The organism is Pantoea allii (genome assembly GCF_002307475.1).
Lineage (GTDB): Bacteria > Pseudomonadota > Gammaproteobacteria > Enterobacterales > Enterobacteriaceae > Pantoea > Pantoea allii.
Genome location: NZ_NTMH01000052.1, coordinates 57,672 through 115,342 on the forward strand (window position 1 = coordinate 57,672; position 57,671 = coordinate 115,342).

General features: G+C 54.7%; 52 protein-coding genes, 1 pseudogene and 1 riboswitch (2 of these 54 cut by a window edge). Of the genes and pseudogenes, 25 read left to right on the forward strand and 28 right to left on the reverse strand.

Annotated features, from left to right (window positions below; all coding sequences use genetic code 11):
* A protein-coding gene (locus CMR03_RS22505; protein WP_096012704.1) for a hypothetical protein crosses the window boundary here: on the forward strand, nucleotides 1-305 show its 3' portion. The gene continues 1,102 nt to the left of window position 1, outside the view; 305 of the gene's 1,407 nt are visible here — the last part of the coding sequence; the start codon falls outside the window, past its left edge; its stop codon occupies nucleotides 303-305.
* Nucleotides 302-637, forward strand: coding sequence for a hypothetical protein (locus tag CMR03_RS22510; RefSeq protein ID WP_096012705.1), 336 nt, complete (start codon nucleotides 302-304; stop codon nucleotides 635-637). Before CMR03_RS22505 ends, CMR03_RS22510 begins: the two co-directional genes overlap by 4 nt.
* Nucleotides 638-1,122: 485 nt before the next feature.
* Here the strand turns inward: CMR03_RS22510 and CMR03_RS22515 are convergent, their stop codons facing one another.
* Nucleotides 1,123-2,253 carry an ROK family transcriptional regulator gene (locus CMR03_RS22515; protein WP_096012732.1) on the reverse strand — a complete coding sequence of 377 codons (1,131 nt, stop codon included), beginning with the start codon at nucleotides 2,251-2,253 and terminating at the stop codon, nucleotides 1,123-1,125.
* 304 nt (nucleotides 2,254-2,557) lie between these two features.
* Here CMR03_RS22515 and CMR03_RS22520 point away from each other — a divergent pair, with 304 nt between their 5' ends.
* From CMR03_RS22520 to CMR03_RS22550, 7 genes are all read left to right on the forward strand, one after another.
* Entirely contained in the window at nucleotides 2,558-3,331 is a 774-nt protein-coding gene (locus tag CMR03_RS22520; protein ID WP_096012706.1) for an inositol monophosphatase family protein, read from the forward strand.
* A 292-nt stretch (nucleotides 3,332-3,623) separates the two neighbouring features.
* Complete coding sequence (locus tag CMR03_RS22525; RefSeq protein ID WP_063877605.1) at nucleotides 3,624-4,733, forward strand: ABC transporter ATP-binding protein; 1,110 nt, start codon at nucleotides 3,624-3,626, stop codon at nucleotides 4,731-4,733.
* Complete coding sequence (locus tag CMR03_RS22530) at nucleotides 4,730-5,596, forward strand: ABC transporter permease (protein WP_063877606.1); 867 nt, start codon at nucleotides 4,730-4,732, stop codon at nucleotides 5,594-5,596. Before CMR03_RS22525 ends, CMR03_RS22530 begins: the two co-directional genes overlap by 4 nt.
* Complete coding sequence (locus CMR03_RS22535) at nucleotides 5,596-6,432, forward strand: ABC transporter permease (RefSeq protein WP_096012707.1); 837 nt, start codon at nucleotides 5,596-5,598, stop codon at nucleotides 6,430-6,432. Before CMR03_RS22530 ends, CMR03_RS22535 begins: the two co-directional genes overlap by 1 nt.
* A 31-nt stretch (nucleotides 6,433-6,463) precedes the next feature.
* On the forward strand, nucleotides 6,464-7,567 hold the full coding sequence (locus CMR03_RS22540) for an extracellular solute-binding protein (protein WP_063877608.1): 1,104 nt from the start codon (nucleotides 6,464-6,466) through the stop codon (nucleotides 7,565-7,567).
* Between the two features lie 37 nt (nucleotides 7,568-7,604).
* Nucleotides 7,605-8,351, forward strand: coding sequence for a glycerophosphodiester phosphodiesterase family protein (locus CMR03_RS22545; protein WP_063877609.1), 747 nt, complete (start codon nucleotides 7,605-7,607; stop codon nucleotides 8,349-8,351).
* A gap of 211 nt (nucleotides 8,352-8,562) precedes the next feature.
* Nucleotides 8,563-9,642 carry a porin gene (locus CMR03_RS22550; RefSeq protein ID WP_063877610.1) on the forward strand — a complete coding sequence of 360 codons (1,080 nt, stop codon included), beginning with the start codon at nucleotides 8,563-8,565 and terminating at the stop codon, nucleotides 9,640-9,642.
* Nucleotides 9,643-9,759: 117 nt separating this feature from the next.
* On the opposite strand, the gene CMR03_RS22555 is transcribed toward CMR03_RS22550, so the two are convergent.
* From CMR03_RS22555 to CMR03_RS22570, 4 genes are all read right to left on the reverse strand, one after another.
* Nucleotides 9,760-10,698, reverse strand: coding sequence for an alpha/beta hydrolase (locus CMR03_RS22555; RefSeq protein ID WP_063877611.1), 939 nt, complete (start codon nucleotides 10,696-10,698; stop codon nucleotides 9,760-9,762).
* A gap of 170 nt (nucleotides 10,699-10,868) precedes the next feature.
* Nucleotides 10,869-11,207: a hypothetical protein gene (locus CMR03_RS22560; protein WP_063877612.1), complete on the reverse strand. Its 339-nt coding sequence runs from the start codon at nucleotides 11,205-11,207 to the stop codon at nucleotides 10,869-10,871.
* A 30-nt stretch (nucleotides 11,208-11,237) separates the two neighbouring features.
* Complete coding sequence (locus tag CMR03_RS22565; RefSeq protein WP_063877613.1) at nucleotides 11,238-12,581, reverse strand: cation:proton antiporter; 1,344 nt, start codon at nucleotides 12,579-12,581, stop codon at nucleotides 11,238-11,240.
* Between the two features lie 61 nt (nucleotides 12,582-12,642).
* Entirely contained in the window at nucleotides 12,643-13,851 is a 1,209-nt protein-coding gene (locus CMR03_RS22570) for an MFS transporter (RefSeq protein ID WP_096012708.1), read from the reverse strand.
* A 93-nt stretch (nucleotides 13,852-13,944) separates the two neighbouring features.
* Between CMR03_RS22570 and CMR03_RS22575 the strand changes: the two genes are divergently transcribed.
* Nucleotides 13,945-14,877, forward strand: a complete 933-nt coding sequence (locus tag CMR03_RS22575) for a LysR family transcriptional regulator (RefSeq protein ID WP_096012709.1) — start codon at nucleotides 13,945-13,947, stop codon at nucleotides 14,875-14,877.
* 62 nt (nucleotides 14,878-14,939) lie between these two features.
* On the opposite strand, the gene CMR03_RS22580 is transcribed toward CMR03_RS22575, so the two are convergent.
* From CMR03_RS22580 to CMR03_RS22615, 8 genes are all read right to left on the reverse strand, one after another.
* Nucleotides 14,940-15,443, reverse strand: coding sequence for a TIGR00645 family protein (locus tag CMR03_RS22580; RefSeq protein ID WP_014604798.1), 504 nt, complete (start codon nucleotides 15,441-15,443; stop codon nucleotides 14,940-14,942).
* 54 nt (nucleotides 15,444-15,497) lie between these two features.
* A complete protein-coding gene (gene kdpD, locus CMR03_RS22585) occupies nucleotides 15,498-18,173 on the reverse strand; it encodes a two-component system sensor histidine kinase KdpD (protein WP_063877616.1) in 2,676 nt (891 codons plus the stop codon).
* A gap of 13 nt (nucleotides 18,174-18,186) precedes the next feature.
* Nucleotides 18,187-18,756 carry a potassium-transporting ATPase subunit KdpC gene (gene kdpC, locus CMR03_RS22590; protein WP_063877617.1) on the reverse strand — a complete coding sequence of 190 codons (570 nt, stop codon included), beginning with the start codon at nucleotides 18,754-18,756 and terminating at the stop codon, nucleotides 18,187-18,189.
* Between the two features lie 10 nt (nucleotides 18,757-18,766).
* Nucleotides 18,767-20,812, reverse strand: coding sequence for a potassium-transporting ATPase subunit KdpB (kdpB, locus tag CMR03_RS22595; RefSeq protein ID WP_096012710.1), 2,046 nt, complete (start codon nucleotides 20,810-20,812; stop codon nucleotides 18,767-18,769).
* Entirely contained in the window at nucleotides 20,809-22,497 is a 1,689-nt protein-coding gene (kdpA, locus tag CMR03_RS22600) for a potassium-transporting ATPase subunit KdpA (RefSeq protein WP_063877619.1), read from the reverse strand. The genes kdpB and kdpA overlap by 4 nt, the downstream gene beginning before the upstream one ends.
* Nucleotides 22,497-22,586: a K(+)-transporting ATPase subunit F gene (gene kdpF, locus CMR03_RS22605; RefSeq protein WP_015699348.1), complete on the reverse strand. Its 90-nt coding sequence runs from the start codon at nucleotides 22,584-22,586 to the stop codon at nucleotides 22,497-22,499. The genes kdpA and kdpF overlap by 1 nt, the downstream gene beginning before the upstream one ends.
* A 109-nt stretch (nucleotides 22,587-22,695) precedes the next feature.
* A complete protein-coding gene (locus tag CMR03_RS22610; RefSeq protein ID WP_096012711.1) occupies nucleotides 22,696-23,862 on the reverse strand; it encodes an HD-GYP domain-containing protein in 1,167 nt (388 codons plus the stop codon).
* A 151-nt stretch (nucleotides 23,863-24,013) separates the two neighbouring features.
* Nucleotides 24,014-24,517 carry a GNAT family N-acetyltransferase gene (locus CMR03_RS22615; protein ID WP_096012712.1) on the reverse strand — a complete coding sequence of 168 codons (504 nt, stop codon included), beginning with the start codon at nucleotides 24,515-24,517 and terminating at the stop codon, nucleotides 24,014-24,016.
* A 71-nt stretch (nucleotides 24,518-24,588) separates the two neighbouring features.
* Between CMR03_RS22615 and CMR03_RS22620 the strand changes: the two genes are divergently transcribed.
* Nucleotides 24,589-26,421, forward strand: coding sequence for an ABC transporter ATP-binding protein (locus CMR03_RS22620; protein ID WP_096012713.1), 1,833 nt, complete (start codon nucleotides 24,589-24,591; stop codon nucleotides 26,419-26,421).
* Here CMR03_RS22620 and CMR03_RS22625 read toward each other — a convergent pair.
* Nucleotides 26,418-27,542, reverse strand: a complete 1,125-nt coding sequence (locus CMR03_RS22625; protein ID WP_096012714.1) for a GNAT family N-acetyltransferase — start codon at nucleotides 27,540-27,542, stop codon at nucleotides 26,418-26,420. The genes CMR03_RS22620 and CMR03_RS22625 overlap by 4 nt on opposite strands.
* Before the next feature lie 198 nt (nucleotides 27,543-27,740).
* Between CMR03_RS22625 and CMR03_RS22630 the strand changes: the two genes are divergently transcribed.
* On the forward strand, nucleotides 27,741-28,346 hold the full coding sequence (locus CMR03_RS22630; RefSeq protein WP_063877624.1) for an alpha/beta hydrolase: 606 nt from the start codon (nucleotides 27,741-27,743) through the stop codon (nucleotides 28,344-28,346).
* A 42-nt stretch (nucleotides 28,347-28,388) separates the two neighbouring features.
* Here CMR03_RS22630 and crcB read toward each other — a convergent pair whose 3' ends face one another.
* Entirely contained in the window at nucleotides 28,389-28,766 is a 378-nt protein-coding gene (crcB, locus tag CMR03_RS22635) for a fluoride efflux transporter CrcB (protein ID WP_063877625.1), read from the reverse strand.
* Nucleotides 28,767-28,857: 91 nt separating this feature from the next.
* Nucleotides 28,858-28,934, reverse strand: a riboswitch (Fluoride riboswitch).
* Between the two features lie 236 nt (nucleotides 28,935-29,170).
* On the opposite strand from crcB, the gene CMR03_RS22645 reads away from it, so the two are divergent.
* The gene (locus CMR03_RS22645; RefSeq protein WP_096012715.1) at nucleotides 29,171-30,088 is read left to right on the forward strand and encodes a nucleoside hydrolase; all 918 of its coding nucleotides are present in this window, start codon (nucleotides 29,171-29,173) and stop codon (nucleotides 30,086-30,088) included.
* Between the two features lie 15 nt (nucleotides 30,089-30,103).
* On the opposite strand, the gene CMR03_RS22650 is transcribed toward CMR03_RS22645, so the two are convergent.
* Nucleotides 30,104-31,132, reverse strand: coding sequence for a zinc-binding alcohol dehydrogenase family protein (locus CMR03_RS22650; protein ID WP_063877626.1), 1,029 nt, complete (start codon nucleotides 31,130-31,132; stop codon nucleotides 30,104-30,106).
* Nucleotides 31,133-31,269: 137 nt separating this feature from the next.
* On the opposite strand from CMR03_RS22650, the gene CMR03_RS22655 reads away from it, so the two are divergent.
* Nucleotides 31,270-32,172, forward strand: a complete 903-nt coding sequence (locus tag CMR03_RS22655) for a GntR family transcriptional regulator (protein WP_063877627.1) — start codon at nucleotides 31,270-31,272, stop codon at nucleotides 32,170-32,172.
* Between the two features lie 168 nt (nucleotides 32,173-32,340).
* Complete coding sequence (locus tag CMR03_RS22660) at nucleotides 32,341-33,690, forward strand: MFS transporter (protein ID WP_096012716.1); 1,350 nt, start codon at nucleotides 32,341-32,343, stop codon at nucleotides 33,688-33,690.
* 1 nt (nucleotide 33,691) lies between these two features.
* On the opposite strand, the gene CMR03_RS22665 is transcribed toward CMR03_RS22660, so the two are convergent.
* From CMR03_RS22665 to mntP, 5 genes and pseudogenes are all read right to left on the reverse strand, one after another.
* Nucleotides 33,692-35,083 (reverse strand): hypothetical protein, encoded by a 1,392-nt coding sequence (locus tag CMR03_RS22665; protein ID WP_096012717.1) that lies wholly within the window; start codon nucleotides 35,081-35,083, stop codon nucleotides 33,692-33,694.
* Nucleotides 35,076-35,996: an alpha/beta fold hydrolase gene (locus CMR03_RS22670; RefSeq protein WP_244181418.1), complete on the reverse strand. Its 921-nt coding sequence runs from the start codon at nucleotides 35,994-35,996 to the stop codon at nucleotides 35,076-35,078. Before CMR03_RS22670 ends, CMR03_RS22665 begins: the two co-directional genes overlap by 8 nt.
* A 73-nt stretch (nucleotides 35,997-36,069) precedes the next feature.
* Nucleotides 36,070-36,417: pseudogene (locus CMR03_RS22675) on the reverse strand (fumarylacetoacetate hydrolase family protein); the annotation flags it as partial.
* Nucleotides 36,418-36,693: 276 nt separating this feature from the next.
* Nucleotides 36,694-36,771: a stress response protein AzuC gene (gene azuC / locus CMR03_RS25945; protein ID WP_112900613.1), complete on the reverse strand. Its 78-nt coding sequence runs from the start codon at nucleotides 36,769-36,771 to the stop codon at nucleotides 36,694-36,696.
* A gap of 109 nt (nucleotides 36,772-36,880) precedes the next feature.
* A complete protein-coding gene (mntP, locus tag CMR03_RS22680; protein ID WP_063881056.1) occupies nucleotides 36,881-37,453 on the reverse strand; it encodes a manganese efflux pump MntP in 573 nt (190 codons plus the stop codon).
* A 305-nt stretch (nucleotides 37,454-37,758) separates the two neighbouring features.
* Here mntP and CMR03_RS22685 point away from each other — a divergent pair, with 305 nt between their 5' ends.
* The 3 genes from CMR03_RS22685 (at nucleotide 37,759) to CMR03_RS22695 (ending at nucleotide 42,740) form a co-directional block, all read left to right on the forward strand.
* A complete protein-coding gene (locus CMR03_RS22685) occupies nucleotides 37,759-38,001 on the forward strand; it encodes a DUF1158 family protein (RefSeq protein ID WP_063877631.1) in 243 nt (80 codons plus the stop codon).
* Between the two features lie 625 nt (nucleotides 38,002-38,626).
* Nucleotides 38,627-40,240: a malate dehydrogenase (quinone) gene (mqo, locus tag CMR03_RS22690; RefSeq protein ID WP_096012719.1), complete on the forward strand. Its 1,614-nt coding sequence runs from the start codon at nucleotides 38,627-38,629 to the stop codon at nucleotides 40,238-40,240.
* A 115-nt stretch (nucleotides 40,241-40,355) separates the two neighbouring features.
* On the forward strand, nucleotides 40,356-42,740 hold the full coding sequence (locus CMR03_RS22695; RefSeq protein WP_096012720.1) for a phosphoketolase family protein: 2,385 nt from the start codon (nucleotides 40,356-40,358) through the stop codon (nucleotides 42,738-42,740).
* Here CMR03_RS22695 and CMR03_RS22700 read toward each other — a convergent pair.
* Nucleotides 42,737-43,324, reverse strand: coding sequence for a LysE family translocator (locus CMR03_RS22700; protein ID WP_063877634.1), 588 nt, complete (start codon nucleotides 43,322-43,324; stop codon nucleotides 42,737-42,739). The two genes, CMR03_RS22695 and CMR03_RS22700, sit on opposite strands and share 4 nt — an antisense overlap.
* Before the next feature lie 135 nt (nucleotides 43,325-43,459).
* On the opposite strand from CMR03_RS22700, the gene CMR03_RS22705 reads away from it, so the two are divergent.
* On the forward strand, nucleotides 43,460-44,950 hold the full coding sequence (locus CMR03_RS22705) for an aminotransferase-like domain-containing protein (RefSeq protein WP_096012721.1): 1,491 nt from the start codon (nucleotides 43,460-43,462) through the stop codon (nucleotides 44,948-44,950).
* Here the strand turns inward: CMR03_RS22705 and CMR03_RS22710 are convergent.
* Nucleotides 44,917-45,540, reverse strand: a complete 624-nt coding sequence (locus CMR03_RS22710; protein WP_063877636.1) for a glutathione S-transferase family protein — start codon at nucleotides 45,538-45,540, stop codon at nucleotides 44,917-44,919. The two genes, CMR03_RS22705 and CMR03_RS22710, sit on opposite strands and share 34 nt — an antisense overlap.
* A gap of 105 nt (nucleotides 45,541-45,645) precedes the next feature.
* Here CMR03_RS22710 and CMR03_RS22715 point away from each other — a divergent pair, with 105 nt between their 5' ends.
* Nucleotides 45,646-46,494 carry a PhzF family phenazine biosynthesis protein gene (locus CMR03_RS22715; protein WP_096012722.1) on the forward strand — a complete coding sequence of 283 codons (849 nt, stop codon included), beginning with the start codon at nucleotides 45,646-45,648 and terminating at the stop codon, nucleotides 46,492-46,494.
* A 40-nt stretch (nucleotides 46,495-46,534) separates the two neighbouring features.
* On the opposite strand, the gene CMR03_RS22720 is transcribed toward CMR03_RS22715, so the two are convergent.
* On the reverse strand, nucleotides 46,535-47,293 hold the full coding sequence (locus CMR03_RS22720) for an SDR family NAD(P)-dependent oxidoreductase (RefSeq protein WP_096012723.1): 759 nt from the start codon (nucleotides 47,291-47,293) through the stop codon (nucleotides 46,535-46,537).
* 115 nt (nucleotides 47,294-47,408) lie between these two features.
* Here CMR03_RS22720 and CMR03_RS22725 point away from each other — a divergent pair, with 115 nt between their 5' ends.
* The 3 genes from CMR03_RS22725 to CMR03_RS22735 all read left to right on the forward strand — a co-directional run bounded on the left by CMR03_RS22725 (nucleotide 47,409) and on the right by CMR03_RS22735 (nucleotide 50,975).
* Nucleotides 47,409-48,308: a LysR family transcriptional regulator gene (locus CMR03_RS22725; protein WP_063877640.1), complete on the forward strand. Its 900-nt coding sequence runs from the start codon at nucleotides 47,409-47,411 to the stop codon at nucleotides 48,306-48,308.
* A gap of 38 nt (nucleotides 48,309-48,346) precedes the next feature.
* On the forward strand, nucleotides 48,347-49,366 hold the full coding sequence (yhjD, locus tag CMR03_RS22730) for an inner membrane protein YhjD (protein ID WP_172823883.1): 1,020 nt from the start codon (nucleotides 48,347-48,349) through the stop codon (nucleotides 49,364-49,366).
* Between the two features lie 277 nt (nucleotides 49,367-49,643).
* Nucleotides 49,644-50,975 carry an MFS transporter gene (locus CMR03_RS22735; protein ID WP_063877642.1) on the forward strand — a complete coding sequence of 444 codons (1,332 nt, stop codon included), beginning with the start codon at nucleotides 49,644-49,646 and terminating at the stop codon, nucleotides 50,973-50,975.
* A gap of 61 nt (nucleotides 50,976-51,036) precedes the next feature.
* Here CMR03_RS22735 and CMR03_RS22740 read toward each other — a convergent pair whose 3' ends face one another.
* A complete protein-coding gene (locus CMR03_RS22740; protein WP_341865429.1) occupies nucleotides 51,037-51,990 on the reverse strand; it encodes a LysR family transcriptional regulator in 954 nt (317 codons plus the stop codon).
* Between the two features lie 141 nt (nucleotides 51,991-52,131).
* Here CMR03_RS22740 and CMR03_RS22745 point away from each other — a divergent pair, with 141 nt between their 5' ends.
* Nucleotides 52,132-53,373, forward strand: coding sequence for an MFS transporter (locus CMR03_RS22745; RefSeq protein ID WP_096012724.1), 1,242 nt, complete (start codon nucleotides 52,132-52,134; stop codon nucleotides 53,371-53,373).
* A gap of 74 nt (nucleotides 53,374-53,447) precedes the next feature.
* On the opposite strand, the gene ilvC is transcribed toward CMR03_RS22745, so the two are convergent.
* Entirely contained in the window at nucleotides 53,448-54,923 is a 1,476-nt protein-coding gene (gene ilvC / locus CMR03_RS22750) for a ketol-acid reductoisomerase (protein ID WP_063877644.1), read from the reverse strand.
* 161 nt (nucleotides 54,924-55,084) lie between these two features.
* On the opposite strand from ilvC, the gene ilvY reads away from it, so the two are divergent.
* Nucleotides 55,085-55,966 carry an HTH-type transcriptional activator IlvY gene (ilvY, locus tag CMR03_RS22755; protein ID WP_063877645.1) on the forward strand — a complete coding sequence of 294 codons (882 nt, stop codon included), beginning with the start codon at nucleotides 55,085-55,087 and terminating at the stop codon, nucleotides 55,964-55,966.
* On the opposite strand, the gene ilvA is transcribed toward ilvY, so the two are convergent.
* Nucleotides 55,967-57,514 carry a threonine ammonia-lyase, biosynthetic gene (ilvA, locus tag CMR03_RS22760; protein ID WP_063877646.1) on the reverse strand — a complete coding sequence of 516 codons (1,548 nt, stop codon included), beginning with the start codon at nucleotides 57,512-57,514 and terminating at the stop codon, nucleotides 55,967-55,969. It abuts the gene before it with no gap.
* A gap of 1 nt (nucleotide 57,515) precedes the next feature.
* A protein-coding gene (gene ilvD / locus CMR03_RS22765; protein WP_096012725.1) for a dihydroxy-acid dehydratase crosses the window boundary here: on the reverse strand, nucleotides 57,516-57,671 show its 3' portion. It continues 1,695 nt past the right edge of the window; only the last 156 of its 1,851 coding nucleotides appear in the window; its start codon lies off the right edge, out of view; the stop codon is at nucleotides 57,516-57,518.

Consider the following 57,671-nt stretch of genomic DNA (forward strand, 5'->3'; position numbering starts at 1 on the left):
CTAAATTACTCACTAACATGAAAATCAATGCCGAGCTGACAAAGTTCATGGGCAATATTTTTGGCGCACTATGCTGCTATGAGGGGGATGAAACTGACCTCAATATACAGATGTTTTCCTACTGCGAAAACCGCAAAGAATTATGGGATTACCGGACAAACTTTATGCGTAAGCTCCTGCGACTGGATTACGACCAGATGGAATCCTTCCTAGATAAACTGGACGCAATCTTGGCACCCGAACGTGACATTCTTCAGTCGAGGCTTAACCAAAAAATTGACCTTTACCAGAGGGGGTATGTATGAATCTTTCAGGAAGCGTGACCATTGAAGTCTGTCACAAAAATGGCGAAGAGGTTGAGGTCTTTGACATTAGTGCCTCTGAGTTCGGCCTTGAGGAATCAGGAACTCGCAACTATGACGGAGAGCGTGCCTACCGTGGGCTGTACATCTACTTCAACAGTGAGTATGGCTTCGATGTGCTGGCAGAAGCCGAGGAAATGAACCACTCCATTACTGATTTTGACATCAACCTGCGCCAGCACAGCAGTATGTATGAGATTAATATCGATACGGATAATCTTTACGCAAACTCAACAGACGCTGACGTTGAATACAACGAAGACGACTGGCGGTGATCCTGATAGTAAATACCCGGCTAGCGTCATGGCCGGGTATCTGAAAACTTAAGTAGGATGTCAGTTTCATCAGATGGATTGAAAAAGGTACTTTTTTGTATCGACCCACACTTGTCTTCATGACTCAAGTTCAAAACCTATCGACGACCTACACAATTATCGTGAAAGAAGCCTATTGCCCCGAAAAGCTTTATTTTTAGCATATAAACTCTGTCGTTATATGACCTGAATGAGCAATCTGAGATGTTACAATCCCTTGATACATGACGATGAAAGCCAGCGTAGAGGTGCTTCCATCACTTACATCTGAAAAAATAATTTTTCTGAAAACAATTAAATGGTTATTAATATTTTTTTATCAATTTTCATAATTTCACGTTTTAAAATTGTATGGGTATTGTGTGAAGATGCGTTAACAGGGCAATCCTGATTCGTTCGCGACTTACCCTGACTCACTGACCCAAAACGGGCAGTGAGTCAGGGCCTTAATTAAAATAGGTTTCCCGCAACGGCGTTAACGCCGCGCCCAGCGCCGAACTGTCCCCTTCGATCTCGCTCAGCAGGATATCCGGATATTCCGCAGAAATGTCCCAGCGTTTACCCGAACTCACCCGCGGCATGGCTAAAAACATCTCGCCCAGCTTACGCGGGATTTCCCCGCCTAATATGATGGCGCCGGGATCGATGACCGCATTCAACGCATCCATTGCCCGATGCAGGTTTGGCGTTACCTCTTCCACCCACTGCTGAGCGATCGGCCATGCCGGATCGAATTGATGATTGAGATCGCGAATATCTTTAATTTCAATGCCGCCGCTGCGTAGTCGATCGATCAAGATCCCCAATGCAGGACGCAGCTTGCCCTCTTCCGGCGTAAAAATACGGCTGATCTCCCCCGCATTACCAAAAGCCCCCTGAAACGGTTTACCGTTGATCACGATGCCGCCGCCAAAACCGTAATTAAAGGAGAGGTAGCCAAACGTACCGTATTTCAGCCCGGCACCTAAAAAAGCCTCAGCGTGTGCCGCCGTGGTGGCGTTATTTTCAATCCATACCGGGCGGTCAAATAACCCCGTAATTTCACGACGCAGATCGATGCCCATCCAGCTTTTTAATGGTTCAGGCGGATTAAAATATTTACGCGAGTCATAAAGAAAGCCCGCCATGCTGTATCCAACACCGCACACTTTTTCTGGCGAAATACCCTGTTGCTTTAAGGTATCCAGATAGTGGTGTTTGATATCCAGTAAGGTACGGGCAGGATCGCGGGGATGCGTATCCAGCACGCTGTATTCAGTGATACCGCCACGAAAATTAATCAGGCTGGCGGCAACGCTGTCTGAATTAATTGAAATTCCATAGCCGTAACGTGCATCCGCATTAAGCGATAATGACGGGCTGGGCTTGCCTCTTCCCTGGGACGGCGATTCCCCCAGGCTGAGAAAGCCATTTTCGGTTAGCGTATCAACAATGCGGTGCACAGAAGACTGATTCAGAATCGTTTGTGAAACCAGAGAGGAGCGAGAAATCCCATCGTTACGGCGGACAAGTTCAAGAATAAGTTTTTCACTGCGATTAAGTTCTACTTCATGATGACCTGAATTTCCATGAACCACAGCATTGTCCTCACCGTATTTAATAATGGGTTCTGTTAACACCCTAGCATGCTTTTATGCATCACGAATAGTAAAGGGAATGGCCTTTACGTTTTAATAAAATGTGCTGAATGGCGGCTTATTCTGACTGACATGCCTCGATCATAAAATCGTCATAATAGTGAAACTTAACAGAGAGACACTCTAATATCATGCAGTAAGCATTATATTAAAGGCGATGCCTTATGTGGCGTATTTATGCTCATGCTACATAAACGGATGGGTCGCACATCCCCTTCTTCTTTCTCTTTGCATCAGGTAAACAATGGATACGCGCTTAAAAGTTGCTGAACGCATCGCACAAGAAGCTGCACTACTGGCCCTGGATTATTTCAGGCAGCTGAGTGAATTAGCGATCTGCGAAAAAAGGCCACAGGATGTCTTCAGTGAGGCAGACCGGGAAGTGGAAAATCGTATACGCCAGCGTCTGGAACAGCATTTCCCCCAGGATCGTGTTATCGGTGAAGAACAGGGAGGCGAACTCAGCGCCAGCTACTGGTCAGTCGACCCTATTGACGGTACGAGCAATTTTTTACGCGGCTCGTCATTGTGGGGCATTTCTATTGGTTATGTGCATAACGGCGAGCCGCTAATCGGCGTCATCATCCATCCAGCATTAAATATCATGGTGAGCGGCGGTAAAGAGGCGGGCGTTTATCTGAATGGCGAGCCTTTTGAACGGCCCGTGATCGCTGAGGCGCTTAAAACCGTCGCCATTGGCGACAGTCCTTCATGGGATTTTACTCACCAGCTCTGCATTGAGAAAGCCTACCGGGATGATGGCTGGAATGTGGTGCGCTATCGTTGCGCCACGATCGGTTTAACCTTTAGCGTGCTCGGTTATGTGGACGGTTATCAGGAATGTTTTAGCAGCATGTGGGACGTTTCTGCGGGCTATGCGCTCTGTAAAGCGGCAGGCCTGGAAGCGCACCTTGCCGGTACACAGGAAAAAAGCATGACGCATGTCAGTGTCGGAACCGCAGAAATGAACCGCCTTTCTGCCCAGTTTATCCCCCATCCCCGCTTTACCCCTGCCTGAAAAACAGACTGCCTACGGCTTATCTCATCACTGCACGTTCAGGACAGCGTTTCGGCGCTGTCCTGCCCTCTTTTTTAATTTTGCCACTCAGCCATACCTCACTGCCTCTGCGCTCAATATTATCCACTACGCATTAAAATAGTTAGCACGTTAAATGTAAGAACTCAAAGCATTAATCTATCTCAATGTTAAATATGGGTTTTAAAAACTTAATGAATTCTTAACCTGCCTGAAATTGCTTAAATTAACATCCGACAATTATTATGCACATCGCATTAATTGCAAGGCACACATGCAGACTAAGACGGGGCAGCCATACGTGAACACACTCGAGATCCATAATGCCATGCTGACGTTCGACGATTTTGTCGCACTGAACGGCATTTCACTTCAGGCCAAAAAAGGGCAGTTTGTCTCCCTGCTTGGCCCATCTGGATGTGGCAAAACCACGCTGCTTAAAGTTATTGCCGGCTTTCACAGTCTTGATAGTGGCGACGTGCTGATCCATCAACAGGACATGCATCATGTTAAGCCTGAACATCGCGACACAGCGATGTGCTTTCAGTCCTATGCGCTTTTTCCTCACCTTTCCGTTGCTGAAAATATCGGTTTTGGCCTGAAGCAGATGAAGATGGCAAAAACGGACATCCAGCAGCGCGTGGCGCAAACCGCCTCTCAGGTATCGCTGAATGCGCATTTGCCTAAGTTGCCTGCCCAGCTATCCGGCGGTCAGCAGCAGCGCGTTGCGCTGGCCAGAGCGCTGGCCGTGCGGCCGGAAATCGTTCTGTTTGATGAGCCACTGTCGAATCTGGATGCCAAATTACGCGACAGCGTTCGGTTGGAGATCCGACAGCTACAGCGTTCACATGGCTTTACCGCTATCTATGTCACGCACGATCGTGCCGAAGCCCTGTCGATGTCTGACGTCGTGGTGGTCATGAATGCGGGAAAGATTGAGCAAACCGGCACCCCTGACGATATCTATTATTCGCCAGTAAACCGCTTTGTCGCGGGGTTTGTCGGTCAGGCTAACTTCATGAAAGCCCGCGTACTGGACGGGGACAGCAGCACGGGTATTTATCGTATTGCGTGTGTCATGGGCGAAATGGAAATACACAGTCACCAGCCGCCCGTCTCAGACTCTGTCTATACCTTCTGGCGTCCTGAGGATGCCCTGCTGAGCGAACACAGCACGGGGAAAAACACCCGCGCTTTCGAGATCGGTGCAGTGAGTTTTCTTGGCAATATTTCTGAACTCCAGGTCCATCCGATTGGGCATGAAGAAACGGAATATCAGTGGTGTATCCAGTTGGTCGGCAAAAACCACATACAGGAAGGTGACCGGGTTAACTTCTCCATTGCGCCTGACAGAATCCGTTTTTTACAGGAAAGCTGTTCATGAAAACACGCAACCGGAACAGGCTGTGTTGGCTGTTGGTTCTGCCTGCCGTCGCGCCGGTGGTGCTCACGCTGGTGCTGATTGTCATCATGGCGTTGGCCCAGTCCGTTGGCCTGTTTAATTTTGGCGCTCCGGCCCACTTCACGCTTCAGTACTGGCAAACCATCCTGAACGACAGTCAGCTGTGGCGCGCGACAGGCTATTCACTCAAGATTGGCGTCATCAGTGCCGTTCTGTCCGTCGCGCTGGCGCTCCCGTTGGCGTTGTGGCTGAGAAAGCCCTTTCCCGGCTCAATGCTGATGGGCGGCTTGCTGAAAGCCCCGCTGATGGTGCACGGACTGGTCGCCGCGCTGCTGTTCATCAATCTGATCTCCTGGCAGGGCTTTATTAACCTGGGGTTACTTAAACTGGGGATCATCTCTCACCCCATCAGGATGCAGAATGACCGCTGGGGAATTGGCGTGATTATTTTGCAGGTCTGGAAACAGCTTCCCTATGCCTTGCTGATTATTACCGGCAGCCTGCGCGCCATTGGCGATGAACTCTTTGATGCCGCGCGAGATTTGGGTGCCGGCAACGCTGCCCGGCTGTTACAGATCATTCTGCCTTTATCCATTAAATCCGTTCAGGTGTCGCTGGTGCTGATTTTCATCGGCGCATTGGGTGACTTTTCATTTCAGGTGGTTGCAGGGCCGACCAGCGTCTTTTCCCTGTCGCAATACATGCTGCGTTTCCCCGAAATCAGCGCCCAGGGCTGGAATCTTGCGGCGGTTGTCGCGGTTATTTTAATGCTGGCGGCTTTTGTCGGTGCGGTCGTGCTTGCCGGTCTGGCGAAATGGCTACAACAAGCCGGAGAAAACAAATAATGCAAGCCAGAGAGACCTTGTCCCCGCTGCGGGTCATCATGATGATCCTGATCACCGCCCTGTTTATGCTGTGGCTGGTTATTCCCTTTATGTTGACCGTACTGTGGTCACTCGTCGACAAAACCCATCCCTGGGCATGGCCAGATGCCCTGCCGCCCGTTCTCTCGCTGGGCCGTTGGGTCGAGGTATGGACCACGACCGCGCTACCTCAGGCACTCAGGAACAGCTATCTACTGGCGGCAACCGTGTCCATCTGCACCCTGGTGCTGGCCCTGCCTGCGGCGTGGGCGTTCGGCAGAATGTCATTCTCCGGCAAGCACCTGTTACAGAATGCGATTTTACTGCCGCTGATCGTACCAGGGTTTGTCGTCGCGCTGTTTTTTTCCATGCTGTTGAACGTCGCGGGCATCCACACCCGATTTGGCGGCATTTTGCTGGGACATACCATTATATTAATGCCCTACGCCGTGCGAATTCTGACCATCTCTTTCTCTCAAATACGCCAGGACACGCTCGATGCGGCACGCGATATGGGCGCCTCTGTTATTAATCGTTTTATTGTGGCTTGTTTACCCACCATCCGGCCCGGAATATTTGCCGCATTAATTATTGTCTTTACGTTATCAATAGAAGAATTCGCGATAAGTTTTATTGTCGGCTCACCCGATTTTATTACCGTGCCGACCATTCTGTATTCCTATCTGGGTTACAACTTTATCCGACCCAATGCGGCGGTTATTTCTTTAATGCTGGTTGTGCCAAATGTCATTTTAATGTTGATAGCAGAAAAATTACTGACTAAAAACCCTGTTGCCTCCTTTGCAGGAAAAGGCTGACAGCCATTATCACTCGTTATTGGGGACTATTATGTTCAGACTATTTGCCGCAATGTTATTGCTGGCCGGGGCTTTCTGTAGCCAGGCTCAGGATCTGACCACGATGAACTGGCAACAGATTGTCGAGCAGGCTAAGAAAGAAGGGACATTAACCTGGTATCACTGGTATTACCAGGATCGTTTAAAAGAACAGGTCAGCCTGTTTGAAAAACAGTATGGCATTAAGGTCACGCTCTCTGAAGGCCCACTGCAGGGCAATATTAATAAACTCATGGCTGACCGTGGACGTGAAGCGGGCGATATCGATCTGTTTTCCATTGGCGGTGGCGCCTTCGGTACGGTATCACCACAGCAGACATTTTTTGGTCCGATTAATACATTACTTCCTGAAGGTAAAACCCTAAATTATTCGATTGAGGGAACCGACAGCAAAGGCTATGGCGTGGCGTTTTGGGGCAACCAGACGGGCCTGGCTTATGATTCCCGTCGCATGAAAGAAAGCGAGCTGCCCAGAACCCTGCCGCAGATAACGGCCTTCCTGCAAAGTCATCCACAGGAATTTGGTTTTAACGTCGAAAACGGTGGGTCGGGTCCGGCGTTTATTGAGTCAGTCACTCGCACGCTGGTGCCGGGTTTTGATTTTACCAAAGGCGATGCCGATGTAAAAAGCCTGACGGCGCTCCAGCCCGCCTGGAACTGGTTCAAACAGCAACGTCCCAATTACATCATTACCGCGTCTAACGCCGACAGCGTTACCCGACTGGTCAGCGGCGAGTTTCTGCTGGTGCCGGCCTGGGAAGATTATCTGGTGGGCTTAGAAAACCACGGTGAAGTCCCTAAAACCATCAAACTTTATATTCCTGACTTCGGCATGCCCGGCGGCGGAAATATGGTGGCCATTCCTAAAAACGCACAACACAAAGCCGCAGCCTTGCTGTTTATACACTGGCTGACGCTGCCCACCACCCAACGGCTGTTTCAGCAGGTTTATGGCATCACGCCGCAAAATAAAGAAGTGAATCGCGATGCCGGGCTAATCAACAGCAAAGAGCGCATTCATGGTACCCAGTTCATGCCTAAGCCGCTGGGTGATGAAGTCAGAACAGAATTTTCTAATCAGGTCTTACTCAAGTAGATCGGCGATACACCCATAACAGAAGGTAAAGCGAAGAATGTCGAAGAAAAAACATCCTGTGCGCGTGGTGAACTCGCACCTGATTGCCCACCGTGGCGCGCCCCTGTTAGCGCCAGAAAACACGCTGCCTTCGTTTCAGGCGGCCGTTGAACACGGGGCAACGTGGATAGAGGTGGATGTCAAACTGACCAAAGATATGCACCCGGTGATTATTCATGATGATGCTGTCGACCGGACCACCAATGGTAAAGGCTATGTGGCGAACTTAACGCTGGATGAGATCCGCTCGCTGGATGCTGGCGTGCGTTACGGTCACATCTTTAAAGGCGTCAAAGTGCCCACGCTGGCTGAAACAGTGGGCTTTGTGCTGGATAAAGGCATCGGGCTGCAGCTGGAAATTAAGCCGACCTCAGGACAGGAAATTGAAACGGCGGAGATTGCGATTACCCAGTTGAAGTCGCTGTGGCCCGCAGGCGAGAAAAAGTTATTTATTAGCAGCTTCTCTGAACTCTCGTTACAGGTTGCCGCAAAAATTATGCCGGACGTCCCACGTGGACTGGCGGTGTGCGTGCCGCCGAAAGATCCTGCAGCGCTGCTCGCCAGAACAGATTGCCAGATCCTGCATTTCCTGGGCGACTTCGCCACGGACGATGACCTGCAGCGCCTGTCCCATTCAGGGATTGAGTTCGCGATTGCCACCATTAATGACCCGGCACTGGCCCGCAAATATATCGACGCGGGCGCGCAAACGGTGTTAAGCGATATACCCGACTTAGCATTTTAATAAAAAGTATTTTAATAAAAAACCATCAGGGCATTACCTGCCTGAAGGGCTGGCACCAGGGAAAAGCATTATAAAAAATGGCCATATTATTTATGGCCAGATAATTGATTTTATTGTTTCGCTATTCGACAAAACGAATGTGACGTTGAAATAAATGCCGCCCTGCGCGGTTACATCCTCACGCTTCAATGACTAGATAAGGGTAGATGATATGCACAACAAAATAAAAACAGTCGCGCCGTATGCAATATGTTTTCTGGTTTCATTTTCTGCATGCTCCGCCGAAATTTATAATAAAGACGGTAATAAACTCGACCTCTACGGTAAAGTCGATGCACGCCATGTGTTTTCCGATAATATCGCGGAAGATGGTGACAACTCTTATGCACGTCTGGGCTTTAAAGGTCAGACGCAAATTAACGATAAGCTTACCGGCTATGGTCAATGGGAATATAATTTCCAGTTGAATCACAGTGAAGGCGCCACCGACGCCCAAACAGGTAATGCCACGCGGTTGGGGTTTGCCGGTCTGAAGCTGGATGACTTCGGTTCATTCGATTATGGTCGCAGCTTTGGCGCACTGTATATTGCCTCTGCCTACACAGACATGGCGCCAATCTACGGTTCTGGCACCATGACCACCAACGATAACTTCCTGTCAAAACGCTCGACCGGTCTTGCGACCTGGCACTCCCCGGACTGGGGCGGATTAAAGTTAACCCTGCAGTACCAAGGGAAAAATGATCGTTCAACCGCCAAACTGGCGAACGGGGATGGCTACGGTGCCGGTCTGACCTACAGCATCACCGATGGCCTGAGCATTGCCGCCGCGGGCATGAAAGCAAAACGTACCCTGACTCAGCAAGCTGACGGCCAGGGAGACGAGGCGACCGCCTGGGTAACGGCGGCGAAATATGATGCCAACCAAATCTATCTGGCCGCCATGTACGGTGAAGCCAACGATGTGACGCCTTATGGACAGCTGGCACAGGTCGCCGATAAAACCCATAACTTTGAGGCGATTGCGCAATACCAGTTCCTGAACGGCTTGCGTCCCTCTGTTGGGTTTGTGACACAGCGTGGCGAAAACCTGCAGGGCGCAGGGAATTTTGCCGGTGGCAGCCAGACTATGCAGAAATATATTGCGGTGGGCACCTACTACTATTTCAACAAGAACATGCTGACCTATGTGGATTACCGCATTAACTTGCTGAAAGAAAATGACTTTACGCGTGCAACCGGCATTACGACAAAAAACAGTATCGGTATGGGCCTGACTTATCAGTTTTAACAGGCGGCTCCTGCCTGCACACGTGCTTTAACCTGTATCGCTTCAATCCTGAGAATCGCTACTGTCGCGAGGCCGGCGAATGCCGGCTTTTTTTACGTCAGTCCGCAAAGAAAATGGCTAAAGGGCGGAGGTGGCAGCGTGCCTGACGGGTGACGTGCCCTGACCCAGGTTTTCCAGCCATTTCACGTAAGCCTGATCCCACAGGGCGGCAGGCGTACCGGCTTTACCCAGTCCAAAACCATGTCCACCGCTGGAAAGCTGGATCAGCTGTACTGGCACACGATTGCGACGGCAGGTGTCACGCATTAACTGGGTATTAAAGGGTTTTGAGGTGTGATCGTCGCCGGCCTGGGCCAGAAATGTGGGCGGATACAGATTCGTCACGTAGTTTTGTACGGACCAACTGGCTTCTTCCTGCGGGCTGGCGTCGTTGCCCACCATCATCAGGTGAGTATTGGTATGTTGATACGGCGCTTCCAGCGTAATCACCGGATAAATCAGCCCTACGCTGTCGGCTTTTGGCACTTCCTGATCCAGCCTGTCAACGGGCGTGTATGACTGAAACTCCGGGCGCGCCGCCGCCATGCCCAGTAAATGCCCACCGGCTGAAAAGCCTAAGACATGCACTTTACGTTCAAACGATCGTATCAGGCGCAGGGCACGCTGTGCATCCTGCAAGGGCGCAAGATTGCCCGCCTGCCATTTCTCGCGCGGCAAACGATAGCTCAGCACGTAGGCGGTATAACCATTGGCATTTAACCAATGCGCGACGGGCCAGGCTTCGCGGCCCATCCCAATCCAGCGATAACCGCCACCGGCCGCGATTAATACCGCTTCGCCGTTGGGATTTTCTGGCCTGAAACGTTGAATCGCCGGGCTGACAATATTGGACCATGAACCCCATGCATCAACATGCAGGGTGCCAGACGGACCGCCGCCGCCGGGCGGTTCGTCCGGCCAGAGGGGAATAATATCATCGCGGGCAAACAGTTTGCTGGTAGCCAGTGAAAGCGCAAGCGCTCCTGTGCCGAAAATAAAGCGTCGACGCGTAATCATGATGCCTGTTAAATCAATGCCATAAAGGTTAGCCGACCTTTTCGGCCCGCTGCGTTGTTATTATGTATCGCACATTTGGTTAAGACGCTGGCGATTATGTACGCAATCGGTAGTGAAAATCCATTAAAAAACGCGCCATTTTAGCGCGTTTATTGACGATTTAACGGCGGTTAATCTTCTTGCTGAAACTGCGTCATTACCGTTTGCTCACACTGCTGCGAATTGGTACGCAGTTTGGCGCGTTCTTCATCGCCCAGTTGTAGCCATGCACTCGCCACTTCGTTTGCCAGCTCTTCGTCAAATTCAGGCTTACTGACGGCAGAGGAGGACTGCGATCCTGCCACGCTGGCTTTCATTTTTTCGACATACTGGTCAGCTGTCGAAACGCTTTTTTCACTGCTGACAATATGGCACAGCTGGCTGGCATACACGCTTTCTTCACTGTTCTCTGCCGCCAGTGCACTGCCAGAAGCCAGCATGCTCAGCAACAGTATCTGAGATATCTTCATCATCTACTCCTGTTATCAGTTAACTCACTCTCATGACTGGCGCTGTTTCGCCTCCAGTCGCGCCTGGCGCCAGTTGAGCAGCGGCGTCACAGAAATACCGTGGACCACGATGCTGCACACCACCAGCGTCAGCGCCATATCAACCATTATCTTTGCCTCTGCCCCGACCATGCCATGGACCCAGGCAAACGCAATATAGTTAAGACTACCAATACCACGGATACCCAGCCAGCCAATCAGCAACCGCTGAGGAACCGGCATGCCAGTGCGCAGGGTCACCAGCCAGACGGCAAGCGGTCGCACCACCGCAAACAGCAACAGCCCAAGCAGGACGCCCTGCATGTTCCAGTGGTGCGCCATGGTCACGCCAAGTACCACCATCATCATGGCAGCCAACAGGCGTTCGATAGTATCGCCAAAAGAGAGCGCATCGCCTACCACTAAACCGACCGATTTCACCATGCCACTGCTACGTTGCTGTAACCGTTTGTTGGGATTCACCAGCGCCTCGGCAGGCAGCAGCCGATCGTCATCGGGCATATCGTCTGGTTGGTAGCGTTTAAAGACGCCCAGCTCCGCACGGCGCAGGCCCAGACCAGCCGCAAAGGTGGCCAGAAAGCCCGAGGCACCGACCCATTCGGCCAGTGCATAGCTGAGCGCGATCAGCGCCAGCGCGAGGAAGTCATTGGGTGCCACATCGCCGTGGGCATTGCGCAGCCGGGTGGCCAGCAGACCGACCAGGCGACCCAGTCCAAATCCCAACAGGATACCGCCGCCAATGGCCCACACGACATCGACAGCAGCCCAGTGCGCCACCATGCCCGTGCCCAGGCTTTCGCCGTTAAACAGCAGCAGCGCCAGAATCAGTAAGGGCAGTGCGGAACCATCGTTCATGCCCGCCTCACTGGAAATGGCTACGCGCAGGGCATCATCATCCTGAGCATCGCTCACGGAGATCAGGCTCGCCAGCACGGGATCGGTGGGCGCAACAATCGCGCCAAACGCCAGGGCAATGGGCCACGACAGCCCCACCAGCCAGTGAGACAGCAGCGTCATGGCCGCGACCGTCATCAACATCGCCGGGAACGCCAGTAAGCCGCCAGCGCGCCAGCTCCGGGCCTTAAGCGGCAGGCGCAGCTTTAGGCCGGTAATGAACAACGACGCGGCCATGGTGATTTCAGTAATGTGCGTGACGAGTTCCGCATGGCGAAGGATATCGATTTCGATAACATCAAATACCCACGGCCCGCAGGCTATCCCGGCTAACAAGAAAAGACCAAAAGAGGTCACCGGGCCACGGTGTATCCACCCTGACGCCAGCGACATTAATAACAGAAGACAGCCCGTCGCAGCTGTCCAGGCAATAAAGTTCATAACGCACCGTTTTAATTGAGTTTATGACTAAGCCTGGCACATTTGCTGACGGGCGGAAGGATCAGTCCTTGAGGTGGCGACTGGCGAGACGCACGATCAGGCTGACAGCCGCGGCCAGCGTCGACAAGACCACAACGCCATTCCAGCCCCAGTGAGCAAGCGCCAGACTGCCCAGCGCCGCACCGCTCGCCATGCCGATAAATACGATGGTAAACAGCAGGGCATTCAGTCGGCTGCGCGCGTCGGGCACCAGGCCATAAATCAGGGTTTGATGCGCGACCAGCGTGGCTTGCACGCCTAAATCGAAGCCAATGGTGCAGATAATGATTAATACCAGCTGACCGGGGAGCGGCAGCAGCGGCAACAAAAACATCAGGGCGAAAGAGAACGTGACCAGAGCGGCACCAAACTGGGTGACGCGCGCCGGGCCGATACGATCGGCGACGTTACCTGCCAGCGGCGCGGCCAGTGCACCTGCTGCCCCCGCCAGGCCAAAGGCACCGGCGATAGCACTGTCAAAGTGAAAACGTTCGCTGAGCATGATCGCCAGTGTGGACCAGAAGGCGCTGAAGCTCACAGAGAGCAGCCCCTGAGCCAGCGCGGCACGTCGCAGGGTTTGATGTTCACGCCACAGCTGCACCAGTGATAAAAGCAGACGGGGATAGCTCACTGACGTGCCGGGCGTAAAGCGTGGTAACACGCGCCACAAGGTCAGGCTGATCAGCAATACGGCAATAGCCGCTATCATGTACATCGTGCGCCAGCCAAAATACTCCGCCACCACGCCGCTCACGACCCGGGATAATAAAATCCCCACCAGTAACCCCGTCATTACCGTGCCAACGATTTTACCCCGACGTTGTGCCGGAGCCAGCGCGGCCGAGGCCGGAACAATGTCCTGCGCCACGGTCGCCGTCAGCCCGGTCACAAAGCTGGCGATAAGCAGCGCGCTGATGCCGCCGGAGAACCCACACAACAGCAGCGCCATCACCAGCAGCAATCCCTTGACCAAAATGATGGTGCGCCGATCGTGGCGATCGCCAAGCGGGGCCAGCAACAGAATGCCTAAGGCATAACCGGCCTGCGTTAACATCGGCACCATGCCAACAGTACCAACGCTGATCTGGAACTGCTTACTGATGATATCCAGCATCGGCTGGCTGTAGTAAATCGAGGCGACGCTCAGGCCCGCGCCGGCAGCCAGCGTAAAGACCAGGGGCGCGGGCAGACGTTCGGTGGCAGGTGGGGTGATATTGTTTACCGCTGACATGGTGGCATCCTCAAAAAATAGTGTGACAAGTAAAGCCTGTTTTTGACATACGCGGTAGACTCATAAAAGACAAAACGGTTATACGTGGGACGCATGAGAAATTTCAACAACAGCGATCGTATCGAATTGATGCACACTTTTATTCGCATTGTCGAGAGCGGCAGTTTGACCGCAGCCGCGTTACAACTGGGCATTACGCAACCGACAATCAGCCGCCGCTTGCAGTCCCTTGAGCAGGGGCTTGGGCTGAAGCTGATACTGCGCACCACGCATGCGCTGAAGCTCACCGATGATGGGGAACGTTGCTATGCTCAGGCCCGGCAGCTCATGGCGACCTGGCACGCGCTGGAGGATGAACTGACCGGCGCAGGCAGTGATCCGGTCGGGATATTGCGAGTGCGGGCGCCTCATGCATTCGGTCAGGATCAACTGGTCGCACCGCTGGTGACTTTTATGCGCCGCTATCCCCGTTTACGCATTGAATGGATGCTGAACGACAGGACGCCGGACTTCGTCGCCGAGAACGTGGACTGTGCGATTCAGGTTGGCGCACCGACCGATCCTTCTGTGGTGGCTGTGCTGCTGGCTGAAGTGCCACGCATTGTCGTTGCCGCGCCCGCGCTACTCTTGCAGCATCCGCCGGTCAGGCAGGTGGAACAGCTGGGGGATTTGCCCTGGCTGGCGTTGACCAGCTTCTACCGTAACGAGATAGCGTTACAGAATCAGGACAGGGATGAGCCGGTGAATCTGCCCATCGTTCCCGTGCTCAGTAGCGACAGCCTGTATGCCGTGCGCAAGGCCGCCCTGGCGGGCCTGGGTGCGGCTATTATGTCGACATGGGTCATACAGGAGGATTTGGCGCAGGGCAATCTGGTTCAGTTGATGCCGGAATGGCAGGCTCCCCCGTTGCCGGTGTGGCTGACCTATCCCTGGGCAAGCTACTATCCTGCCAGGCTGACCGCGTTTTTTGCCATGATCAAAGCGGTATTTCCGCACCTGACGGGCGCGCGCCCCGCGTCAGGCTGAACCGGGCTTCCCCCACAAGGGAAGCCGTATAACCGGACGGCGTTCGGCGATGTTGCGGTTGGTCAGACGTTTTTCTTTTCCGCTCGCGACATGTTGTCCAGCCAGCCCATCACGAAGGCCGACAGGACAAAGGTCAGATGGATGATGACGTACCACATCAGCTTGTCGTTTTCGACATTGCGCGCATCCATAAATACCCGCAGCAGGTGGATGGAGGAAATCGCCACAATCGAGGCCGCGACTTTATTTTTCAGCGAGCCGGAATCCATTTTACCCAGCCAGCTCAGCTTCTCTTTGCCCTCGTCAATGTCGAGTTTGGACACAAAGTTTTCATAGCCTGATAGCATGACCATCACCAGCAGCCCGCCCACCAGCGTCATATCCACCAGCGACAGCAGCAGCAAAATCAGATCGTTTTCTGCGATGCTAAAAATGTTGGGCAACAGGTGAAAAATTTCCTGGAAAAATTTGACGGTGAGCGCCAGCAATCCCAGCGAAAGTCCAATGTAAACCGGAGCCAACAACCAGCGCGATGCATACATCAGGTTTTCGGTAAAACGTTCCATAATTTCCCAATCATAATCAGTAAGGTCGCGCATTATAACCGATCATCTGTGAAGTTATTTCAAGCCTTCAGGAGAAATTTCAGGAACCGGTGGCAGCGGTAAAGAGAGACGGAAGCAGGCACCGCCTTCCGGGCGATTTTCCGCCCAGATCTGGCCGCCATGGCTCTCGATAATCGTTTTACAGATCGCCAGCCCCAGGCCGACGCCCGGCACCGCCGATTCTTTATCCCCGCGCGAAAATTTGTCGAAAATTCGCGTCAGGTCATTGTCGGCTATGCCTGGGCCACCATCCCAGATGGCGATTTCCAGCCGCGTATTTTCACACCAGGCCCGAATGCCACGAGGCGCGCAGTTGCCTGCGTACTTCAGGCTGTTTTCAATCAGGTTGGTAAATACCCGCTCCAGGAGCGTGCTGTCGCCTTTAATCAGAACGATATCCGTAGGCAGATCGAGCTCAACCTCCCGTCCCTTGAGCGACGGAGCCATGCTGCTGAGCGCGCCGCCAATCACCTCTTCCAGCGCCAGCCACTCTTCGCGTAAATTCAGACCACCCGACTGGATACGCGCCATATCCAGCATGTTACTGACCAGCCGAATGGTACTCAGGGTTTGTTCACGAATCTGGCTGGCCTGCGGTACATACTTTGAGTCATCACTGGCCAGGTCCAGCATCAGCATTTCGGCCTGACCAAACAGCACCGTCAGCGGCGTGCGTAAATCATGGGACAGGGCTGACAACAAGGCATTGCGCAGCTGTTCCCGTTCCGCAGACAGTCGCGAAGCCGCCTCACTTTGCGACAGCGCCATCCGCTCCAGGGCGTTGGCAATCAGCACGGTGAAGGTTTCCAGCAGCCGCTGCTGTTCCGGCACCATCAGCTGACGCACATTTTGCGGTTCAACGACCAGCAATCCGCGACACAGATCGCCCACTTTTAACGGAAGAATTTGGTAAGGCACCGCCGGTAAGGTATCCGTGCCTGCACCAGCAGGCTGGCCCTTACTGAAGCTCCATTTCGCAATTGCCCGATCCGGTTCATTGCCCGGCAGCGCATTGCCCAGGGTTTGCAGTTCACCCTGTTCATCGGGCAACAGCAGCAGGCAGCGCGCCTGTAACGTCGCCTCCAGCACCCGCTGGCTGGTTGCGGCGATATCTTCGGGCGTCAGGCCGCTTCCCAGTGACTTAGCCATTTCGTACAGATGCCGCGTGCGCTGCTCACGGTAACGGGCAACCCGCGCCTGATAGCGGACACCGGCCGTCAGATTACCCACAATCACCCCCACCGCCAGCATGACGCCAAAGGTCACTAAATATTGCAGATCCGACACCGCGACCGTGCCGGTTGGCGCGACGAAAAACAGGTCAAAGGCAATGATGTTCATCACCGTGGCAATGACCGACGGCCAGCGCCCATAGCGCAACGCGACGATCACCACCGCCAGCAGGTAGATCATCACGCAGTTGGCCGGATCGAAGCTGATCAGCACCGACTGCCCTGCGGCGGTGACCAGAATACACAGCACCAGCGCCATCAGGACGCCGCGCAGCTGCAGCCGCCATTTATCGCTGTTAACCCGATCCTCGGCTAACGGATGGGGCGCATCCTGAATCGGCTCATTCAGCGCCACCACCAGCAGATCCAGATCGGGCCCCAGTTGCCCCAGACGTTCAGCAAAGCTGTCACGCCGCCAGCGCCGCACCGGGCGTCGCCCCGTCACGATCTTACCGAGGTTGTGTTCACGTGCGTAACGCAGGACCGCCTGCGCCTCATCCGGGTCGGAGAGCGTCGCCGTTTCCGCTCCCATATCCTGCGCCAGCTTCAGCGTGCGTAAAATAGCCCGACGCCGCGCTTCCGGCAGCCGGTTGAGGCGAGGCGTTTCCACGTAAACCGCATGCCATTCACTGCCCAGTCTGGCGGCCAGCCGTGCCGCCGTCCGCACCAGCTTTTCACTGCCGGTGTCATCACCAATACACAGCAGAATGGCATCACGCGTATGCCAGACACGATCCCGTCCCTGGCTGTCGCGCCAGGCGCGCATCTGGTCATCCACCCGATCGGCCGTGCGGCGCAGCGCCAGTTCACGCAGGGCAAACAGATTGCCTTTACGAAAGAAATTTTCGATGGCCCGTTCGGCACGATCGCCAATGTACACCTTGCCCTCTTTCAGGCGTTGGCGGAGGTCGTCGGGGGGAAGGTCGACCAGCACCACTTCGTCGGCACCGTCGAAAAAGGGATCGGGTACGGTTTCGCGTACCTGAATGCCGGTGACGCCACCGACAACATCATTCAGGCTTTCCAGATGCTGAACGTTCACTGTAGTCAGGACATCAATGCCGGCCTCCAGCAGTTCTTCAATATCCTGCCAGCGTTTGGGATGACGTGATCCTTTCACGTTGGTGTGCGCCAGCTCATCCATCAGAATGACCGCCGGATGGCGTGCCAGCGCGGCATCAAGGTCGAACTCTGCGTGCCGCGAACGGCCAGTGGCGCGGCGCGGCAACAGCACCAGTCCATTAAGAAGCTGGGCCGTTTCCGGGCGATCGTGCGTTTCCACCACGCCCACCAGCACATCCAGTCCCTGGGCACGCAGCCGCTGCGCTTCCTGCAACATGGCATAGGTTTTCCCTACGCCCGCGCAGGCACCAAAATAGATTTTCAGTTTGCCGCGATGGCTGTCACTGCTGGCCTGCAGCAGGGCATCCGGATCGGGGCGCAGCGGTTCGTGGTTCATAGCTTCCTTAGACTTATTTGAGGTCATTCAGCGCCAGGTTAAGCTGCAGCACGTTCACAGTAGGTTCACCGATGAAGGGCAACAGCGGACGCTGCGTCATGCTGTCTACCAGTGCGTCAACTTTCGCCAGCGGTAACTGACGTGCTGCCGCAATGCGCGGGGCCTGCCACAGCGCGGCTTCAGGCGAAATCTCCGGGTCCAGCCCACTGGCGGATGTGGTAACCAGTTCCACGGGTACCGCGCCGTTGGCCTGCGGATTCGCCGCCCGTAACGCCGCTACGCGTTCTGCCACCGCTTTATCCAGCGCCGGATTGCTGGCGGCCAGATTACTGCCGCTGGATGCCAGCGGATTGTAAGGTTTATCACCGGTTGCAGAAGGCCGCCCCCAGAAATTACCGGGTTGGCTAAAATTCTGACCAATCAGCGCAGAACCCCGTTCTTCGCCATCCACTTTCAACAACGACCCGTTAGCCTGCCAGGGAAACAGCCACTGCGACAGGCCAGTGGTGAGCAAAGGATAAACCACGCCGCACACAATCGTTAGCAACAAAAGCAGGAAAACCGCCGGACGTAACTGACTCATTTTATTCTCCTCAGGCCATACCAGACAGCACGAGCAACATATCAATCGCCTTGATGCCCACAAACGGCACCAGCAGCCCACCTAATCCATAAATCAGTAAATTACGGCGCAACAGCGACGCGGCACTCAAGGGGCGATAGCTGACACCTTTAAGCGCTAAAGGGATCAGGAACACAATCACCAGGGCGTTAAAGATAACGGCCGACAGGATGGCTGATGCGGGTGAGTGCAGATGCATCACATTGAGCATATTTAACTGTGGATAGGTCGCCGCAAACGCCGCCGGGATGATGGCGAAATATTTGGCGACGTCATTAGCGATACTGAAGGTGGTCAGAGAACCGCGCGTCATCAGCATCTGTTTACCAATGTGTACCACTTCCAGCAGTTTGGTGGGGTTCGAGTCCAGATCGACCATGTTCCCCGCTTCTTTAGCCGCCTGAGTACCGGAGTTCATGGCAACCGCCACATCCGCCTGTGCCAGTGCCGGCGCATCATTGGTGCCGTCGCCGGTCATCGCGACCAGGCGCCCTTCCGCCTGATACTGACGAATCAGCGCCAGCTTGGCTTCCGGCGTCGCTTCTGACAAAAAGTCATCCACGCCCGCCTCTGCCGCAATGGCGGCCGCCGTTAGTGGGTTATCACCGGTGATCATCACGGTTTTAATGCCCATCTTGCGCAGTTCTGCGAAACGCTCTTTGATACCGCCTTTCACAATGTCTTTCAGCGCAACCACGCCCAGCACTTTTGCGCCCTCGGCCACCACCAGCGGTGTGCCACCGGCCCGCGCCACCTCTTCAACCCGGGCGTTTACTTCTGCCGGAAAGGCACCGTGGCTGGCTTCAATATGACGACGCACCGCATCGACCGCACCTTTACGGATCAGACGGTCCTGTACGTTGACGCCGCTCATGCGGGTTTGGGCAGAGAAGGGAATAAAGCTGGCGCCCATGCTGCTCAGATCGCGTTCACGCAGGTTAAACTTTTGCTTTGCCAGTACCACAATACTGCGCCCTTCCGGGGTTTCATCCGCCAGTGACGCCAGTTGCGCAGCATCTGCCAGTTGCTCTTCCGTTACGCCGGGTGCCGGTAAAAACTGCGTTGCCTGACGGTTACCCAGGGTGATGGTGCCGGTTTTATCCAGCATCAGCACATCTACGTCCCCTGCGGCTTCGACTGCCCGGCCACTGGTGGCAATCACGTTAGCGCCCAGCATACGGCTCATCCCGGCCACACCGATGGCGGACAGCAGGCCGCCAATGGTAGTTGGGATCAGGCACACCAGCAACGCCACCAGCACCGTGATGGTAACCGGCGTGCCGCCCCAGGCTGAAAAAGGCCACAGCGTGACAGTGGCTAACAGAAACACGATGGTGAGCGACACCAGCAGAATAGTCAGGGCAATCTCGTTCGGGGTTTTACGGCGCTGCGCGCCTTCGACCATGGCGATCATCCGGTCCAGGAAGGTTTCCCCTGGGTTGGCGCTACAGGTGATGACCAGCCAGTCGGACAGAATGCGTGTCCCGCCAGTCACCGAGGCAAAATCCCCCCCCGACTCACGGATCACCGGTGCCGATTCGCCGGTGATCGCGCTTTCGTCCACCGATGCGCCCCCTTCAACGACCTCGCCATCACAGGGGATGACATCACCGGCTTCCACCAGCACCGCGTCACCTTTGCGCAGTTGGTCAGCCGCAACCTGCTGCCATTTTGCGCCGTAGTGCGCAGCCGACAGTTTTTTGGCGAAGCTGGTCTTTTTAACCCCTTTCAGGCTGTTTGCCTGGGCTTTACTGCGCCCTTCCGCCAGCGCTTCTGCCATGTTGGCAAACAGCACGGTGAACCATAACCACAGGGCAATGGCACCGGTAAAGCTGGCGCTGCCGCTCTGGTGTCCGGTAAACATCAGTAAGGCCAGAATCGTAGTCAGGATGCTGCCCAGGTAAACCACAAACATGACCGGATTGCGAAACTGCACGCGGGGATCGAGTTTTTTTACAGCATCGATCGCTGAGGCACGTAACAGCGCTGCGTCAAACACCTGTTGTTGACGACTCATGATGATTGTCCCTGAATAAGTTGCAGATGCTCGGCCACCGGACCCAGCGCCAGAGCAGGAATAAAGGTCAGCGCGCCGACCAGCAAGACGGTACCGATTAACAGGGCGATAAACAGAGGCCCGTGCGTAGGCAGCGTACCGTTACCGACCGGTTGCACTTTTTTCACCGCCATGGCACCGGCAATCGCCATGACCGGAATGATGATGCCGAAGCGTCCCAGCAGCATGCACACCGCCAGCAGCAGGTTCCAGAACGGCGTATTGGCGCTCAGGCCCGCAAAGGCGCTACCGTTGTTATTGGCAGCCGACGAGACGGCGTACAGCACTTCACTAAAGCCATGCGTTCCCGGGTTTGCCATGCCGGCGCGTCCGGCATCGGTCATCATCGCGATCGCCGTGCCAATCAGCACCAGCGCGGGGGTGACCAGAATCGCCAGGGCGGTCATTTTCATTTCCCACACGTCGATTTTCTTGCCGAGAAACTCTGGCGTGCGGCCAATCATCAACCCGGCAATAAACACCGCCAGCAAGACAAACAGCAGCATGCCGTACAGACCGGCACCGACTCCGCCAAACACCACTTCGCCCAGTTGCATCAGCAACATGGGCACCATGCCGCCCAGTGCGGTAAACGAGTCGTGCATGGCGTTCACTGCGCCACAGGAGGCCGCCGTCGTAATCACCGCATACAGGCTGGAGTTAAGGATGCCGAAGCGCGTCTCTTTGCCTTCCATATTGATAGCGCTGTCAGCGCCGAGCGTCAGGAAGTGCGGATTACCATGCAGTTCGGCCCACATCACCAGCGCCGCGGCCACCACGAACATCAGCGTCATTGACCACAGCAACATATTTCCCTGACGACGATCTTTGACGCTTTCGCCAAAGGCAAAGCAGAGCGCCGCCGGAATCAGGAAGATACTTAGCATCTGGACAAAATTGGTGAGTGCGGTGGGATTCTCAAACGGATGGGCGGAGTTGACGTTGAAGAAACCGCCGCCGTTGGTCCCCAGCATTTTGATTGCTTCCTGAGAGGCAACCGGCCCCATTGCCAGCGTTTGCTGCGCCCCTTCCAGACTGGTGAGGTTGTGATAAGGCAGGAAGTTCTGGATGCTGCCCTGGCTGACAAAAAACAGCGCCATCAGCAGGCTAATCGGCAGCAGAACGTAGAGCGTCACGCGCGTCAAATCACGCCAGGCGTTGCCCAGCGTGGCGATAGATCGATTCGCAAAACCGCGAATCAATGCAAACGCGATGGCAATACCGGTGGCAGCGGACACGAAGTTCTGCACCGTCAGTCCGACCATCTGACTGAAATAGCTTAAGGTGCTTTCGCCCGCATACGACTGCCAGTTGGTGTTGGTGACAAAACTGATGGACGTGTTCAGCGCCAGATCCCAGCTCAGTCCGGGCAGATGCTGCGGATTAAGGGGCAACTGTCCCTGAAACATCAGCATGGCCAACAGCACAGCCATACCCAGCAGATTGAACACCAGGATCGCCAGCAAGTATTGCTGCCAGCGCATATCGCCTTGTTGGGTTCCTGAGATGCGCCACAGAAAGGCTTCTGCACGCGTAAACAGGGGCTTGTCCGCGACTAACGCGGCCAGCCCGCGCCCCAGCGGCTGCGCCATCACCATCAGTAACAGCAGATAAACCGCTATCAGTAAAAACGCATTGGCCGCCATCAGAAGGCCTCCGCATTTAACAGGGCATAAATCAGATAGCCCAGTAACAACACCACCAGCACAATGCCGGTTATTACGCCTGCACTCACAGCAACCTCCAGAGGATTGGATTTGCTGAGTAGCTTGCGCCTGGGCACATAAAGAAAGGGTTAAAAAGCGGGTCGGGGATATAAAAAATGTATAAAAATAGCCGTACTATCAGGCGACTTCCAACTGCCAGATGCGGCTCAGATCCACGCCGTCCCAGCCACCGTTATCTTCGGCACAGACAATACTGTCAGTACAGAAACTGTCGCCCAGATCCAGTACCTCAGGTTTAATTTCCCGCTGCGCATGCAGTGACCAGAAAACATGCACCTTGGGTCGCTGTAATGACTTATCGCCGCCCTTCACCACCAACGCGATGCGGCCTGATGCCAGGCGGACCAGCGAACCGACAGGATACAGACCGATGGTACTGACAAAAGCGTGCAGTAAGGTGGTGTCAAAATGCCCCTGCCAGCTCAACATCATCTGCAGCGTTTTGGCGGGCGTCCAGCCTTTACGGTAGGGCCGCGTTGAGGTCAGCGCATCGTAAACGTCGCAGATGGTCGTCATGCGGGAATACACGCTAATCTCATGGCCCTTCAGGCCATAGGGATAGCCAGTGCCGTCATATTTTTCATGATGATGCAGCGCTATATCGACCAGATCGTCGCCCGCATGGGCATCCATCAGCATCTGCGCACCGGCAATCGGATGTTCACACATCACCTGAAACTCATCGTCGCTGAGCTTATCGGGTTTATTGAGAATAGAGAGCGGCACCGCCGCCTTACCCAAATCATGCAGTAATCCGCCCATGCCGACCCGTTGCAGTTGCTGAGCATCCAGCCCCAGCTTTTTACCCAAGGCGATCATGAGCCCACATACCGCCATAGAGTGCAGATAGGTGTAATTGTCATGATCTTTAAGCTGCGCCACACGTAACAGCGCCGAAGGCTCACGTTCGATGGAACCGGCAATCTGATCGACAATCGCAATCATATCGCTGAGATTCAGGCCATAGCCCAGGCGTGCCTCGTTGAACATGGCCAGCACCTTTGGCTTGCCCTGTTCAAAAATATGCTGAGCCTGCTCCATTTCCTGAGAGAACGGCGCGCGGATGCCTGAATCGACTTTTTTCGGCGCAGATGGCGTCAATGAAATCGATTTCTCCATATCGATCCATAAACGCGTTATGCCTTCATGACGAAACATCAAAACCTGACGTTGATCGGTGATCAACATCTGGTTGCGAATGCGTTTGTCTTTAAACCACCAGACTTCGAGTTTGTGGACGAACATACCCGGTTTCAGTTCGTCGATTGTTATGAGTTTAATCACAATCTCCCTCCAGAGTATCAGCGGGTGATATCGTGATATCGGCAGGCACTCGGTTTTATGCAGGTCATTTTGTGCGAACGGTGGTGCAGCACAAATTTTAGACGCCAGAGGGAGAGTTTTCCCGTTCACCGGTAAAAGAAAACGGGCGTGGTTACGCTTTCTCAGTGAGCAATATTGCCATCATCACCACATCGTGAAGTTTACCTTCACGCAGCGATGCCTGACGACGGACGCCCTCACGCTCAAAGCCCAGTCGTTCATAGAGCGCTAACGCCCGATGATTATCGTGGAACACTTCCAGCTCCATGCGGGTGATGCCCAGCCAGTTACGGGCATAATCCATGGCGTTACGAATTAAATGCGCGCCGATGCCGCGACCGGAAAAGGCAGGATTGACGCCAATACCGAAACTGATGCAGTGCCGGGTACGCGGATTATGATGAGTGAACAGCGTGAGTTCGCCCACCATTTCACCGTCAACTTCGGCGATAAAATTGATAAAGCCTTCCGCATCCATCTTTGCAAACTTCTTCTCCCAGGTGGCTACGCTGGGAAAAGGCAACTGTAGCGTCCAGGGATAAACGTCCGGATGACCGTAAAGACGTTGATAAGCCGCCGCATCGTGCGGCTCACGGCCGCGCAGAGTGATATCCATATTTAATCCTTTTTAATCGGGCATACACATGCACTAAGCTGTAACTCTTATCGAACGGAAAGAGTGACTCTATGTTGTATCGTCGTTTCGAACGTTTTATCAATATTTTTCAGGATGCACCGACCGACATGCCGCCCTCGCGGGTTTGGCCGTTTTATTTTTACTATCTGCGCCAGGTATGGCCGAGCTTTGCCGCGTTGCTGGTGGTGGGATTAATCGGCGCGCTGATTGAGGTAGCGCTGTTCAGTTATCTGAGCCGCATTATTGATTTGGTGAACCACTCTACGCCGGCCACGTTGTTCCGGGATAACTGGCAAACGTTGTTGTGGATGGGCTGTGTTGCGCTGATACTGCGGCCGGTTTTTATTGCGCTGCACGATATGCTGGTTCATCAGAGCATCAACCCCGGCATGACCAGTATGATCCGCTGGCAGCATCATAATTATGTCCTGCGGCAGAGCATGAACTTTTTTCAGAACGACTTTGCCGGGCGGATTGCGCAACGTATTTTGCAAACCGGTAACTCGTTGCGCGACTCTGCGGTGCAACTGGTGGATGCGATCTGGCATGTGCTGATCTATGCCGCAACGGCGCTGGTACTGTTTGCAGAAGCCGACTGGCGCCTGATGATTCCATTGATTATCTGGATTGTGGCCTATGTTGCCGCGCTGCGCTATTTCGTGCCACGGGTTAAAGCCCGTTCGGTGGTGTCGTCAGAGGCCCGTTCGAAGCTGATGGGCACCATTGTTGACGGCTATACCAACATCGCCACCATTAAGCTGTTCGCGCACAGCGATCTGGAACGTCAGTACGCCCGCGAAGCGATTCAGGAGCAGACGGATAAGACGCAGCAGGCTAACCGGATGGTGACCAGCATGGATCTGACGCTGTCGACGCTGAACGGGATGTTGATTGTCTCAACCTCTGGCCTGGCACTGTGGCTGTGGAGCGAATCGCTGATTAGCGTAGGGGCGATTGCCCTGGCAACCGGCCTTGTGATCCGCCTGGTCAACATGTCCGGCTGGGTGATGTGGGTCGTCAACGGTATTTTTGAAAACATCGGCATGGTGCAGGACGGACTCAACACCATTTCACAGCCGCTCAGCGTGCAGGACGCTCCCAAAGCAACCCAGCTGAAGGTGGCGCAAGGTGAGATTCGTTTTCAGGACATCCGTTTTGACTACGGTGGGGGCCGTCCGGTCATTGATGGCCTGAATCTGACCATCAAACCCGGTGAAAAGATTGGCCTGATTGGGCCTTCCGGTGCGGGTAAATCCACCCTGGTGAACCTGTTGCTGCGCCTGTACGACCTCAACGGCGGTCGTATCCTGATTGACGGTCAGAATATTTCTGAGGTGACGCAGGAGAGCCTGCGCAGCCAGATCGGGATGATCACCCAGGATACCTCACTGCTGCACCGTTCCATCCGCGAAAACCTGCTGTACGGACGACCAAATGCCAGTGAAGAGGCGCTTCAGTTAGCCATCCAGCGCGCCCGCGCCGATGAGTTTATCCCCTTGCTGTCCGATTCACAGGGCCGTTTTGGCCTGGATGCCCATGTGGGCGAACGCGGCGTGAAACTGTCAGGCGGTCAGCGCCAGCGCGTGGCCATCGCCCGTGTGCTGCTGAAAGATGCGCCGATCCTGATTATGGATGAAGCGACGTCCGCCCTCGACTCGGAAGTGGAAGCCGCGATTCAGGAAAGCCTGGAATCCTTGATGAAGGGTAAAACCGTGATTGCCATTGCCCACCGTCTGTCCACCATCGCCAAAATGGATCGTCTGGTGGTGCTGGAAAAAGGCCAGATTGTGGAAATCGGTAGCCATCATGCGCTACTGGCACAAAACGGCCTTTATGCCCGTCTGTGGCAGCACCAGACGGGGGGATTTGTGGGCGCAGATTAATCGCCGCGTCGATAGGGCAAGGCGTCACGGGCTTCATCGGCCCACAGGTGAACGCCTTGCCGCTCCTGCTGCAAAAAATCCTCCACGGCGGCACGCAGACCGGGATGGCACAGATAGTGCCAGGAGTGGGTAATCTGGGGTTCAAAACCCCGCACCAGTTTGTGCTCGCCCTGCGCGCCAGCATCAAAGCGTTGCAGCCCTTCCGCTATAGCGAAATCCATCCCCTGATAAAAGCAGGTTTCAAAGTGGAGCCGGTCAAATTCCGCCAGGCATCCCCAGTAGCGGCCATACAGGCTTTCGCCATCTTTAAGATAGAAGGCCATCGCCGCAGGTTGCTGCTGTAAACGGGCGATCACGACGCGAATATTGTCCGGCATCCTCTCAGCCAGCAGGCTGAAGAAGGCACGGGTCAGATAGGGACGCTGACCGCGCACCGCATACGTATTGGCATAGCAGGTATAGACAAAATCCCACTGATCCTCACGCAGTTGATCGCCGCGATACCAGTCAAATGCAAAACCGCTCTGTACGACCTGCTCGCGCTCTTTACGCAACTGTTTGCGTTTCCGCGACATCAGCGTATCCAGAAAGTCCTGAAAGTCGCGATAGCCCCGATTGTGCCAGTGATACTGGCAGCCCAGTCGTGCCAGCCAGTCAGGTTGCGCCGCCAGCAAGACGTTCGCTTGCGGATCGGTGAAGTTGATATGCGCACCACTTAACCCCTGCTCCGCCAGCGCGTCCGGTAACGCAGCAAGAAGCCGGGCGGCGGCATCCGGTGCACCAAGCACGCGTGCGCCAGTAACCGGGCTGAAAGGAATCGCGCCCAGCCATTTTGGGTAGTAAGGAATGCCGGCACGCTGGCAGGCATCGGCCCAGGCGTGATCGAACACGTATTCACCCTGAGAATGGAATTTTTGATAGCCGGGAAGGACGGCGCGAAGCTCGCCTGCCTCACGCCAGAGGAGATGATCGGACTGCCAGCCCCTTTCTGGCCTGACGCTGCCGCTTTCCTCCAGGCTCAGTAAAAATGCGTGACGTAAAAAGGGCTGTTGATCGGTCAACAGGGCATCCCATTCAGCGGCAGGAATGTCTGAAAGCGAACTCAGGTGAAACAACGACATGCATAACTCCAGACGGCAACCGGTGACACAGTAGTCAAGCAGGTTTTAGGTTTCAGGGAAAGAAGGAGGGCACGGAATGCTTCATGCAGACCCTGCTCAGGCGCACGCGCTACCTGAAGCGTAGTTTGGTTTTGACGTTAATCCCGTCACCTGTTCAAATGCCTGCAGAATCTGACAAAAAACAGCGAAGGAACGGGCATGGCTAAAGCATTGGTGATCTTTCTACACGGCGTGGGCAGTAACGGAGACGATCTGGCCCCGATTGGCGACTACTGGACCACCCTGCTCCCGGATGTCGCCTTTGCGTCACCGGATGCGCCTTACGCCTTTGAACATGGCGCGGGCTATCAGTGGTTCAGCCTGGCCGATATTACGCCAGAAAATCGTCCGGGTCGGGTGCGTGAGGCCCGCGAGGCCTTTGACAGCGTTATCCGTCATCTGATGTCTCAGAACGGGATGGCAGACCGCTGGGAAAACGTCATCCTGGTGGGCTTTTCCCAGGGGTCAATTATGGCGCTGGACCTGCTGGCTTCCGGGCGTTATCCCCTGGCGGGCGTGGTGGCGTTTTCGGGGCGACTGGCCTTTGACGGCCCGATCACGCCACAGGCTCACACGCCAGCCCTGTTGATTCACGGCCGGGCTGATACGGTGATACCGGCCAGTGAAAGTGAGTCGGCGGCGACTCGCCTGAAAGCGGTGGGCGTCCCGGTCGAAGCGGTGTTTGAACCTCAGACCGGCCACACCATCTCAGCCCAGGGTGCAATGCATGCCGCCGGGTTTATTGCCCAGTGCTTACAGGACTAAACACGCTTTCACCACCGCAGGCAGGCCGGTTTCGCCGCTGCGTTAGCCCAACAGGTTAACGAGCGCGAAACCGGCAAAGCACATCAGCAATGAGCCAATGACATGGACCAGTGCACTGCTCATTGCCCACAGGTATTTGCCAGACTGCAACAATGTCATTAACTCCGCCGAAAACGTCGAGAACGTGGTGAGTCCGCCACATAAGCCGGTGGTAATTAATAATTTCCAGGCCGGGTCGAGCTGGGGATGCCTGACGAACCAGGCCATGGCACCGCCAATCACAAATCCACCAATCAGGTTCACTAACAGCGTGCCCGGCGGCAGATTGGGAAATAACGCGTTAAACCGCATGGCGAACCACCAGCGCAACACACAGCCAATACTGCCGCCCAGAATCACAGCGAATAGCGGTTTTAACATCACAGACTCCATTTCAGGATTGGCGCAGAAGACGGTGGAGGGCAAGAAAAAGCATACACCTGACACACCGACTCCCGCGGAAGGATTAAGGATAATGTCAGGCGTCATCAGCCGCAGGTTACGCCTGCAGGCGGTTGGGAAAGGTGGAACGCCATCACCTTATGCGGGCCATCATACGATGCCTGTTTCTGGCTGGCAACCGTGGTTGAGCGGAGAGAATCGTTACGTGAACTGACGTCAGCGCAGCACCTTGTGCCGCCGCAAAGCAGAAGGTCCAGGCGGGCATGATTCAGGTTTCCCCGGTTGCCGTTTTGCGCTTAAATGTTTATCCGGCAGCGGCGTTGTAGAGCCGTTGAATGCCTTTCGCCAGCGGCGAAGGGGTAAACTCTCTTCTGGAGCGGCCTGTGCGAACTGTCATTTTTGATACTGATATCGGTGTAGACGATGCCTTTGCCCTGGCTTATGCCGCCCGCACCCAACATTTGCTGGGCATTACCACCGTATTTGGCAACGTTGCCGTCGGACAGGCCGTGAGAAACGCCAGGCTGTTTTGCCAGAAAATGGCGATTGATGTGCCGGTTTACCGTGGCTGTTCACGTCCGCTGGCCGAGGCACCCAGTGCGCCCGCCCGACTGCACGGCGAAGATGGCCTGGGCGATGCCTTTGATAATCCCTTCAGCGACGAGGCACCCGGTGCGGTGCAGTTTATTATCGACAGCGTGCGGGCCAACCCAGGTGCGGTCACCCTTGTCGCCATTGGTCCGCTGACCAATATCGCCAGCGCAATCAATCAGGCACCCGATATCATTCCGTTGGTAAAAGAGTTAGTCGTGATGGGCGGCGCATTTGGCACGGACGGGCACTGCGGAAATGTGACGCCCTTTAGCGAATTTAATATCTGGAAAGATCCGCACGCTGCCGATCAGGTTTTTTCCTCCGCCTTACCGATCGTGGTGATCCCGCTTGATGTGACCCATAAAGTATTGATCCACAGTGAAGAGGTGGATCGGCTTAATCAGCCGGTGCTGCGTGCTATCTGTCGCCCTTATCTGGCCTACAGTCTTGAGAAAGAAGGATTTTCTGGCATGGCGCTGCATGACACGCTGACCCTCTCCTGGCTCTGCCTGCCAGAGGCGTTCACGCTGGTGGAAAGCCCGCTTCGGGTCATTACGGAAGGCATTGCCCGCGGTCAGACGGTGCGTCAACAGAGTACGCTGGCTTCCCGGCATAATCCCTTCCGCGATCTTCCCCGGCAGCGCATCGCATTAGGCGTCGACGCGGAGGCGGTGCGACAACACTTTTTTCAGGTGCTCAGTCGATAAACCTGGCGGCCACCGTTAGCGATCAAAATCGATAACGCCTTTAATCAACTCACGATTGTTAATGACCGCTTCCTCAAACTGCTCTGCCAGCGTCGAGAAGGCGAAACGCCGGTTGAGCATCATTTCTGCACGCAGTTTCCCTGCGGCCATGAGTTCACGCACCCGGTCAAAATCTTCGCGCGTGGCATTCCGGCTGCCCATTAGCGTGCTCTCTTTTTTGTGGAATTCGCTGTCAGGGATGACCAAATCGCCTTTATGCAGGCCCACATAAACCACCGTGCCGCCGTGACGAATCAGGCTAACCGCCGCGTTCATCGCTGCCGGATTACCTGTGGCATCGATCACGGTTAACGCCAGTTGCCCGTTAAACCCGGCACGCAGTGCGGCAATAAAATCAGCTTCCGCCGGATTCAGCGCAAGGAGGCCGAGCTGCTGACTGACGTGCTGGCGACGGTAATCACTGGTGTCGGCCACGATCACCTGCGCGCCATTGGCTGCGGCGATAGCCGCTGCACCCAGGCCAATGGGACCGGCGCCCACCACCAGCACCTGATCGCCCTGTGCCACCGCTGCACGCCGTACCGCATGGGCGCTGATCGCAAAGGGTTCGATCAATGCTGCCGCCTCGGGTGCCAACTCATCCACCGCCAGCAGGTTTGCGGCGGGCACGCTGAGATAGTCGCAAAAGCCGCCATCCTGATGCACGCCAATCACCGAAATGTTTTCACAGCAGTTGGTTTTACCGCTTTGGCAGGCATCGCACTCATAGCAGGAGAGGTAAGGAATCAGCGCCACCCGCTGACCGACGGCAAAACCCTGCACGGCGCTGCCCGTTTCAACAATGTCTGCACAGAGTTCATGCCCGAGTACGCGTGGATAGCTAAAAAAAGGTTGGTTTCCTGCCCAGGCGTGGATATCGGTGCCGCAAATGCCGGCACTGACGAGTTTAATCAGCGCCTCCGCAGGCGCAGGACGGGGGACGTCGCGCGTGGTCCAGACCATGTTGCGTGGTTCGGTGATGACTACTGCTCTCATTGTTGTCATGGTAATTCTCCCGTTAGCGTTAGCGCAGTTATGGCGAATCTTGCCGCAATAACGGTTTTCCTTTGCTCAATCTGTGAAGCGTGACGGTTTTTTTGGGACTTCAATGGTTTTTAATGCTTAAAAAACCGGAGCCGCTCATGAGCCGTAGCCAGAATTTACGCCATAACGTGATTAACCATATGCTGGAGAGCATTGCCCAGGGCCATATCCAGTCGCCACTTCCGCCCCAGGCCGCGCTGGCTGAGATGTTCAACATCAGCCGTACCACGGTGCGCCATGCTTTGCGCTATCTGCATGAGCGTGGCGTTCTGGAAACAGTGAATGAGAGCTGGGTTATCGTACGCGAGCCTGAGGCAGAAGACGGCCTCAGCGCCGTTGCGCCCGCCATTGAGCAGCAGGCCAGCCAGGTGGAAAAACGCTTTTTTGATATGATCAATCAGCGACTGCTGCAGCCCGGCGATACCTTCAGTGAATTACAGCTGGCCAGGCAAGCCAACGTCAGCCCGGTGGCGGTTCGCGAATTCCTGCTGCATTTTATGCGCTATAACCTGCTGGAGCCGGTAAAACGTGGTCACTGGCAGATGAAAAAGTTTTCGCAAGAGTACGCTGAAAAGTTATTTGAACTGCGTGAAATGCTGGAAACCCATGCGCTTACCCGCTTCCTGAATTTGCCCAGGGAGGATGAGCGCTGGATTCAGGCGCGAGATCTGCTGGATCGGCACCGATCGATGCGCGAAACCATCGCCAGCAACTATCGCCATTTTGCTGCACTGGATAAAGAGCTGCACTGGCTGATTCTGTCGGCCGCCAATAACCCCTTCTTTAATCAGTCGCTGGAGATTATTTCGGTGATTTTCCATTCGCATTATCAGTGGGATGAAAGCGATCTTAAGCAGCGAAATATCGTCGCGCTGGAAGAGCATATGGCGATTCTGTCTGCTTTGATTGGCCGCCGGGATGTGGATGCGCTGTGCGCGTTGCATAACCATCTGGCGACCGCCAAGCGTTCAATGGTGCGGAGCATTAATCAGTACAATTAAAACCCGATTAAAAACCACAAAGCATTAGCTCCCGCACGATTTTGAAACAACTTTACAACATCTCGCTTTTATTCCTCTTACTCTCAGCGCAACGCACCGACGGCCCTGTGCCGTTGGGCGACATTGCTACTCATCATAATGATAAATCGCCTGTCCAGGGAGATTGCCATGGAACACAGATCGGTTGTTGATCACGCGAATCCGCCCGACACCTCGCCCGGCGAGGCGTTTGTGCCGTTGCGCAGTGATATCGTGCGCTCGCCGCGCATTCGTAAAGTCCAGATTACCGCCATGCTGCTACTGCTGTTTGCTGCCATCATTAACTACCTGGATCGCAGCTCACTGTCTGTGGCCAACATGACCATTCGGGGTGAAATGGGACTCAGCGCCACCGAGATCGGCGTGCTGCTGTCGGCGTTCTCGCTGGCTTATGGGCTGGCGCAGCTGCCCGCAGGTGCCCTGCTGGATCGTAAAGGGCCGCGCATTATGCTGGCCCTGGGAATGTTTATCTGGTCGCTGTTCCAGGCCGCGTCCGGTCTGGTGCATAACTTTACCCAGTTTGTGCTGGTGCGAATTGGGTTGGGCATTGGTGAAGCCCCCATGAATCCTTGTGGGGTAAAGGTCATCAACGACTGGTTTAACATTAAAGATCGCGGTATGCCGATGGGGATGTTTAACGCCGCCTCCATGATTGGCTTATCCATCGCGCCGCCCATACTGGCTGCCATGATGCTGGTTCTGGGCTGGCGTGGCATGTTTGTCACCATCGGTATTCTGGGTGTGTTTCTTGCCCTCGGCTGGTACCTGGTTTACCGCGATCGCGATAACAAACAGCTAAGCGCTGAAGAGATCCACTACCTGCAGGCAGGCAGCGTGGCATCGCGTAAAGAGCCGATCAGTTTTCGCGAATGGCGCGGACTGTTTAAACAACGCACCATGTGGGGCATGATGATTGGCTTCAGCGGCATTAACTATACCGCCTGGCTGTACATTGCCTGGCTGCCGGGCTATCTGCAATCGACGTATCATCTTGATTTGAAAAGCACCGGTTTACTGGCGGCGATTCCTTTCCTGTTTGGTGCTGCAGGCATGTTGCTAAACGGCTATGTGGTTGATGCGCTGGTCAGACGCGGTTGGGATGCGGTAAAAACCCGTAAAGCCTGCATTGCGAGCGGCATGATCCTGTCGGCAGGTTTTACCGCCATCGTGACGCGCGCCACCGACACCACCAGCGCAGTGACGCTGATCGGTATGGCGCTGTTTTGTATCCACTTTGCCGGCACCTCCTGCTGGGGCTTGATCCATGCCAACGTCACCGCCCGCATGACGGCGTCCGTGGGCAGCATTCAAAACTTTGCCAGCTTTATCTTTGCCTCTTTTGCGCCAGTCATCACTGGTTGGGTGCTGGATACCACTAAATCATTCAGCCTGGCGCTGATGATTTGTGCCTGTGTCACGCTGGTCGGTGCGCTGGCGTACCTGCTGCTGGTGCGCAACCCCATTACCGACGGCACCTGATTCAGGTCAGCGCCTGGAGGGTGACGCCGTGGCGCGCACCGTAACGCTGAATCCCCGCAATCACGTTATCGACACTGAGTGGCGGCGGGACAGGCAGCAGCGGTGCGCGTTCCCGGAGCGCCGAATCGAACCGTGAAAAGGTGGAAAAATCGTGAGGGAAGCGCGTTTCATCTACCCCGACGAATGCCCCCTCTTCCCTGGCGAAGGCTAACAGCTGTTTCCAGCGATCGATGTCCGCCAGGCCGATACTGTCAGTGCCATGGGAATAGAGCATCATGTCGATATGGTTAAAAGGCGGCTGCTTCTCAAGAAAGCGTTGCAGTGCATCCGCCGACGGCACGGACGGAAACATCAGCCAGAAGGGAATCGCGTGCTGCTGCATGCTGCACCAGGGGTCCATCAGTAAAAAGCTGTCTACCGTCAGCCGGGCTGGCAGTATGCCCGCCGCCAGATACCAGTCACGGTAAATTTCGGCGACCACAAAACTCAGCGCCTCCGGGTCATCGTAACGAATCTCCATCAGCGTCCAGCGCTGGGCTTCTGCCAGTTTTTTCAGCGGAGGAATCAGGTAGCCGTCCAGCCCCCACTCTGCCTCAGGGACATGATCGGTGATGGCAGGTGGCTCCCAGCGCGCGCGATCCACGCCTGCCCGCGCCAGGTATTCAGCGACTCTCGGCCCGCCGCGCAAATACTCGTTTTCGGTTGCACCGCCGGGTGCGCCAAACTGGAAGAAAGAGCGGTCACTGGTACGCGTTACCGGCCACTGTCGCGTGCAGTGATTAATGAACAGCGTTGCTCCCGCCGGTAATCCGCCCAGCAGAAACTCATTGAAGGCCAGCGGCATGTCGCGCAGCTTAAGGCGGAAGTCGTGCATTTTCTCCAGCAGGAGGCGATCCTGACTCGGATCTTGCATGTGATGTACCGCCAGCTTCGGCCAGGTCGCCAGCAGTGCCGCCGCCACGGCCTTACCTTCCTCGAATCCTGACTGGGCATCATCCGGGTCGTTCTGCTGCATGCGTACCGGGCACAGAAAGGTTTGCGGCAGCCACGGCGTTCCCATCGCCGCAGCCAGGTGCACCAGGGCACCATTGGTGGCACCCACAAACGCAGCCGGATAGTCGCGTTGAGGATAGGTGCTGACCATCCATTCGGCGATACCTTCTATATCCAGCTCGCTGGCCTGTTTATGACTGATGCCCTCGGCCAGACCGCTGACCGCATAGCCCCACTCACGCAACCGGGTCGGTAAGCGATCAAACGAAGGCAATAAGCGGTCTAACATCGGCGACTGGGTCGGGCTGGCAAAAGGCCGATCGTGAAGTGCATTCGCTAAGGTCAGCAACATTGTGGCGGCTGAATCAAACCGGGCGATGCCCTTGGGCGGTTTACTCATGCTGGCTCTCCTGCTGAATACGCGCTAAAAAAGGCCGGATGGCGTGGCAGAAACTCCACGGATAAACGTAGTGCAGTCTGTGCGTCCCGCCGCGTAAGGTGACTTTTTCGCTGTGCGGTAACAGCCCCGCCAGCTCATCCAGCCAGCGCGCCGGGCAGACCGGATCGCGTGAGCCTCTCAGCAGTAAGGTTGGTGCAGTGACATAGGTAAGATGGTGTTCGATGGGATCGTTCAGCATGGCTCGCATCGTGCCAAAGGCGCGCGGCAGGCCGGCTTTGGCCCAGTCGATCCGGGCCAGCGCGCCCGGCGAGCGATGCGCTTCCATCCGGCTGTTACGCCAGCCTCGCCACATCTGACGTACCAGGCTGCGCGCATGGCGATCGGCGGTGGGCCCCTGTAGCACCAGTCCCGCCACCGCTTCAGGGTATTTATCCGCCAGCGCCGCCAGTACCTGACAGCCAAAAGCGCTGCCCACCCAGATTGCTCGCTGAAAACCGTTGTGCTGCAACCACTGCCACAGGATATCGGCCAGTTCATTAACCGACAGAACAGGGGCCGATGCGGGCAATGCGCTGCCGCCGAAGCCCGGCAGGTCGGGAACCAGGACGTGATAATCCCGTCCCAGCGCCAGTGCGAGCAGCTCCATTGAGCGCCCCGACATCACCAGGCCGTGGATTAGTACAACAGGCAAGCCGTGGGGTTCCTCAGGCGTCACGCGGGTAAACATGCGCCAGTCGCCGATCTGTTGATAGTAACCCGCTAATCCTGCGTGATGGCTGCGTGGTGAAACGGGTGGCGTTTGCTTCATTTGCTGCCAGCGTTTCGTGCCCCATACGACCGCCGCGACACCTAAACCAATCCCGGCGGCTAGCGCCATGCCCTGCCGCTTTTTACACTGGATGGTACGCCTCATCAGCTGCTCCTGTTCCTGGGTATCCATTGAGTGTAGGACGGGAATCGCAGAGACAGGCGGTTAATGCATGCTGTCAGGCAATGGTGTTACGCAGGCGACCGATTTTTTCGATCTCCACTTCAATCACATCACCACTAAACATGAACAGCGGCGGCGTACGTTTTTTGCCCACGCCGCCCGGTGAACCGGTAATAATGACATCCCCTGGCGACAGCGGACTAAAGGCGGAAATGTATTCAATAATTTTGGCGACCGGATGCACCATGTTGGCGGTGGTATCGTTTTGCACTTCCCGACCATTCAGCACCGTTTTAATGGTTAACTGCTGTGGGTCAGGAATGTCGTCGGCGGTGGTCATCCAGGGCCCGAAGCCCCCGGTCTGCGGCCAGTTCTTGCCAGCGGTAAACCAAATAAACTGCATAGCTGCATTACTGCCTCGTCATGGCTACGGGTGATAACCCTATGTTTTAAAAGAAATCGGTGCGCAGCGTAGCAAAAAACGCGATAAAAATCGTACATCGATTGGCACAGTGGATATCCAGATGTATCACGTTATGTCAGCAGGAAGTGTGTGGATAAACGAAAGCTGAAAAAGTCGCCATTACGGCGCTATGCAATCAAAGCGGGGAAGCGAAAACGGGGGTGATAATCACCGGTCTGTCCCTGACCGCGACTATCGAGGGTATTCGGTGGGCGCTTAGTTAAGCGCGCCGGGCGGTACGTGTTTAAAGGTTTCAACATAAGCGTGGAACACGTACTTAAAAAAACGTTTCATACATCATCCGGTTAAAATTTTGTTGAATAACTACAGGAAAAGTATAGCGCCTGCTGTTTTAATCAGCAATAAATTTTGAACCAGATCACAAAATTCACGTTTACACCCGTTACTGAAACAGGGCCAAATGCTCAATAAGGATGGTTGAACCGATAGCGATCAGAACCAGCCCGCCCAGGACTTCAGCCCATTTGCCTAAAACCGGCCCGATGAAACGGCCAATCAGCACGCCCGTGGTCGCCATTACGGTGGTGGCGGCCCCGATAGTCAGCGCCGTGGTGACGATATTGACCTGCAGAAACGCCAGTCCGACCCCTACCGCCAGAGCATCAAGGCTGGTCGCGACTGCGGTGGTAGCCAGTACCATAAAGCCATGACTTTGCGGCGCTTCGCACGGTTCGGCGGCGGTTTTACGGAAGCCTTCCATCATCATACGCGCGCCCAGGAAGGCCAGCAGGAAAAAGGCGATCCAGTGATCCCATGCGGCAACATACTGGCTGGCAGCCAGACCCAGCGCCCAGCCGATAAGGGGCGTCAGAGCTTCAATACAACCGAAAATCAGACCGGTCCGCACGGCTTCTTTCAGGCCAGGGCGATGCAAGGCCGCACCTTTGCCCAGCGCGGCGGCAAATGCGTCCATTGACATTCCAAGAGCAAGAATAAGGGTGGCAATAAAGGTCATGATTTGTTCACTTGGGATGAAAAAGCACGACTTCATGCTGAATCCATCACACAAATTGCTCGGTAATTTAAAAAGTGCGCGCAGTCTACCACGCGATTATCGTTATAAAAAGACAATAAAATCAGGGATTTAAGTATAGCCAAGGCTATAACTCATAACATCCGCTATGAATGCAGCTAAGTTAATGTCATTTAAGCCTTTTCTGCGCTGTTTCGACATAACCATGACAGGCACAGACATCCCGTCATTGAACCCTGGCACGGAATACCGGAAAATATCCGGCTGATAAACAGGGAACACTGCTCATGAATAACCCTTTCGAATCCTTAATCCTTCCCGGCGGCATTTTGCTGCTGGGCTTTCTGTCTGCCCTGCTGCTGCCCGCACCGGCTTTTAGCCTGACGGTAGCGCAGCATTTGCAGCAGATGTTCCATTTGCAGGATCTCAGCCAGCTGTACACCCTGGTATTCTGTCTGTGGTTCTTGTTACTGGGCGCGCTTGAGTTCTTTGTGATCCGCTTTGTCTGGCGGCGCTGGTTCCGCGTGTGAAGCTGACGCATCCCGGCACATCGGCCAGCTGAACCTGCGTTCTGGGGTTTAAGGCCCTGCGCTGTTTTCTCTTCTGAAGAAAATCTGAAAGTGGGATGAAAACCGCATGTCGTTCACCTCGGGACGTAACGGTATCGCGGCGTCGAGGCCGCGTCCTTAGGTCACAAAAATGTAACATTTGTTTTACACAGACAGGCCCGTTTTGCCTGCAAGTACAAATTCATCGACAGGAATAAAATTAAATAAAGTCTATTTTTCATTAATTTAAATTATTCCTTCCGCCATGTGACATTTTCAGCCTGCACCATTACAAAGCAATCCCGCAACATCTCATTTTATTTAACCTGCTAATCTACAAGGAAAAATCACTTATGGCGGACTTGCCATTATGATTATTTCTTATGCTGAATCATTTCTGCATTTAAAAAATAAACAAATGTTTAAATCGGATGCGAGAATGTTATATTTGAGCAACAAAGCATAACGTTCAGTTAACTCGTTATCGTCGCTTTAACCCATACCTGAGTCTTAACCCGGAAGTAGCGCAACGCGCTCATCAGAAGCGTGACTATTTCGCCTGCAACACTGTTGAGCTTCAGGTCAACAGAAGAGGAGATGTCGCCTCATGTGCAAATCAGCTGTAAATCTTGCGCTCACAATGAGTGTTAGCGGAAAGGACACCACCAGGGCGCAGGAGCGTAAAGACGTTGATGTACTGCTTATTGGCGCAGGCGTCATGAGTGCTACGTTAGGAACCTGGCTTCAGGATCTTGAACCAGACTGGTCCATTGAAATGGTGGAGCGGTTGGGGCATGTGGCCGAAGAGTCCTCAAATGGCTGGAACAATGCAGGTACAGGCCATGCGGCGCTGGCCGAGTTGAACTATACGCCGCAGAAAACCGATGGCAGTATCGATATCGCGAAAGCGGTGGCGATCAATGAGTCATTTCAAATCTCTCGTCAGTTCTGGGCTTACCACGTTCAGAAAGGCAATCTGCACACACCAAAAAGCTTTATTCACAGCACGCCACATATGAGCTTTGTCTGGGGCGATGACAACGTGGCGTTTCTGCGTAAGCGCTTTAATGCCTTACAGAAAAGCACGCTATTCCGTGGCATGGCTTACTCTGAAGATCCGCAGCAAATCGCGCAGTGGATTCCACTGGTGATGAAAGGCCGGGCCGACAGTCAAAAAGTGGCGGCGACCTGGACAGACATGGGCACCGACGTGGATTTTGGTGAAGTGACGCGCCAGCTGATTAGCTCACTGGAGAAAAAAGCCAACTTCCGTTTGCGCATGAATCAGGAAGTCCGCGAAATCACTCGCCTTAACGATGGTCGTTGGCAGGTGACGCTTGTCTGCCTGACGGACGGGACGCGCCGCACGTTGACGGCCGGTAAGATTTTTATTGGCGCAGGCGGGGCGGCGCTGCCGCTGCTGCAGAAGGCCGGTATTCCGGAGGCCAACGGTTACGCGGGCTTCCCGGTCGGCGGTTCCTTCCTGGTCACCGAGAATCCCGAGGTCGTGAAACAGCACATGGCGAAGGTGTACGGCAAAGCCAGCGTGGGCGCACCACCGATGTCTGTGCCTCACGTCGATACGCGCGTGCTGAACGGCAAGCAGGTTCTGCTGTTTGGTCCTTTTGCGACCTTCTCGACCAAATTCCTGAAGCAGGGCTCGCTGCTGGATATGTTTGCCTCGCTCAACAGCACCAACGTGATGCCGATGATTAAAGTCGGGCTGAAAAGCTTTGACCTGGTGAAATATCTGATGGATCAGGTACTGCAAAGTGACCGTGATCGTATGGATGCGCTACGTGCTTATGTGCCGCAGGCGAAACAGGAAGACTGGCGCCTGGTGACGGCCGGACAGCGCGTACAGATCATCAAGAAAGATGAGAAAGAAGGCGCGGTGCTGCGTTTAGGTACGGAAGTGGTGTCATCCGAAGACGGCTCAGTCTCTGCGTTGCTGGGTGCTTCGCCAGGTGCCTCCACTGCGGCACCTATTATGCTGGAGTTGCTGCATAAGGTGTATCCAGAGCAGATGGCTTCGCCGGAGTGGCAAAATAAAATTCGTGCCGTGGTGCCGTCCTGGGGACGCAGGCTGAATGGTGATGTGGCCCTGACCGAAAAAGTGCTGGCAGAAACCAGCCGCATCCTGCAGCTTGAGTACACGCCGGTTACGCCAGTGGCCGCAAACGATGAGGGCCGTGAAACCGCCTTTGTTATCGGCAAATAAGCCGCCCTTGATACAGAAGGCCTCGCACTGCGAGGCCTTTTTGTTTACCGCTTGCCTGGTTGACTGCCACATTCTCTATTAGGGTTAAATCTGCCTTAATGCAGGAGGACATGTCATGGCCCAACCGAACACTGAACACGAACTCGCCTTGCTTGACCGCTACTGGCGCGCCGCTAACTATTTGTCTGTCGGGCAGATTTATTTAATGGATAATCCATTATTACGCGAGCCGTTAACACCACAGCATATTAAACCGCGTTTACTGGGGCACTGGGGCACAACGCCCGGGCTTAATTTTATCTATGCCCATTTAAACCGCATCATTCGTCAGCGCGATCTAAACCTGATCTATATCTGTGGCCCCGGTCATGGCGGTCCGGGCATGGTGGCGAACACCTGGCTCGAAGGCAGCTACAGCGAAATCTATCCGCATATCAGTCAGGATGCCGCGGGCATGCAGAAACTGTTTAAACAGTTTTCCTTTCCGGGTGGCATCCCCAGCCATGCCGCGCCAGAAACCCCGGGCTCGATTAATGAAGGGGGTGAACTGGGCTACTCCCTGTCACATGCGTTTGGTGCAGTCTTTGATCATCCCGATCTGATTGCGCCCTGCGTGATTGGCGACGGCGAAGCAGAGACCGGTCCGCTGGCTTCCAGCTGGCACGGTATTAAATTTCTGAACCCGCAACGGGACGGCGCCGTGCTGCCAATCTTACACCTGAATGGCTATAAGATTGCCAACCCGACCATTCTGGGCCGCGCCAGTGACGACGACCTACGCCAGCTGTTTCGGGGCTACGGCTATGAGCCCCTGTTTGTCTGCGGTCATGAACCCGAGACGATGCACAAGCTGATGGCCGACACGCTGGATCGCGCATTTTCTGAGATTGCGGCATTTCAACAGGCGGCACGCAGCGGTTCGCCGACGCAGGCGATTCCCCACTGGCCGATGATTATTCTGCGCAGTCCCAAAGGCTGGACCGGACCCAAAACGGTCGACGGCAAGAAGGTGGAAGATTTCTGGCGGGCACATCAGGTGCCGGTTGCCGCCTGTCGGGAAGATGACGGTCATCGGGACATCCTGGAAAACTGGATGCGCAGCTATCACCCGGAAGACCTGTTTGACGAACAGGGACGCCTGATGCCGGAACTGCAGGCGCTGGCCCCTCAGGGTGAAAAACGCATGGGCGCGTCCCCGTTCGCAAACGGCGGCTTACTGCGCCGTGAGCTTGCCACGCCCGACATTCGCGAATTTGCCTTCGACACGCAGCAGCCCGGCTCACAGGCAGGACAGGCGACAGAACAGTTTGGCCGCTACCTTAACGTCATATTCCAGCGCAACCAGGATAATTTTCGGCTGTTTGGCCCGGATGAAACGGCCTCTAACCGGCTGACACCGGTCTTTGAGACCACCAGCCGCACCTGGCTCGAAGCCATTGAGCCTTACGACGAGCAGTTAGCTGCTGATGGGCGAGTGATGGAGATTCTGAGTGAGCATCAGTGCCAGGGCTGGCTGGAAGGCTATCTGCTTACGGGCAGGCACGGTTTATTTAACTGCTACGAGGCCTTTATCCACATCATTGACTCCATGTTCAACCAGCATGCCAAATGGTTGAAGGTGACGCGCAAACTGGGCTGGCGTAAGCCCATTTCTTCCCTTAACTATCTGCTCTCTTCCCATGTCTGGCGTCAGGATCACAATGGTTACAGCCATCAGGACCCGGGGTTTATTGACCACGTTGCCAATAAAAAAGCCGATATTGTGCGTATCTACCTGCCACCCGATGCCAACACCTTGCTGTGGGTGGGCGATCACTGCCTGCGCACCTGGGACCGCATCAACGTGATTGTGGCAGGCAAGCAGCCTTCACCTCAGTGGCTGGATATGGACAGCGCCATCACCCATTGTGAGGCCGGGATGGGTGAATGGCGCTGGGCCGGAACAACCCCCGAGAACGCAGAGCCAGATGTGGTCATGGCCTGTGCGGGCGATGTCCCCACCATGGAAACCCTGGCGGCGGTAGATTTACTGCGCACCTTCCTGCCTGACCTGCGCATTCGGGTGGTAAACGTGGTGGACCTGCTGGCACTGCAAACCCAGAAACAGCATCCGCACGGTAAGTCAGAAGAGGACTTCGACGCACTGTTTACCGCCGACAAGCCCGTGATTTTTGCCTTTCACGGTTACCCCAGCTTGATTCATCGCCTGACCTGTCAGCGCAATAACCATCGTAATTTCCATGTGCATGGCTTTAATGAAGAGGGCACGACGACCACGCCTTTCGATATGACGGTGCTTAACGAGCTGGATCGCTATCATCTTGCCCAGGCCGCTATTCGTCACGTCCAGGGGCTTGCCGAACGTCACCCTGAGCTGCTCGACGACCTGGAGCAGCGACTCGCCGAGCATCATCGCTACGTGCGGATTCATGGCGAAGATGTCCCGGAAGTACAGAACTGGAAGTGGCCCTCAGCGACCGCGTCGGGCGCACCGGATTAAAAGGTCCTGAAGGCATCAACCAACATCCAGATCGTGGTTGCCACCAGCGACAGTGCCATCAGGCTGTTAAACAACTGACGTTTCCAGTGAATTTGCAGGTGACCGCGCAGGCGGTCACCCAGTGCGGCCCATAATAAAATGCACGGCAGATTCAGCAGCATGAAAGCGCCCATCACGGTCAGCACGCCACTGCTGGCGCTGTACAGCAGTGCCACGTTGCTGGCCATTAACCAGGCTTTGGGATTGATAGCCTGAAAACAGGCACCGCCCACTAAGGTCATGGGCTGCGGCTTTACCCGGGCTTCGGGTGCATTCGCCCGGAATATTTTCCAGGAGAGCCATAGCAGATAACCACATCCCACCAGCGTCAGCGGCAAACGCACAGAGGCCATCCAGTGCAGCAGAAGTTCCAGCGCCAGCCCTGCAATCGCGGTTTGCAGCGCACAGCCGATCAGAATGCCAAACACCATCGGTAGCGTACGGCGCATACCAAAATTGACACCCGACGTGGCAAGCAACAGGTTATTCGGCCCCGGTGTAATCGACATCACGGTGACATAACTGAAGAATGAGGGATCGAGCATAGTGGCGTTCCTGATAATCGAAAGTACCCTCATGCTACGATGAGAAAAGTTATGGTAACAGAGACAAGAAATCGCTATTTTGATGGGTACAATCACAACTGATTTCAACTGTACCTGTCGCGCCCGGAGGCAATTGTGTCCCCTGAAACCCCATCCGATCAAACGCTCTACCAGCAGTTGGCCGACAGCTTTGCCGAGGCGATTCATAAAGGCACATTGAAACCGGGAAAGCGTTTGCCCGCCATCCGGCGCGTCGCGCAGTCACATCAGGTGAGCGTGAATACCGTGCTGAACGCCTGGCAACTGCTGGAAAACCGTGGGCTGATTGAGGCGCGTCCGCAATCGGGCTACTACGTGCGCGGCGTGCTGCCGATGGTGACGCGAAATGCACAGCACTCTGCCCGGGTGGTCCGCGATCCCAGTAATGAAAAGCTGGATTTGATTGATAAGGTGTTCGCCGCGCAAAATCACCCTGATTACACCAATATATCGCTGGCCTGCCCGCAGGACAGTGATCTGTTTCCGTCAGCCAGACTGGCGCGCATTACGGCATCTTTACTGCGGCGTGATCCACACCTTATTGGACGCTACGCGCTTCCGCCGGGTAGTGAGCGCTTACGGGAGGAGATTGCGCGTCGTGCATTGCATGCCGGGCAATCGCTTACCGCCGACGATATCACCCTCACCCATGGCTGTATGGAGGCGCTACAACTGGCACTCAGGGCGGTAACGAAGCCAGGCGATTGCGTCGGACTGGAATCCCCTACCTATTTCTTTCTGTTTCCCCTGCTGGCGTCCCTGGGCCTGAAGGCGCTGGAAATTCCTACCGATCCCCAGCGCGGTCTGTCACTGGACGCGCTTGAGATGCTGCTTCAGGAAAACCGTCTTCAGGCGCTGGTCGCCATGCCTTCGGCGCAAAATCCGCTGGGATTTTGTATGTCATTGCCAGACAAGAAAAGGCTCGCGAAGTTAGTGAATACTTACCAAGTACCACTGATTGAAGACGGTCTTTATGATGAGTTGCAGTTTGACTGGCCGCTCTCTCCTGCAGTTAAGTCGTTCGATCAGCATGGCTGGGTGCTCTACTGCACCAGCTTTACCAAAACCGTTGCGCCCGATTTTCGCGTCGGCTGGATTGCAGCCGGACGATTTCACGATGCCATTGCACGCCTGAAAGCCGTGTCATCAATGGCGGAATCGGCGCTGCTGTCGGAAACGCTGGCGGAGTTCCTTGCCAACGGGGGCTATGACCATCATCTGCGCAGCCTGCGCCGCAGCTATGCCAGCAATCTGGATGAGGCGCGTGGTTTGATTGCGCAGCATTTTCCTCAGGGCACCCAGGCCACATTACCGCGCGGTGGCTTTGTATTTTGGGTCGAACTGCCCGGCAAGGTGGATACGACGGAGATGTTTTCCCGTCTGTTGAAAGAGCAGATTTGCGTTACGCCCGGTGCGCTGTATTCGCTGAGCGAGCGCTATAACCATGCATTGCGCCTTTCATGCTGCTATCCGTTTGATCAGCGCTACGTTCGCGCCATCATCCGGGCCGGGAAGGTGGCCTGCGAACTGGCGGGCCTGCCGCCGGGTCAGGATCAGGGCGTGCCGTTACGTCCCCAGATGGTATAGCCATGGCGCTCGGTCAGGCGTTCGTAATAGGTGCGCACGGCAGGCAGGTCTGGATGATCAAGCGGCGTTTCGAACCAGCGGTTGACGGCAAGACCAATCGGTATATCCGCCAGACTGAAGTTCCGTCCGGCAACATAGCGACCGGTATGTTCGAGCTGCTGATTGAGAATACCCATGGTGTGGGACCAGCCTTTGCAGGCAGCGGCCAACAGCCTTGGGTCCTGATGGGCCGGTGAATTGCGCACCAGCGACATGAACGCATAGCGCCATGAGGTGTTAAGTTCTGTCGATTGCCAGTCCATCCACTGATCCACTGGCGCACGTGAACGCGGATTGTCGGGATAGAGCCAGTCGCCACCGTAGGCGGTCGCCAGATAGCGCAGGATGGCATTGGATTCCCACATAATCAGGTCTTGATCAATCAATACCGGGATCATGGCATTGGGATTCAGCGCGATAAATTCGGGAGAGTGCGTGGATTTGTACCCTTCCCCCCACTCTTCACGTTCGTAGAGCAGGTCCAGTTCGTCACACAGCCAGAGTACTTTGCGCACGTTGATTGAGGAGGCGCGTCCAAGAATTTTTAACATAGCAGGCTCCATCCAGTTGCTTAACTTATTCATAGCCCTGTTAACTGACATAAGCAATTGCCCGGGCAAGAAAAAACATCTTTACCTTATTCAAAAGGAGTGACAATGAACGTTGCGTTTAAACAAGTGGATGTGTTTACCTCGACCGCGTTTAACGGTAATCCACTGGCGGTCATCATGGACGCACAAGGTCTGGACGACAGCCAGATGGCGGCCATCGCACGCTGGACCAACTTATCGGAAACTACCTTTGTCCTGCCGCCGCAGGATAATCAGGCTGATTACCGCGTGCGTATCTTCACCGTTGAGGGCGAGCTGCCTTTTGCCGGTCATCCCACGCTCGGTACCGCTCATGCTTTACTGGAAGCGGGCTTCCAGACAAAAACGCCGGGGGTGATTATTCAGGAATGCGGCGTGGGCAACGTGAAGATAAAAATTGCCGACGATACCACCCTGGCCTTTGCCGCCCCGACGGCCACCTTAACGCCTTTCCATGATGCACTCATTAGTGCAGCACTCAACAGTAAAGCCGTCGATACAGCCCAGGAGGCCGTCGTGGTTGATATGGGCATTCGCTGGCTGCTGATCCCCATGGTCAGTGCAGAGGCGGTCCTGTCGATTACGCCTGATATTGCCGATTTGCAGCGACTCATCCATCACGCTAACGTGAGCGGCATCATGCCATTTGGTCCGCTGCCTGCAGGGGAAGCTGAGCACTATGAGGTTCGTGGTTTGCTGATTGAGCACGGAAGCCTGACCGAAGACCCGATCACCGGCAGCGCCAATGCCTGCCTGGCACGCTACTTCGCTGCTCAGGGCAAGACGCAAGATTACCGCGTCCGTCAGGGCACCCGGGTAAACCGAGAGGGACGCGTGACGGTGGAATATCAGGGCGATACGATCTGGATCGGTGGCAAAACCGTGACGGTGATAGAAGGCACGATTAAAGGCTAGTCGAGCGCTGAAATAAGGGCGACGGCGTCGCCCTGAATAGCTACAGCGCCTGACCGCCCGATGCTTCGATACGCTGCGCGGTGATCCAGCCGGTTTCATCACTGAGAATGGCACAAACGGCATCGCCGATATCGTCAGGCAGACCAACCCGGCCCAGGGCGGTAAAGGCCGCGATGGTGTCATTAACGGCTTTATCATCGCGCACGCGCCCACCGCCAAAATCGGTCTCAATGGCGCCCGGAGCCAGAATATTCACGCGAATGCGTCGCTCGCCCAACTCTTTGGCCTGATAGCGAGTGAGCACTTCCATTGCACCTTTCATCGACGCATAGGTTCCCGAGCCGGGGTAAGTCAGGCGCGTTAATCCGCTGGAGATATTCAGAATGCGCCCGCCGTCTGCGATCGCTGGCAACAGTTTCTGGGTCAGGAAGTAAGGCCCCTTGAAATGCACATTCATCAGCGCATCAAATTCAGCCTCGGTGGTTTCACTAAAAGGTTTATAGTGACCCTGTCCGGCATTGTTCACTAAATAATCAAACGTCTCACGCTGCCAGTACTGCTGCAGTGCATTTTTCACCTCAGAAATGAAACGATCAAACTGGCTCAGGTCGCCCACATCCAGCTGTAGCGCCACCGCGCGGCCGCCTGCGCGTTCAATTTCCCTGATCACGTCCTGCGCTTCATGTTGATGAGTGCGGTAAGTAAAAATAATATCCCGGCCTTTAGCTGCCAGTTTTACCGCTGCATTCCGGCCTAAACCGCGATTAGCCCCCGTAATCAAGACGATTTTACGACTCATGTTGGTTTCCTGTTGCAAAATTGAACACAGGTTGAGGATATTCGTTAATAATTGTTCTATAAACGCCTGAGAACGTGCAGCACTGTTCCACTTACAACAACAATCGGCAGGCCATATGGATAAAATTCACGCAATGCAGGTTTTCGTCAGAGTTGCAGAGATGGGCAGTTTTACTGCAGCAGCAGAAAGTCTTGGGCTCCCGAAGGGAAGCGTATCGCGGCAAATTCAGGCGCTGGAAAATCAGATGGGCACGCGCCTGCTTCACCGAACCACCCGGCGGGTGCAGCTGACTCAGGATGGTTTAGTGTATTACGACCGCTGTCTTGATTTGCTGGCGATGATTGGTGATATGGACAGCCTGTTCCAGCACGATCCCGCCACCTTAAGCGGCAAGCTGCGGGTGGATATGTCCACAGCGATGGCGACCGACCTTATCCTGCCCCGCCTGCCGGAATTTCTTCAGCACTATCCCGGCGTAGAAATTGAACTCAGCAGCAACGATCGCCAGGTGGACGTTATCCGCGAAGGGTTTGACTGTGTGATTCGCGTTGGCGAGCTGAAAGATTCGGGGCTTATCGCCCGCCGAATCGGTACACATACCTTGATTAACTGCGCCAGCCCTGGCTACCTTTCGCGTTTTGGCCGGCCGATTCGGCTTGAAGAGCTGTCGCAGCATGCCATGGTGCATTACAGCCAGCAGCTTGGTCAGCCTGCCCAGGGCTTTGAATACTTCGATGGTAAGCAGTGCCACTACGTGCACACCGGCGGTGTCGTCACCGTTAACAGCACCGAAACCTATCGCGCGGCCTGCCTCGCAGGGCTGGGCATTATTCAGGTGCCGACCGTGGGGATTCATAAATATCTAGAAAGCGGTGAGTTGGTGGAGGTGCTTCATGCCTTCCCGGCCAGGCCAATGCCGATTCATTTACTTTATCCCCATCGTCGTAATGTGGCACGGCGCGTTCGGGTATTTATGGAGTGGTTAAGTCAGGTGCTTCAAGAGTATGTCACCTGACAGGCTATAATGTGTTTTTTACGTTTAACAGGAAGTGAATGTCTATGACAGACGAGCAGGATAACGCAAAAGACGCAAAGTCACCCAAACCCCTGATTGACATTAAAACGGGCAACAAGTCCGTCGATCGTTCCATCGTGCGCGTTTCACGTTTTGCCACCTGGTTTCAGGCGATACCCGCTGTGGCCCATTTTATCCGCGCACTTGAGCGGTTTAACGATCGTCTCGGCAGCCAGTTTGGCGCTGCCATTACCTATTTTTCTTTTTTATCGTTAATCCCGATTTTAATGGTGTCTTTTGCAGCCGTGGGTTTTGTGCTGGCATCGAATCAGGATCTGCTGACCGATATCATCAACAAAATCGTCAGCAGCATCAGCGATCCTGCCCTGGCAACGACGCTGAAAAATACGGTGAATACGGCTATCCAGCAGCGTGCTACCGTCGGTATCACCGGTCTGCTGTTGGCGCTTTATTCGGGACTGAACTGGATGGGCAATTTGCGAGAGGCCATTCGCGCCCAGTCGCGTGATGTCTGGGAGCGACAGCCCGACGATCAAGAAAAGTTCTGGAAACGCTACATTCGCGACTTCTTATCCCTGACCGGCCTGATGCTGGCGCTGGTGATTACCCTGTCACTGACCTCTGTCGCGGGCTCCGCCCAGGCCATGATAGTGAGTGCGTTAGGGCTGGATGGCATTGAGTGGTTACGTCCTGCGCTCACCATTATTGCGACCTCCATTTCCGTCATGGCGAACTATCTGTTGTTCCTGTGGATTTTCTGGATTCTGCCTCGCCATAAACCCCGTAAGAAGGCGCTGCTACGCGGCACCCTGCTGGCGGCAGTGGGTTTTGAAGTGATTAAATTTGTGATGACGCTGACCTTGCCAAAACTGGCCAGCTCGCCATCGGGCGCTGCGTTTGGATCGGTGCTGGGGTTAATGGCTTTCTTTTATTTCTTTGCGCGCCTGACGCTGTTTTGCGCTGCGTGGATCGCCACCGCGAAGTACAAAGACGATCCGCGCATGTCGGAAAAAGGTTCTCTGACCACCAGCAAATAAAATCACGGCGCTAAACCAGCGAAAAACACCGCCCTCCGGTTATTTATTCGTCAATTTACAGGATGAATAACTGGGGGGTCACTTTTCTTCAGCGCTTTCTCAGAGTATCTCGCCATTTTTGCGTCACTTCACGCTGCCATTCCCCAACATTTAACACATGACAAAAATTTTCCACTTTTGACGGCGCAACACCACTGACCACGGGGTTTTCAGCCATTGAATGCCGTTATACAGGTGCGTAAGATTCCCTATCTGTCATTAAAAATAAGAAACATTTATGCAAGCCTCTGTCTCTGAACCGCTTGATCAGCAAAACGATCCCACGCCAGTCAACTCACGGAGTAAAGTGGTGGTCGCCTCGCTGGTCGGCACCGCTATCGAATTCTTCGATTTCTATATTTATGCCACGGCTGCCGTGATCGTTTTTCCTCATATCTTCTTTCCTCAGGGTGATGCCACCGTTGCCACACTGCAGTCGCTGGCCACCTTTGCTATCGCGTTTATCGCACGCCCAATCGGCTCTGCCCTGTTTGGTCACTTTGGCGATCGCGTAGGCCGCAAAGCTACGTTAGTTGCCTCGCTGCTGACCATGGGGATCTCAACCGTGGTCATCGGTTTGTTGCCCAGCTACCAGAGCATTGGTGTACTGGCGCCGCTGCTGCTGGCGCTGGCGCGCTTTGGTCAGGGTTTAGGTCTGGGCGGTGAATGGGGCGGTGCAGCCCTGCTGGCCACCGAGAATGCCCCCGCCAAAAAGCGTGCGCTATATGGCTCCTTCCCGCAGCTCGGTGCGCCCATCGGCTTCTTCTTTGCCAATGGCACCTTTCTGTTGCTCTCATGGCTGCTGACCGACGAGCAGTTTATGCAGTGGGGCTGGCGCGTGCCGTTTGTCCTGTCTGCCGTGCTGGTGTTGATTGGTCTGTATGTGCGCGTATCGCTGCATGAAAGCCCGGTGTTTGCCAAAGTGCAGAAAGAGAAGAAGCAGGTGCGTGTCCCGATTGCTTCGCTCCTGAGTAAACATCTGACGGCAACGATACTTGGCACCTTCATCATGCTTGCCACCTATACGCTGTTTTACATCATGACCGTGTACTCCATGAGTTACGGTACCGCCGCCGCGCCTGCCGGCCTGGGGATCTCACGTAACAGTATGCTGTGGATGCTGATGATGGCGGTCATTGGGTTTGGCGTGATGGTGCCGATTGCGGGCCTGCTGGCCGATCGCTTTGGTCGCCGTAAGACCATGATCGTCATTACGCTGATGATTATTGGCTTTTCGTTTCTGTTCCCGGTGATGTTGGGATCGGGCTCACAGGCGCTGGTGATGGCTTTCCTGCTGCTGGGCTTGAGCATTATGGGACTGACCTTTGGCCCAATGGGGGCGCTGCTGCCTGAGCTGTTCCCGACAGAAGTGCGTTATACCGGTGCATCCTTCTCTTATAACCTGTCGTCGATTCTGGGCGCCTCGGTTGCGCCCTATATCGCCACCTGGCTGAATGCGCATTACGGCTTGTATGCCGTCGGTTTGTATCTGGCCTCGATGGCGTTTCTGACGCTGCTGGCGCTGATTGCCTGCAAAGAAACGCGGCATCAAACGCTGTATGAAGTGTAAATTCCGCCAGCATTGATTAAACCCGGCGCAGGCCGGGTTTTTTTATGGGTTTCAGGTCACGCTATTTCGCTTTCAGCCAGGCCATAAAATCGTCAATAAACACACGGGTTTTTAGCGGCAGCAGACGGTTAGGTAAGGTGATGGCGTAGGTGGTCATCGAGAGCGTATTTTCAATCCGCCAGTCCGGTAACACGCGACGTAACTGCCCATTGAGCAAATAGCCATTCGCGATAAAGGTGGGGATTAACGCAATGCCCACGCCCTGCAATATCGCATCGATCATGGCATCGCTGTTGTTTATCATCAGCCGGGGCGTAAGCATGACGCTCTCCAGCGTGTCGTTTAACCAGAAACGCCATTCCCCGCGAAACTGTGCGTCGTCTGGGAAGAAAATATTATGCTGTTTGAGCTCGCCCGGCATATCCGGCAGTTTCTGATCATAGTGCTCGGCACACACTAAAACATAATCAACAGGCATTAATGCACGCGCCACCATATTAACAGGTGGTGTGTCCGTTACGCGCAGTGCCAGGTCGTACGACTCGTGTGTCAGGTTAACCAGATGGTCAGTCAGATTTAATTCAATATTGATTTCAGCATAGCGCCGCAGAAAGCCGGGCAGAAAAGGAGTCAGTAAAATTTTCCCAAGCGTTGTGGGCGCAGTAATACGCAGCAATCCTTTAGGCGCGTCACTGTAGCTGTCTGCCTGGGAAAACAGGGATTTAGTTGCGGCGATAACTGATAAAGCCTGGTAATATATTTCTTGTCCCGCCTCGGTCACAGCGAGCGCGCGCGTCGAGCGGGTAAAAAGTAAGACATTTAACCTTTTTTCCAGCCTGTCTATCATACGACTCACTGAAGATGGCGTCATGGACAGCGCTCTTGCAGCCGAAGAAAAACTCCCCCTGTCGACTACCTGAACAAAGACCACCAGCCCTGGGAGAACGTCTGTTAATTCATTTATGTTCTTCACGCACAACTCTTTTGCGCCTGTTACGTCTAGCCAGGCTAGCACTGTAAAGTATGATATTCAATTATTCGATGCCATTACGGCGGCTTCGCCTCTGCGCGACAAAACCGTAGTGATACAAGCAAGTAAGAGCGTGTGCTTCTGGTTCAATGGTATGCGCGAATGCGATCAGGGAGTGCGACAGCGGTGGACAAGTCTGATTTTAGTTTAAAGCGTTTTATATTTTCTCGCTTCACCGGTGCGTTGTGCGATCAGTTTTTATTGTTTGCTGTGCCTTTGGCGATTTTGAAAACCACCGGTTCGCTAACGCTTTCTTCTCTGGCGTTTGTGGTCGAGTGGATTCCCCGCGTCCTGTTTTTCCCTCTCTCAGGTTTTCTGGCCGATCGACTGAAACCGCGCTTTATCTTTTTTAACGTCGATATTGCCCGTATGGCATTGATGATTTTGGCTTTTATGCTTTTAGCGGTTTTTCCAGACTCTACCTTTGCAATCCTGGCCGGTATGATGAGCTTACTGTCTGTCGCTTATGTATTGAGCTTTGTCGCCGCAGATGCGCTGCTGCCGCGGCATGTGTCAGCCGAGGCGCTACCCAAAGCCCATTCCCTGTTACAGGGGATCGATCAGGTTACGATGGTACTTGGTCCGGCGCTGGCGGTCGCTATCTCGGCCTGGGGCGGTATTCGCGGTATTCTTAGTATTGCCGCCGCGCTGTTTTTCCTGTCAGCCATCAACTTTCTTTTTTTGAAAACTCGTGATCCCCACGTAACCGATAAACTGCGGTTACGCACCTTACTGCAATCGAACCGCACAGCGTTAAGGGTGCTCAGAGAAAATAAAATCCTGCTGCATTTATGTGCCCTGACCTGGGTTGTCAATCTGGTTTACGGTTCGGCACTGGTAGTCAGTGCTGCTGTCATCCTTAAAGAATTTCATCTTGCCGACCATTACTTTGGCGCGCTTCAAACCGCCGCCGCGGGGGTGAGTATCGTGATGTTTTTCTTTATTCCACGCTTTTCACACCGTTTTGGTTTATCCGCACTCGGCACCTTTTCGTTTTGTGCGATGATCCTTTCGGGTGCCGTTATGTCACAGTCGATGGATTACGCTATGTATCTGATTGGTTATGCGTTATTGATGGCGTTCGATGGGGCATTCAGCGTTTATCTGCGTACGTTACGCAGCCAGATTATTCCCGAGGCGCATTTGGGGAAAACGCTGGGACTGATCGGCCTCATGAATCTGTGTTCCATACCCGCCAGTGGGGCGTTGGTATCACTGCTGTCCCCACATTTTATGCCGCTGGACATTATCAGCATCATTCTGCTGTTAGCGTTATGCACAGGCGTGATGTTAATTATCGCTGGGCGACAGCGCTTCGGTTACAAAAGCCTGCTGCCGCCTGTGATTGCGGCAGAATCTTCCTGCTAAATGAAAAAGGGCGCAGCCAGATGGCCGCGCCCTTTTCACGTCTAACGTTTTGCTGAAAACGGTGTCGCTCTGATTTAGCCCGCAACCGCGATACGTTTCATATCGGTCATGTAGCCACGCAGTTTGCGGCCAACCTGCTCGATAGGATGCTGACGAACGGCTTCGTTAACATCGCGCAGCTGGGCGTTATCAACCTGAGTGCCTTCGATCGCTTTGCCCAGATCGCCTGGCTGCAGCGTGGTCATGAACTCTTTCAGCAATGGCACCGCCGCGAAGGAGAACAGGTAGTTGCCGTATTCAGCGGTGTCTGAGATTACCACGTTCATTTCGTACAGACGCTTACGCGCAATAGTGTTCGCAATCAGCGGCAGCTCGTGCAGTGATTCGTAGTACGCGGACTCTTCGATGATGCCTGCATCAACCATGGTTTCAAACGCCAGCTCAACGCCCGCTTTTACCATCGCGACCATAACAACACCTTTGTCATAGTACTCCTGCTCTTCGATTTTGCCGTCGAACTGTGGTGCGGTTTCAAACGCGGTTTTGCCGGTCTCTTCGCGCCAGGTCAGCAGTTTCTTATCGTCGTTAGCCCAGTCAGCCATCATGCCGGAAGAGAACTCGCCAGAAATGATGTCATCCATATGTTTCTGGAACAGCGGTGCCATGATGGTTTTCAGCTGTTCAGACAGCGCGTAAGCACGCAGTTTTGCCGGGTTAGACAGACGATCCATCATCAGTGTGATACCACCAAACTTCAGGGATTCGGTGATGGTTTCCCAGCCAAACTGAATCAGTTTTTCGGTGTACGCCGCATCGTGACCTTCTGCCACCAGCTTGTCGAAGCACAGCAGAGAACCGGCCTGCAGCATGCCACACAGGATGGTCTGCTCGCCCATCAGGTCAGATTTAACTTCGGCAACAAAGGACGACTCCAGCACGCCAGCACGATCGCCGCCAGTTGCAGAAGCCCAGGCTTTAGCGATGGCCATGCCCTCGCCTTTAGGATCGTTTTCCGGGTGAACCGCGATCAGCGTAGGGACACCAAAACCGCGTTTGTATTCTTCACGTACTTCGGTGCCCGGACACTTCGGTGCAACCATCACGACGGTGATGTCTTTACGAATCGTTTCGCCCACTTCCACGATGTTGAAACCGTGTGAATAGCCCAGTGCTGCGCCATCTTTCATCAGCGGCTGAACAGCCTGCACGACCGCAGAGTGCTGTTTGTCCGGGGTCAGGTTAACCACCAGATCGGCCTGTGGAATCAGTTCTTCGTAAGTGCCAACTTTAAAACCATTTTCTGTTGCTTTACGGAATGAGGCACGTTTTTCAGCAATGGCTTCTGCACGCAGCGTATAGGACACATCCAGACCCGAATCGCGCATGTTCAGGCCCTGGTTCAGACCCTGAGCACCGCAGCCAACGATGACAATCTTCTTGCCTTTCAGGAAGCTGGCACCGTCCGCGAATTCGTCACGTCCCATAAAACGACACTTGCCCAGTTGCGCCAACTGGTTGCGCAGATTCAATGTGTTGAAGTAATTAGCCATGCGAACTCCGGTTAAATGTTGTGTTTGCTTTTGTTTGATGACGGCATCAGGTTCAGCGCCGCGAATGACCCCATCATATGACAGGATTTCTGTTGCTTAAATTGATATATTAACAACGTTACATTGCAATAATTGCAATGTCGTCCTGAGGTGAGACTCACATGGATCTACGCGATCTCAAATTGTTTCTTCATTTGGCAGAAAGCTGCCATTTTGGCCGCACCGCACGCGCTATGCATGTCAGTCCTTCCACGCTGTCGCGTCAGATCCAACGGCTGGAAGAAGATGTCGGCCACGCCTTGTTTCTGCGCGATAACCGCACCGTGGCGCTCACCGAAGCGGGCGAAAGACTCAAACTGTTTGCACAACAAACCTTACTGCAGTATCAGCAATTGCGCCATGCCATGGATCTCAACGGCCCCTCACTCAGTGGTGAACTACGGCTGTTTTGCTCGGTGACTGCTGCATACAGCCATCTTCCGCCTATTCTGGACCGCTTTCGCGCCGAACATCCGCAGGTTGAAATCAAACTGACCACCGGGGATGCGGCGGATGCGATTGAAACAGTGCAGTCTGGCAATGCGGATCTGGCTATCGCAGGCCGCCCTGAATCGCTGCCTGCCAGCATAGACTTCACCACGCTGGGACTGCTTCCGCTGGGCCTGATTGCGCCTGCACTGCCGTGCCCGGTGCGCACTCAGGCAACAGAAGCCGCACCTGACTGGTCACAGATTCCGTTTATTCTGCCCGAGCAGGGGCCCGTTCGTCGGGCTATTGATCTGTGGTTCCGCCGTCACCGCATCGTCAACCCGCTGATTTACGCTACGGTAGCGGGCCATGAAGCGATCGTTTCGATGGTGGCGCTCGGTTGTGGCATTGCCTTGCTGCCGGATGTGGTGCTGGAGAACAGCCCTGAGCCGGTACGAAACCGGGTGCTGCCCCTGGAAAATGTGGAGTCGGTCGCGCCGCTGGAACTGGGCGTTTGTGTACAAAAAAAGCGGCTCGGTGAGCCGCTGATTAATGCGTTCTGGCATCTGCTGTAATTACTGACCCGCCAGAAAAAAACGAAAAGCCGGGTTATGGGTTTCGTCATGGAAATCATAACCCAGGTCGGTAAGATGCTCTTCAAAACGCGGCTCATCGTTACCCAGCTCAAATGCCGTGAGCACCCGGCCATAATCGGTTCCGTGGCTACGGTAATGAAACAACGAGATATTCCAGTGCGTACCCAGCGTTTGCAGAAATTTGAGTAATGCGCCGGGCGCTTCCGGGAATTCAAAGCTGAACAAACGCTCACGCAGCGGCTTGGAAGGACGCCCACCGACCATGTAACGCACATGCAGCTTTGCCATTTCATCATCAGAGAGATCAACCACCTGATAACCGTTTTCCGTTAACTGGCTGATGATCTCAGCGCGTTCTTCCATTCCACGAGTCAGGCGCACGCCAACGAAAATGCAGGCCTTATCGGTATCGGCATAGCGGTAGTTGAACTCAGTAATAGAGCGACCGCCCAGTGTCTGACAGAACTTCAGGAAGCTGCCCTGTTGTTCCGGGATGGTGACGGCCAGAAGTGCTTCGCGCTGTTCTCCCAGTTCGCAGCGTTCAGATACGTAGCGCAAGCCGTGGAAGTTGACGTTAGCACCTGACAAGACGTGCGCCAGACGCTCGCCTTTGATGTCATGCTGCTGAACATATTTCTTCATGCCCGCCAGCGCCAGCGCGCCTGAAGGCTCTGCCACGGCGCGCACATCTTCAAACAGGTCTTTCATTGCCGCGCAGATAGCATCGCTGTCCACGGTGACGATATCGTCAAGGTATTCCTGGCACAGACGGAAGGTTTCATCACCGATGCGTTTTACCGCCACGCCTTCGGCAAATAATCCCACGCGCGGTAAGTCTACCGGCTCACCGGCATCCAGCGCCGCCTTCAGGCAGGCTGAATCTTCGGACTCTACGGCAATCACTTTAATTTGCGGCATCAGCTGCTTGATGAGGACCGCCACGCCGGCCGCCAGACCGCCACCGCCCACCGGGACAAAGACCCGATCAAGATGAGCGTCCTGCTGCAGCAGCTCCATCGCCAGCGTGCCCTGCCCGGCAATAACCGCCGGATGATCAAAGGGTGGTACAAAGGTGTAACCCTGTTGCGACGCTAATTCGATGGCTTTGGCTTTTGCTTCGTCAAAGTTGGCACCAAACAGGAAGGCTTCTCCACCAAATGCGCGTACGGCATCCACCTTAATGTCGGCGGTAGCCAGCGGCATCACGATCAGTGACTTAATCCCTAGCTTCGTGGCAGATAACGCTACGCCCTGAGCATGGTTACCGGCAGACGCGGTGACGACACCGCGGGCTTTCTGCTCTTCATTAAGTCCGGCGATCATCGCGTAAGCACCGCGCACTTTAAAACTGTGCACCGGCTGGCGATCTTCTCGCTTTACCAGAATGGTGTTGCCCAGGCGCGCAGAGATTTTTTCCATCTTCTGCAGCGGCGTAACCAGAGCCACTTCGTAGACCGGTGAACGCAATACAGCGCGCAAATACTCGGCGCCGCAGGGCGCCTCGGGTAGCGGTTGAGCCTCAGCCATTTTAGCCTCCCAGCTTACTCTTATCGCGCACTGCACCTTTGTCGGCACTGGTGGCGAGCGATGCATAGGCACGCAGTGCAAACGACACTTCACGCTGACGATTCACCGGCGTGTAAGCGTCGTCGCCACGAGCCTGCTGTTCTTCACGGCGCGCGTG

Coding starts and splice junctions, on each gene's coding strand:
- CMR03_RS22580 (WP_014604798.1), bottom strand. CDS start 15,443: ATGGAACGTTTTACCGAAAACCTGATGTATGCATCGCGCTGGTTGTTG.
- ilvY (WP_063877645.1), top strand. CDS start 55,085: ATGGATCTACGCGATCTCAAATTGTTTCTTCATTTGGCAGAAAGCTGC.
- CMR03_RS22660 (WP_096012716.1), top strand. CDS start 32,341: ATGGAACACAGATCGGTTGTTGATCACGCGAATCCGCCCGACACCTCG.
- azuC (WP_112900613.1), bottom strand. CDS start 36,771: ATGAAACGTTTTTTTAAGTACGTGTTCCACGCTTATGTTGAAACCTTT.
- CMR03_RS22625 (WP_096012714.1), bottom strand. CDS start 27,542: ATGTCGTTGTTTCACCTGAGTTCGCTTTCAGACATTCCTGCCGCTGAA.
- CMR03_RS22530 (WP_063877606.1), top strand. CDS start 4,730: ATGAAAACACGCAACCGGAACAGGCTGTGTTGGCTGTTGGTTCTGCCT.
- yhjD (WP_172823883.1), top strand. CDS start 48,347: ATGTCTATGACAGACGAGCAGGATAACGCAAAAGACGCAAAGTCACCC.
- kdpB (WP_096012710.1), bottom strand. CDS start 20,812: ATGAGTCGTCAACAACAGGTGTTTGACGCAGCGCTGTTACGTGCCTCA.
- CMR03_RS22710 (WP_063877636.1), bottom strand. CDS start 45,540: ATGTTAAAAATTCTTGGACGCGCCTCCTCAATCAACGTGCGCAAAGTA.
- CMR03_RS22550 (WP_063877610.1), top strand. CDS start 8,563: ATGCACAACAAAATAAAAACAGTCGCGCCGTATGCAATATGTTTTCTG.
- CMR03_RS22650 (WP_063877626.1), bottom strand. CDS start 31,132: ATGACAACAATGAGAGCAGTAGTCATCACCGAACCACGCAACATGGTC.
- CMR03_RS22525 (WP_063877605.1), top strand. CDS start 3,624: ATGCAGACTAAGACGGGGCAGCCATACGTGAACACACTCGAGATCCAT.
- CMR03_RS22620 (WP_096012713.1), top strand. CDS start 24,589: ATGTTGTATCGTCGTTTCGAACGTTTTATCAATATTTTTCAGGATGCA.
- crcB (WP_063877625.1), bottom strand. CDS start 28,766: ATGTTAAAACCGCTATTCGCTGTGATTCTGGGCGGCAGTATTGGCTGT.
- CMR03_RS22555 (WP_063877611.1), bottom strand. CDS start 10,698: ATGATTACGCGTCGACGCTTTATTTTCGGCACAGGAGCGCTTGCGCTT.
- CMR03_RS22655 (WP_063877627.1), top strand. CDS start 31,270: ATGAGCCGTAGCCAGAATTTACGCCATAACGTGATTAACCATATGCTG.
- CMR03_RS22510 (WP_096012705.1), top strand. CDS start 302: ATGAATCTTTCAGGAAGCGTGACCATTGAAGTCTGTCACAAAAATGGC.
- CMR03_RS22560 (WP_063877612.1), bottom strand. CDS start 11,207: ATGAAGATATCTCAGATACTGTTGCTGAGCATGCTGGCTTCTGGCAGT.
- kdpC (WP_063877617.1), bottom strand. CDS start 18,756: ATGAGTCAGTTACGTCCGGCGGTTTTCCTGCTTTTGTTGCTAACGATT.
- CMR03_RS22670 (WP_244181418.1), bottom strand. CDS start 35,996: ATGAGGCGTACCATCCAGTGTAAAAAGCGGCAGGGCATGGCGCTAGCC.
- CMR03_RS22630 (WP_063877624.1), top strand. CDS start 27,741: ATGGCTAAAGCATTGGTGATCTTTCTACACGGCGTGGGCAGTAACGGA.
- CMR03_RS22535 (WP_096012707.1), top strand. CDS start 5,596: ATGCAAGCCAGAGAGACCTTGTCCCCGCTGCGGGTCATCATGATGATC.
- CMR03_RS22570 (WP_096012708.1), bottom strand. CDS start 13,851: ATGTCAGCGGTAAACAATATCACCCCACCTGCCACCGAACGTCTGCCC.
- CMR03_RS22545 (WP_063877609.1), top strand. CDS start 7,605: ATGTCGAAGAAAAAACATCCTGTGCGCGTGGTGAACTCGCACCTGATT.
- CMR03_RS22565 (WP_063877613.1), bottom strand. CDS start 12,581: ATGAACTTTATTGCCTGGACAGCTGCGACGGGCTGTCTTCTGTTATTA.
- CMR03_RS22615 (WP_096012712.1), bottom strand. CDS start 24,517: ATGGATATCACTCTGCGCGGCCGTGAGCCGCACGATGCGGCGGCTTAT.
- CMR03_RS22685 (WP_063877631.1), top strand. CDS start 37,759: ATGAATAACCCTTTCGAATCCTTAATCCTTCCCGGCGGCATTTTGCTG.
- kdpA (WP_063877619.1), bottom strand. CDS start 22,497: ATGGCGGCCAATGCGTTTTTACTGATAGCGGTTTATCTGCTGTTACTG.
- CMR03_RS22720 (WP_096012723.1), bottom strand. CDS start 47,293: ATGAGTCGTAAAATCGTCTTGATTACGGGGGCTAATCGCGGTTTAGGC.
- ilvC (WP_063877644.1), bottom strand. CDS start 54,923: ATGGCTAATTACTTCAACACATTGAATCTGCGCAACCAGTTGGCGCAA.
- CMR03_RS22520 (WP_096012706.1), top strand. CDS start 2,558: ATGGATACGCGCTTAAAAGTTGCTGAACGCATCGCACAAGAAGCTGCA.
- CMR03_RS22700 (WP_063877634.1), bottom strand. CDS start 43,324: ATGCTCGATCCCTCATTCTTCAGTTATGTCACCGTGATGTCGATTACA.
- CMR03_RS22540 (WP_063877608.1), top strand. CDS start 6,464: ATGTTCAGACTATTTGCCGCAATGTTATTGCTGGCCGGGGCTTTCTGT.
- ilvA (WP_063877646.1), bottom strand. CDS start 57,514: ATGGCTGAGGCTCAACCGCTACCCGAGGCGCCCTGCGGCGCCGAGTAT.
- CMR03_RS22715 (WP_096012722.1), top strand. CDS start 45,646: ATGAACGTTGCGTTTAAACAAGTGGATGTGTTTACCTCGACCGCGTTT.
- mntP (WP_063881056.1), bottom strand. CDS start 37,453: ATGACCTTTATTGCCACCCTTATTCTTGCTCTTGGAATGTCAATGGAC.
- mqo (WP_096012719.1), top strand. CDS start 38,627: ATGTGCAAATCAGCTGTAAATCTTGCGCTCACAATGAGTGTTAGCGGA.
- CMR03_RS22695 (WP_096012720.1), top strand. CDS start 40,356: ATGGCCCAACCGAACACTGAACACGAACTCGCCTTGCTTGACCGCTAC.
- CMR03_RS22575 (WP_096012709.1), top strand. CDS start 13,945: ATGAGAAATTTCAACAACAGCGATCGTATCGAATTGATGCACACTTTT.
- CMR03_RS22735 (WP_063877642.1), top strand. CDS start 49,644: ATGCAAGCCTCTGTCTCTGAACCGCTTGATCAGCAAAACGATCCCACG.
- CMR03_RS22725 (WP_063877640.1), top strand. CDS start 47,409: ATGGATAAAATTCACGCAATGCAGGTTTTCGTCAGAGTTGCAGAGATG.
- CMR03_RS22665 (WP_096012717.1), bottom strand. CDS start 35,083: ATGAGTAAACCGCCCAAGGGCATCGCCCGGTTTGATTCAGCCGCCACA.
- kdpD (WP_063877616.1), bottom strand. CDS start 18,173: ATGAACCACGAACCGCTGCGCCCCGATCCGGATGCCCTGCTGCAGGCC.